Annotated in this window: 45 protein-coding genes, 1 pseudogene and 1 riboswitch (1 of these 47 only partly in view); of the genes and pseudogenes, 27 read left to right on the top strand and 19 right to left on the bottom strand. The window is 41.7% G+C overall.

Annotated features, from left to right (window positions below; translation table 11 throughout):
• Positions 1-197 precede the first annotated feature (197 nt).
• Positions 198-602 (top strand): NIL domain-containing protein, encoded by a 405-nt coding sequence (locus D1367_RS12780; protein ID WP_118166795.1) that lies wholly within the window; start codon positions 198-200, stop codon positions 600-602.
• Between the two features lie 109 nt (positions 603-711).
• Here the strand turns inward: D1367_RS12780 and D1367_RS12775 are convergent, their stop codons facing one another.
• Positions 712-1779, bottom strand: coding sequence for a DUF3616 domain-containing protein (locus D1367_RS12775; protein ID WP_118166794.1), 1068 nt, complete (start codon positions 1777-1779; stop codon positions 712-714).
• Between the two features lie 431 nt (positions 1780-2210).
• On the opposite strand from D1367_RS12775, the gene D1367_RS12770 reads away from it, so the two are divergent.
• From D1367_RS12770 to D1367_RS12745, 6 genes are all read left to right on the top strand, one after another.
• Positions 2211-3194 (top strand): CHAD domain-containing protein, encoded by a 984-nt coding sequence (locus D1367_RS12770; RefSeq protein WP_118166793.1) that lies wholly within the window; start codon positions 2211-2213, stop codon positions 3192-3194.
• 915 nt (positions 3195-4109) lie between these two features.
• On the top strand, positions 4110-4295 hold the full coding sequence (locus tag D1367_RS12765) for a hypothetical protein (protein WP_118166792.1): 186 nt from the start codon (positions 4110-4112) through the stop codon (positions 4293-4295).
• A gap of 345 nt (positions 4296-4640) precedes the next feature.
• Entirely contained in the window at positions 4641-6518 is a 1878-nt protein-coding gene (locus D1367_RS12760; protein WP_118166791.1) for an NAD(P)H-quinone oxidoreductase subunit F, read from the top strand.
• A gap of 51 nt (positions 6519-6569) precedes the next feature.
• Complete coding sequence (locus D1367_RS12755) at positions 6570-7286, top strand: carbonic anhydrase (protein WP_118166790.1); 717 nt, start codon at positions 6570-6572, stop codon at positions 7284-7286.
• Between the two features lie 141 nt (positions 7287-7427).
• On the top strand, positions 7428-8924 hold the full coding sequence (locus tag D1367_RS12750; protein WP_118166789.1) for an NADH-quinone oxidoreductase subunit M: 1497 nt from the start codon (positions 7428-7430) through the stop codon (positions 8922-8924).
• 166 nt (positions 8925-9090) lie between these two features.
• The gene (locus D1367_RS12745) at positions 9091-10398 is read left to right on the top strand and encodes a CO2 hydration protein (RefSeq protein WP_118166788.1); all 1308 of its coding nucleotides are present in this window, start codon (positions 9091-9093) and stop codon (positions 10396-10398) included.
• A 67-nt stretch (positions 10399-10465) separates the two neighbouring features.
• On the opposite strand, the gene D1367_RS12740 is transcribed toward D1367_RS12745, so the two are convergent.
• Positions 10466-11323, bottom strand: coding sequence for a glycosyltransferase family 2 protein (locus D1367_RS12740; RefSeq protein WP_118166787.1), 858 nt, complete (start codon positions 11321-11323; stop codon positions 10466-10468).
• Between the two features lie 673 nt (positions 11324-11996).
• On the opposite strand from D1367_RS12740, the gene D1367_RS12735 reads away from it, so the two are divergent.
• Positions 11997-12320, top strand: coding sequence for a DMT family transporter (locus tag D1367_RS12735; protein WP_118166786.1), 324 nt, complete (start codon positions 11997-11999; stop codon positions 12318-12320).
• Positions 12321-12492: 172 nt separating this feature from the next.
• On the top strand, positions 12493-12687 hold the full coding sequence (locus D1367_RS30775) for a hypothetical protein (RefSeq protein ID WP_118166785.1): 195 nt from the start codon (positions 12493-12495) through the stop codon (positions 12685-12687).
• Positions 12688-12831: 144 nt separating this feature from the next.
• On the opposite strand, the gene D1367_RS12725 is transcribed toward D1367_RS30775, so the two are convergent.
• Both D1367_RS12725 and D1367_RS12720 read right to left on the bottom strand, forming a co-directional pair.
• Positions 12832-13848, bottom strand: coding sequence for a FecCD family ABC transporter permease (locus D1367_RS12725; RefSeq protein WP_118171389.1), 1017 nt, complete (start codon positions 13846-13848; stop codon positions 12832-12834).
• 682 nt (positions 13849-14530) lie between these two features.
• Complete coding sequence (locus D1367_RS12720) at positions 14531-15154, bottom strand: 4Fe-4S single cluster domain-containing protein (protein WP_118166784.1); 624 nt, start codon at positions 15152-15154, stop codon at positions 14531-14533.
• A 199-nt stretch (positions 15155-15353) separates the two neighbouring features.
• Here D1367_RS12720 and D1367_RS12715 point away from each other — a divergent pair, with 199 nt between their 5' ends.
• From D1367_RS12715 to D1367_RS12690, 6 genes and pseudogenes are all read left to right on the top strand, one after another.
• Positions 15354-16547 carry an NAD(P)/FAD-dependent oxidoreductase gene (locus D1367_RS12715; protein WP_118166783.1) on the top strand — a complete coding sequence of 398 codons (1194 nt, stop codon included), beginning with the start codon at positions 15354-15356 and terminating at the stop codon, positions 16545-16547.
• A gap of 103 nt (positions 16548-16650) precedes the next feature.
• A complete protein-coding gene (locus tag D1367_RS12710) occupies positions 16651-17298 on the top strand; it encodes an HAD-IA family hydrolase (protein WP_118166782.1) in 648 nt (215 codons plus the stop codon).
• Between the two features lie 557 nt (positions 17299-17855).
• Positions 17856-18716: a Tab2/Atab2 family RNA-binding protein gene (locus tag D1367_RS12705; RefSeq protein ID WP_118166781.1), complete on the top strand. Its 861-nt coding sequence runs from the start codon at positions 17856-17858 to the stop codon at positions 18714-18716.
• Positions 18717-19212: 496 nt separating this feature from the next.
• Positions 19213-20524, top strand: a pseudogene (locus D1367_RS12700) (TldD/PmbA family protein).
• Positions 20525-20569: 45 nt separating this feature from the next.
• Positions 20570-20839 (top strand): hypothetical protein, encoded by a 270-nt coding sequence (locus tag D1367_RS33310; protein ID WP_118171386.1) that lies wholly within the window; start codon positions 20570-20572, stop codon positions 20837-20839.
• A 413-nt stretch (positions 20840-21252) separates the two neighbouring features.
• The gene (locus D1367_RS12690; RefSeq protein WP_118166780.1) at positions 21253-23853 is read left to right on the top strand and encodes a chloride channel protein; all 2601 of its coding nucleotides are present in this window, start codon (positions 21253-21255) and stop codon (positions 23851-23853) included.
• Between the two features lie 174 nt (positions 23854-24027).
• Here the strand turns inward: D1367_RS12690 and D1367_RS12685 are convergent, their stop codons facing one another.
• From D1367_RS12685 to D1367_RS12635, 10 genes are all read right to left on the bottom strand, one after another.
• Positions 24028-24222: a hypothetical protein gene (locus tag D1367_RS12685; RefSeq protein WP_118166779.1), complete on the bottom strand. Its 195-nt coding sequence runs from the start codon at positions 24220-24222 to the stop codon at positions 24028-24030.
• A gap of 33 nt (positions 24223-24255) precedes the next feature.
• On the bottom strand, positions 24256-25416 hold the full coding sequence (locus tag D1367_RS12680) for a glycosyltransferase family 4 protein (RefSeq protein ID WP_118166778.1): 1161 nt from the start codon (positions 25414-25416) through the stop codon (positions 24256-24258).
• The gene (locus D1367_RS12675; RefSeq protein ID WP_118166777.1) at positions 25409-26668 is read right to left on the bottom strand and encodes an O-antigen ligase family protein; all 1260 of its coding nucleotides are present in this window, start codon (positions 26666-26668) and stop codon (positions 25409-25411) included. The genes D1367_RS12680 and D1367_RS12675 overlap by 8 nt, the downstream gene beginning before the upstream one ends.
• Before the next feature lie 409 nt (positions 26669-27077).
• Complete coding sequence (locus D1367_RS12670) at positions 27078-27377, bottom strand: WGxxGxxG family protein (protein WP_118166776.1); 300 nt, start codon at positions 27375-27377, stop codon at positions 27078-27080.
• Positions 27378-27843: 466 nt separating this feature from the next.
• Complete coding sequence (locus D1367_RS12665) at positions 27844-29880, bottom strand: serine/threonine-protein kinase (protein WP_181985158.1); 2037 nt, start codon at positions 29878-29880, stop codon at positions 27844-27846.
• A gap of 424 nt (positions 29881-30304) precedes the next feature.
• Positions 30305-31366 (bottom strand): serine/threonine-protein kinase, encoded by a 1062-nt coding sequence (locus D1367_RS12660; protein WP_118171383.1) that lies wholly within the window; start codon positions 31364-31366, stop codon positions 30305-30307.
• 710 nt (positions 31367-32076) lie between these two features.
• The gene (locus D1367_RS12650; RefSeq protein ID WP_118166773.1) at positions 32077-34311 is read right to left on the bottom strand and encodes a glycoside hydrolase family 57 protein; all 2235 of its coding nucleotides are present in this window, start codon (positions 34309-34311) and stop codon (positions 32077-32079) included.
• A gap of 78 nt (positions 34312-34389) precedes the next feature.
• Positions 34390-34620: a NifU family protein gene (locus D1367_RS12645; RefSeq protein WP_069069965.1), complete on the bottom strand. Its 231-nt coding sequence runs from the start codon at positions 34618-34620 to the stop codon at positions 34390-34392.
• 724 nt (positions 34621-35344) lie between these two features.
• The gene (locus D1367_RS12640) at positions 35345-37108 is read right to left on the bottom strand and encodes an ATP-binding protein (RefSeq protein ID WP_118166772.1); all 1764 of its coding nucleotides are present in this window, start codon (positions 37106-37108) and stop codon (positions 35345-35347) included.
• A 170-nt stretch (positions 37109-37278) separates the two neighbouring features.
• Entirely contained in the window at positions 37279-37515 is a 237-nt protein-coding gene (locus D1367_RS12635) for a hypothetical protein (protein ID WP_118166771.1), read from the bottom strand.
• A gap of 631 nt (positions 37516-38146) precedes the next feature.
• Here D1367_RS12635 and lepA point away from each other — a divergent pair.
• From lepA to D1367_RS12620, 3 genes are all read left to right on the top strand, one after another.
• A complete protein-coding gene (gene lepA, locus D1367_RS12630) occupies positions 38147-39958 on the top strand; it encodes a translation elongation factor 4 (RefSeq protein ID WP_118166770.1) in 1812 nt (603 codons plus the stop codon).
• Between the two features lie 757 nt (positions 39959-40715).
• Positions 40716-41903: a glycosyltransferase family 4 protein gene (locus D1367_RS12625; protein WP_118166769.1), complete on the top strand. Its 1188-nt coding sequence runs from the start codon at positions 40716-40718 to the stop codon at positions 41901-41903.
• A 600-nt stretch (positions 41904-42503) separates the two neighbouring features.
• Positions 42504-43565, top strand: coding sequence for a cyanophycinase (locus D1367_RS12620; protein WP_181985157.1), 1062 nt, complete (start codon positions 42504-42506; stop codon positions 43563-43565).
• 481 nt (positions 43566-44046) lie between these two features.
• Here the strand turns inward: D1367_RS12620 and D1367_RS12615 are convergent, their stop codons facing one another.
• Positions 44047-44787 carry an SDR family oxidoreductase gene (locus D1367_RS12615; RefSeq protein ID WP_118166768.1) on the bottom strand — a complete coding sequence of 247 codons (741 nt, stop codon included), beginning with the start codon at positions 44785-44787 and terminating at the stop codon, positions 44047-44049.
• A gap of 201 nt (positions 44788-44988) precedes the next feature.
• Here D1367_RS12615 and D1367_RS12610 point away from each other — a divergent pair, with 201 nt between their 5' ends.
• Positions 44989-45945, top strand: a complete 957-nt coding sequence (locus tag D1367_RS12610; RefSeq protein WP_118166767.1) for an aldo/keto reductase — start codon at positions 44989-44991, stop codon at positions 45943-45945.
• Here D1367_RS12610 and D1367_RS12605 read toward each other — a convergent pair.
• The 4 genes from D1367_RS12605 to D1367_RS12590 all read right to left on the bottom strand — a co-directional run bounded on the left by D1367_RS12605 (position 45893) and on the right by D1367_RS12590 (position 50537).
• A complete protein-coding gene (locus D1367_RS12605) occupies positions 45893-47101 on the bottom strand; it encodes a cysteine desulfurase family protein (protein ID WP_118166766.1) in 1209 nt (402 codons plus the stop codon). The two genes, D1367_RS12610 and D1367_RS12605, sit on opposite strands and share 53 nt — an antisense overlap.
• A 2-nt stretch (positions 47102-47103) precedes the next feature.
• Positions 47104-47730 (bottom strand): restriction endonuclease subunit R, encoded by a 627-nt coding sequence (locus D1367_RS12600; protein ID WP_118166765.1) that lies wholly within the window; start codon positions 47728-47730, stop codon positions 47104-47106.
• A 386-nt stretch (positions 47731-48116) separates the two neighbouring features.
• The gene (gene bcp, locus D1367_RS12595; protein ID WP_118166764.1) at positions 48117-48608 is read right to left on the bottom strand and encodes a thioredoxin-dependent thiol peroxidase; all 492 of its coding nucleotides are present in this window, start codon (positions 48606-48608) and stop codon (positions 48117-48119) included.
• A gap of 144 nt (positions 48609-48752) precedes the next feature.
• Positions 48753-50537: a serine/threonine-protein kinase gene (locus D1367_RS12590; protein WP_118166763.1), complete on the bottom strand. Its 1785-nt coding sequence runs from the start codon at positions 50535-50537 to the stop codon at positions 48753-48755.
• 265 nt (positions 50538-50802) lie between these two features.
• Between D1367_RS12590 and D1367_RS12585 the strand changes: the two genes are divergently transcribed.
• The 8 genes from D1367_RS12585 to arsB all read left to right on the top strand — a co-directional run.
• Positions 50803-51699, top strand: a complete 897-nt coding sequence (locus D1367_RS12585) for an FAD-binding domain-containing protein (RefSeq protein ID WP_118166762.1) — start codon at positions 50803-50805, stop codon at positions 51697-51699.
• 111 nt (positions 51700-51810) lie between these two features.
• Entirely contained in the window at positions 51811-52269 is a 459-nt protein-coding gene (locus D1367_RS12580; RefSeq protein ID WP_118166761.1) for a hypothetical protein, read from the top strand.
• 144 nt (positions 52270-52413) lie between these two features.
• Positions 52414-52502: riboswitch (adenosylcobalamin-variant (AdoCbl-variant) riboswitch) on the top strand.
• Positions 52469-54055, top strand: a complete 1587-nt coding sequence (gene cobG, locus D1367_RS12575; protein WP_118166760.1) for a precorrin-3B synthase — start codon at positions 52469-52471, stop codon at positions 54053-54055. Its footprint overlaps the riboswitch before it by 34 nt.
• 104 nt (positions 54056-54159) lie before the next feature.
• A complete protein-coding gene (locus tag D1367_RS12570; protein ID WP_118166759.1) occupies positions 54160-54786 on the top strand; it encodes a precorrin-8X methylmutase in 627 nt (208 codons plus the stop codon).
• A gap of 2 nt (positions 54787-54788) precedes the next feature.
• On the top strand, positions 54789-55493 hold the full coding sequence (locus tag D1367_RS12565; protein WP_118166758.1) for a precorrin-2 C(20)-methyltransferase: 705 nt from the start codon (positions 54789-54791) through the stop codon (positions 55491-55493).
• 595 nt (positions 55494-56088) lie between these two features.
• Positions 56089-56415 carry an ArsR/SmtB family transcription factor gene (locus D1367_RS12560; protein WP_118166757.1) on the top strand — a complete coding sequence of 109 codons (327 nt, stop codon included), beginning with the start codon at positions 56089-56091 and terminating at the stop codon, positions 56413-56415.
• 111 nt (positions 56416-56526) lie between these two features.
• Positions 56527-57591 carry a PstS family phosphate ABC transporter substrate-binding protein gene (locus D1367_RS12555; RefSeq protein WP_118166756.1) on the top strand — a complete coding sequence of 355 codons (1065 nt, stop codon included), beginning with the start codon at positions 56527-56529 and terminating at the stop codon, positions 57589-57591.
• A gap of 29 nt (positions 57592-57620) precedes the next feature.
• Positions 57621-57671, top strand: partial view of an ACR3 family arsenite efflux transporter gene (arsB, locus tag D1367_RS12550; RefSeq protein WP_118166755.1) — the beginning only. It continues 1101 nt past the right edge of the window; the window shows 51 of its 1152 coding nt (coding positions 1-51); the start codon lies at positions 57621-57623; the stop codon falls past the right edge of the window.

Genomic DNA, 57671 nt, shown 5'->3' with positions numbered 1-57671 from the left:
TTATGACTATCTGCTTCGGAGTAAGTGGTATTATGGTAAACATTTTATAGACGCTAAGTTTATACTACCTTACTTACAAGATTTTACTGGTAGAGAGGTTTATATCCCCGACTTCTTGAAAAAGTCGGTGATCCTTTGGTTCATCACTCCTGCATGGATTGCTATAGTTTAAAGAAAAACCCCTCTACTAACATCCTGTGAAAAAACGAGTAACCCTTACCTTCCCGAAACGCGCCGTACAAATGCCAGTCACTTACGTACTGGCCAAAGAGTTCAACGTTGCCGCCAATATTATCCGTGCCCAAGTTGCCCCAAATCAAATTGGCAAACTGGTAGTGGAACTATTGGGAGATATCGATCAATTAGATGCGGCGATCGAGTGGATGCGATCGCGCCATGTTAATGTTTCTCATACCTTAGGCGAAATTGCGATCGACGAGGATGTGTGTGTCCACTGTGGCTTGTGTACTGGGGTTTGTCCTACCGAAGCCCTTACCCTCCACCCAGAGACATACAAACTCACATTCACGCGATCGCGTTGTATCGTCTGCGAACAGTGTATCCCCACCTGTCCGGTACAAGCAATCTCCACTAACCTTTAATAATCCAAAATCGTTCGACTGAGCGAAGTCGAAGTCCAAAATCGTTCGACTGAGCGACTTGCCTTGAGCGAAGCCGAAAGGAGCCGAAGTCTAAAATCCAAAATTCATATTATCCTAGCTTAAACACATCCGCTATTACACCACTATCACCCACCAGTCTAGTTGTTGCTGGAGAGTCATAAACTACCAATAGCGAAGGTATGCCAGCAACATCCTGAAACAGCGTCATTCCCTCAGCATGATCTTGCCGATTTCCATAGGGAATATCTTGGACAAAATCTGGATTGCTAAAGACATTTTCTCGCAAGTTAACGCCATTTATCCAGCGATAAACTTGCACGGGCCCATCTAAATCCATCGTTGGCCCAGCTAAAATCAACAAATCATTTCCATCTACACACAAATCCCGAATTCCCAAACCATTCAACCAGATAAAATGCTTTTTATATAACTCCTTCGCTTCTCCAATTTGCCGTAGTTTCAGAATTCCAGGGCTAGAATCTTCTAACTCAATTTCCAGAATAACAGCCCAACCCCGCAATACAGGGCCACGCAAACCCAAAAAAATCCGGTTTTGATAAATGCCTATTCCTTCAATATCAAAGCCGTTATCTTTTCCCGCAGTTCCAGCCTTGATAAATAAGCCTAAATGGGCGTCATCTGCTAAAGCAGTAAGAAGCAAATTACCTTGGTTCGTCACCTCTAGTTTAGCGGCACTCAATTGCACATCTGGGTTTTGGGGATGTGGGCAAGATGAGAATAACTTACCATCTATCAAAGGAATCCGTCCTAAAAGGTAACGGTTGGGTTCTGATTCAATTTTGGTCAGCCTTTTAAAGTTTTGTGCATCGGTTTTATCAGGTTTCGGTTTTTTGCGTTTGTAACTATGAGAACCAACAAACCATAAGTAATCATCTGTGTAAGCAAGTCCTTCTATATCAATTTCTTGGTCTTCTGGCGCAGGTAAGTTGATAAATTCTGCTACCCTAAATTGTTGATGATCTGTAAATTTATCAGTATCAACCAAAGATAGACGTTCAATAGTTGAGGTTTCATCTGACCCCAACCATAAATATTTTTGGTGTGTTAGGAGCAGCGCTGATAAGTCTTCTCTATGTTCTTTAAAGTTATCTACAAAAGTTAAGAAAACTTGATTAAGCAAATTTGAGTTTGGCATTTTTTGATTTCAGAAATAAAGGTTAATTATGTTATAATAGATGATTTAATATCATACAATTATACCAAATATTTGTAAAAGCTATCGTATACATGAAATCATTATGGTAAATCTGCTCTTTAGACCTCAATACGGTTCGGATAAGGTTTTTTAATGACACGCCGCTAATCGCAAAGACGCGATAAATCGATGTCTTTACAATAATCATTCCTCTGTAGAGACGGCGATTTATCGCGTCTCTTGCCTTAACCGAACCGTATTGCTTTAGACCTTTGATAGATATTAGATGTTTCTTAAAGAGGATGCAAGTATTAATGCTGATTACCATACTTGATAACACTTATTGAATAATAATATCAAAACTAGATACAAGGTTTTAACTAATGTTATTATTCAATAACCTCATCAGGTAATGTCATTTAAGATCAATTATGAAACTAGCCACACAAAACACGGTAAAAACTCTAGGGGACTACGCCTACCAAGGGATTGAAAAACACTTTAAAAAAACCTTGAAGTGGGAAAAATCAGTAAAGAAAGATGAAGATCCAGAAGCGTTACACCAAATGCGAGTGGGAATGCGTCGCTTACGAACAACTGTAACTAGCTTTGGGCTAGCGGTGGATGTACCAAAACCAGTCAGCGATAAAAATATTGGTAAAATAGCCCGTCGTCTTGGTAATTTGAGAGATTTAGACGTACTCAAAGAAAGTTTAGAAAACGATTACAAACCAAACTTACCGTGCAAAGAGCAAGAATCTCTAAAAACAGCTTTCAACGCTTTGGCAAAACAACGTCAAGATGTACTATTGAGTGTACAGAAAACGTTAAAAGATGAATGTTACAAGTCTTTAAAAGATGCATTAGACAAGTGGTTAGAGAAACCCAGTTATCAACCTTTGGCATCTTTTACAATTCAGCAAATACTACCAGATTTACTGTTCCCAGAAGTCAGTAACTTCTTACTACATCCAGGTTGGCTAGTTGGCACGAAATTTGTAGAATCAGAAGTGATAATCCAGAAAGACTGGAAACCAGAAAAGATAGAAAAACAATTAACAACAGAAGGCGAAATTATTCATAGTTTGCGAAAAGAAGCTAAACGTCTACGCTACCAGATGGAGTTATTTAGTGACTTATATGGTGAGTCTTACGCAGCTTATCTTACAGAAGTGAAAAATATCCAAGAAATTTTAGGTACGATGCAAGATAGTGCTGTCTTAACTGACTGGCTTACAGATGTCTTCAAGTCAGAAATTAAGACTGAGTTGCCTACCCTTGCTACTTTGTTAACTGAAAATCGTTACCAGTCGTGGCAGAAGTGGCAACCCTTGCAAGAACGGTATCTGAAAGTTGAAACTAAGCATAGCTTTCATTTAACAATACTGCACCCGCTTTCTGGAGTACTAAGTTAAAAGTTTCTCTTTATACCAATTCTGTATGAAGATGCACAGAATATTAAACGAACCGCCAAGAACGCCAAGAGCGCCAAGAAGAATAGAGAGTTACTCATTTAGTGCAGCTTCACATTAAATTGGTATTATTGGGAAAGGATTGGAATAACGAGTAGATAATAGACATCTCCGAAAAGAATTGTTTTGACGTAGCAGTGCTACGTCAAAACAAGGGTTCTGGGTAACGCATATTTAATTTCACCAGATGTCTAATTGAATAAGCTAATCGGCATTTAATGCATATTTAAAATTTATATAACTCTTGTGGGGTGGGCATCTTGCCCGCCATAATTATGCAATTTAAATGTGGAACAGCTTAAAAATCTCTTATCTGTTGGCTTCCACGCCCGCCCAGAAATAAATTTCAGGGCTAATAGCTAAAGTCTACTGAAGTAGACTAAAGATTTTTAGGAATATTTAGTCTACTTCAGTAGACTTTAGCTATTATTCTTGGAACTTCAGTTCCTTGCGGGACACGGCTTTTACGTTAAGTTGACACGTATGGACACTGCCGTGCCCCTACACCTGCTGATGTAACTTACTTTAACGCGAAAGCCAGCCTAGACAGAGCTTTGCTCGATTGCCTCGTTCCCAGTCAGAGACTGGGAATGCCTACTAAGAGGCTCCGCCTCTCTTTCTAGCGGCAGCAGCCCAACGATCAGCATTTCCAGCCAGAGACTGGAAACGAGATTTGAAGCTTAAGTTGACACCTGGGGGCAAACACTTGCCCCTACACCTTGCGATAAATCTTGTACCGCATCTGAATGACAACCACTATAAGCATTTGCGAAAACGATCGCTAAGTGTGTGGTTTGTGTCTCAAGTATTAATGTGGATATAGACACAGCACAATAACTTGCATTACAGGAACTACGAATGAACCGCTCGAAAATAATTGCCATTCTTACAGGGGCGATTTCGATCATTTTAGCGATCGCCTACCTCATCTTAGTCCAACTCCTCGACTATCGGGACATGAAACCCGCCCCCATCAGCCAATTTGACCAAGCACCTGCGATTATTTCTGTTTTATCGCAGGTTGACAAAATTACCGAAGCGTGAATCACATTTAGCTGAATTGCAGAGGCGCAAGTCCTTTGCGTCTTTTATCATTTATGTCAATAAGTAAAAACTCATGATGAATAGATAAAAAGCAATAGCTATTATTCATTAATCAAATAGTCTATTGTATAAGATTTATTTAGAGTATTTATCTCAAATTTGTTTAGATAAATTAATTCCATTTTGACAAATATAACGGTAAGCTGTTTCTAAGAAAATTAAATAAAGATAAATTTGTCTCATCTGCGACGCCAATAGCCCATCGTAGACATCTCTGGGTTAACAGGGATCAACGCGAGTTGACTTAAAACCCTAAATTTTTAATGACAAGATAGAGGTAAGTTAATGGCTCAGTTTCTACTTGAGACTGTATGGCTAGTTCCGTGCTATGCCTTAATAGGTGGCTTGTTAGCCGTACCTTGGTCGCCAGGGATCATTCGGAACACGGGGCCAAGACCGGCGGGTTATGTAAATTTGGTAATGACATTTTTGGCGTTTGTACATAGTGCGATCGCGTTACAAGCAACTTGGAATCAGCCAGCCCAAGAAGTATTTATTCCTTGGTTATCTACAGCTGGTTTAGACCTCACCATTGCTTTAGAAATATCCTCGGTGAGTGTCGGCGCTTTGGTTGTGATTGCTGGCTTAAATTTGCTGGCGCAGATTTATGCGATCGGTTACATGGAAATGGATTGGGGTTGGGGACGCTTCTATTCCTTATTAGGATTATTTGAAGCGGGACTATGTGCCCTTGTTCTGTGTAATAACTTGTTCTTCAGCTATGTAATTTTGGAAGTCCTGACGCTGGGAACCTACCTACTAGTCGGCTTATGGTTTAGCCAGCCGTTAGTAGTCTCAGGTGCTAGAGATGCTTTCTTAACTAAGCGGGTAGGAGACTTATTCTTACTAATGGGCGTGTTGGCATTATGGCCCTTAGCCGGAACTTGGAGTTATCCAGAACTAGCCAAGTGGGCGGCTACTGCTAACGTCAACCCGACAACAATGACACTGGTAGGTTTAGCCTTAATTGCTGGGCCAATGGGTAAATGTGCCCAGTTCCCCCTGCATCTGTGGTTGGATGAAGCGATGGAAGGCCCTGTTCCCAGTACGATTTTGCGGAATTCGGTAGTAGTAGCTAGTGGTGCATGGGTGCTGATTAAATTGCAACCAGTGTTAACCATTTCGCCCGTAGTTTCATCGGCGATGGTGGGAATTGGGGTAGTGACAGCGTTGGGTGCTTCGTTAATTGCGATCGCTCAAATTGATCTTAAACGCTGCCAATCCTATTCTGTCAGTGCCTACATGGGTTTAGTATTCATCGCCGTAGGAACGCAACAATACGAAACGGCGCTATTGTTAGTACTCACCCATGCGATATCCGCAGCCCTATTAGTAATGAGTACTGGCGGAATTATCTGGAATAGCATCACCCAAGACGTAACCCAATTAGGCGGATTGTGGACACGTCGCCCAATTTCAGCAATAGCCTTTATCGTCGGGACTTTGGGATTAATTGGTTTTCCTCCCTTGGGTAGCTTTTGGGCGTTAGTGAAACTAGCAGATAGCTTGTGGGAAACCCAACCTTGGTTAGTGGGAGTAGTGATAGCCGTAAATGCTTTAACAGCCGTGAGTTTAACCAGAGAATTCGGTTTAATTTTTGGCGGAAAACCTAGACAAATGAGTCAGCGATCGCCTGAAGCACACTGGCCGATGATTCTGCCAATGATGATTTTAATTGGTGTTAGTCTACATCTTCCTTTAGTGTTGCAAAGCTTATCACTTTTACCCGATTGGGCAACTCTCAATAAAGATATAGCACTGCTTTTAATTTGGTCGAGTATTTTCGGTTGCAGTATAACTGGCGTGATTTATTTCAGCAATATTCCTAAACCGATTCGCCTCCCTTGGCAAGGTTTACAAGACTTAATCGCATACGACTTTTACACCCCCAAACTCTATAAAATGACCATAATTTTTGGAGTTGCCAAAATTTCCCAACTTGCCGATATGATTGACCGCTTTGTAGTCGATGGTATCGTTAATTTCGTTGGTTTATTTTCGCTATTAGGCGGCGAAGGTCTTAAATACAGCACCTCTGGACAAACCCAGTTTTATGCCTTAACCGTTCTTTTAGGAGTAGGTGTTTTAGGTATGTGGGTAACTTGGCCATTTTGGGGAATCCAGTTTTTAAATTTGGTTTTTCAAATTTCGACACTTGGATAGCAGTAATTATCCTACTAAAAGTTAACAGTTTAATATTTTGAGAAGAATCCCATGAGCAGACAACATCGCCAGTTCAATCTTTCCAGAAGAAGTTTATTCAAGTTTGGTGCAGGTGCGATCGGTACAGGTGTATTGACAGCCGGACTTAGCTCAAACTTACTTGCAGCCGAAAAAAAAGCCCCAGCAGAAGATGAGATTACCCCCGACAAGGCATTGCAAGAATTATTAGAAGGTAATGAAAGATTTGTCAAAGCAAAACGTCGCAATCCTAACCAAACCCGTTCACGTTTAGTGGAAGTTGCTAAAGGACAAAAGCCCTTTGCTTCTATTCTCGGCTGTGCAGATTCACGAGTGCCTTCAGAGATTGTTTTTGACCAAGGACTTGGAGATTTATTTGTCTGCCGTGTAGCTGGTAATATTGCTACGCGAGAAGAAATTGGTAGCCTAGAATTTGGCAGTTTAGTATTAGGCTCTAAAGTGATTATAGTGGTGGGACATGAAAGATGTGGTGCAGTAGATGCTGCAATCAAAGGCGCTCAAGTACCAGGGCAAATTGGAAGTTTGCTTGAGGCAATTAAACCAAGTGTAGAAAGTTCAAAAGAGCAATCAGGAGATAAATTAGAAAACGCTTGTAAAGCAAATATTTTGGCGCAAGTTGAAAAATTGAAATCATCGTCAGTTTTATCTGAGTTAATCAAGGCAGAAAAGCTGAAAATAGTTGGTGGTTATTACGATTTAGATACTGGAAAAATCAGTGTAGTCAGTTAGCTGTTTTTAAATCTCGTTTCCGGTTTCCACCTGTAAATGCTCATAATTGTGGAAAAAGTTAGATCCCCGACTTCTTAAAGAAGTCGGGGATATGGACACCGCAAATTTTAAATTGCCAATTTCATAAAATCCCAAATTACCATGTTAAGTGTCTTGATTTGGCTCCCAATTTTCGCTGCTGTTCTCATAGCAATATTACCTGCAAGTTTCCCTAAACATCGTATTCGTTTAACAGCATTAATTTTTTCTGGGATAGTTATTTTCTGGAACCTTTTTATCCTGCTAAAATTTGATATCAGCAATCCAGGGATGCAATTTAAAGAGTATTTACCCTGGAACGAAACCCTTGGCTTGACCTATCAAATAGGTGTTGATGGGCTTTCTATATTAATGTTGGTATTAAATAGCCTGCTAACCTGGATTTCTATTTACAGCAGTAGTAAAGAAACTGAACGCCCCCGGCTGTTTTACTCCATGATTTTATTAGTTAGTGGAGGAGTCGCAGGTGCTTTTCTAGCAGAGAATTTACTACTATTCTTCCTATTCTACGAACTAGAATTAATCCCCTTCTATTTACTAATTTCCATTTGGGGAGGGGAAAAACGGGGTTATGCTGGAATGAAATTCCTGATTTATACTGCTGTTTCAGGAGCATTAATTCTGGCAACATTTTTGGGTATGGTGTGGCTGAGTGGTTCCACCAATTTTGCTTTTGATGCAGTGTCAACAGAAAACTTGTCAATAGCAAAACAAATTCTTTTACTAGCAGGGATAGTACTAGGTTTTGGTATTAAAATTCCCTTAGTTCCCTTCCATACTTGGCTACCCGATGCTTACGTTGAGGCTTCAGCACCAATTGCCATTCTTCTCGGTGGCGTGTTAGCAAAGCTGGGAACTTATGGATTGTTGCGATTTGGGTTGGGTATGTTTCCCCATGCTTGGAGTATTATTGCACCAACTTTAGCAATTTGGGGAGCAATCAGCGCTATCTATGGGGCAGTAGTTGCGATCGCTCAAAAAGATATCAAGCGCATGGTAGCATACAGTTCCGTCGGTCACATGGGTTACATCTTACTAGCTGGTGCCGCCAGTACCCCCCTAGCACTCGTTGGTGCAGTCGCCCAAATGTTTAGCCACGGTATCATCCTGGCGATTCTCTTCCACTTGGTGGGAGTCGTAGAAGCCAAAGTTGGCACTCGTGAATTAGATAAACTCAATGGTTTAATGAGTCCCATCCGCGGCTTACCTCTAATTAGTGCCTTACTAGTTTTAAGTGGAATGGCTAGTGCAGGTATTCCCGGTTTAACAGGATTCATCGCCGAATTTATCGTCTTTCAAGGTAGTTTCTCTGCCTTTCCCATTCCGACAATTTTGTGTGTAGTAGCTAGTGGATTAACCGCAGTTTATTTTGTCATTCTCCTCAACCGTACCTGTTTTGGCAGACTCGATAACTTAGCCTACTATCCCAAAGTCCTTTGGTCTGAGAAAATACCAGCTTTAATTTTGGCAGCTTTCATCATCTTTTTGGGAGTACAACCCACTTGGTTGGTACGTTGGAGTGAATCCACAACTACAACAATGGTAGCTGCAATTCCCTCCTTAGAAAAAACCGTAATCTCTGAAGTAGCCCTGAAATAGAAAATACATCAAAACACTTGTAGAGACGGCGATTTATCGCGTCTCAAACCTATCCACCAGACACGATTTATCGCGTCTCAAACCTATCCACCAGACACGATTTATCGCGTCTCAAAACCTATCCCCCAGACGCGATAAATCGCGTCTCTACAAATTTACAATTACCATGACAGCAATTAAAACAGCAATTAAATTACCTCCTTCAACGCACGAATTTGCCGATGTAATTCACCGCTTAGAAGCAGGCGGTGCAATGTTACCCGATACTCCAGAAAATTTGATGCAAATCATCGGTTTATATAAAGCTTATGCTGTGCCGATGGACTTTTACTGGCGTGATCTACTTTATATTGCCGAAAACGAATTTTTAAACCCGCTTCCCTTCTTCAAATACTTCTTACCCAAAGAGTATTTAGAACTGCATAATCATTACGCTGGCGATGATGCCGATTTGCGAATTTGGCGCGGCGAAGCTACTGCACATCCAGAACTTTTGGCATTTATCGAGAAGGGTGAAACTTTCAAAATGCCGAAATTGTTGCATCACTTGCTCCACGATCGCATTAACATGGAATTTGCGGAAGCTTGTATGCGGGCGATGTTGTGGCACAGAGGGATGGGTGGACAATTTGACCCTTATCTAGATTCCGAAGAATACAAAGCCAACGCTGACAGGGCAATTAAAGCTTACTTTCAAGGAAACCCGGTAATGCTAGGGCTTTACAAACTGTTCCCCGATATGTTTTTGGAACAGTGCCGCCAGATGTCATACTACGCTAATCTGGGCTTATTCTGGGAAGTCATGGCCCCAGTGTTCTTTGAAATGTCCGATCGCTATGATGAAGGTAGCATTAGCAGCGTCCCAGAGGCAATGAGTTTCTTAGTTAATGGTATATTTGCGATCGCAGGTCGTCCGATTTACCATCATGTTTATATTCGTGGCGAATGCTACGAAATTATCCCCAAATCCAAGGGTTTCATGTGGCTATATGAAGCCGCATTACCTTATGTAGAAGCTGTTTTCTACCGCACCGCACCCTTCCGAGGGACAAAATCTTATAATGCTCAAGCCCGTCAAGTACCGGCAGACCAGAAAGACTTTCACTTTGGTATTCTTTACGCCGATGTATTTCCAGTGGGTACTGCTGGCATTCCCCCGACATTATTAATGCAAGATATGTTGCATTTTTTGCCCCCATATCTTGTTGATTACTACAGCAAACATTGCCGGGGTGAAGAAGATATGTTGATTCAGTTGGGAGTCAGTTTCCAACGCTCAATGTACTGTGTCACTTCTGCGGTAATTCAAGCCTTGCGAACTGCACTTTTATATCCATTAGATGACCAAAATCCCAAGCATTTACAAGCCAATCGAGATTTTTTTGAAATGCAGCTAAATCGCTTTACTCGTTCTGACTACAATATTCGTGATGCTGCTCGTTTGGGGAGTATTCAAAAGCAAGATTATAGATAAGAGATCCCCCCAACCCCCCGATAAATTGGGGGGCTTTGAGAGTTCTTTTCCCAAAAAAGTAATTTTATCAGGTTCGACTATATTTAGTTAATCGCTGCTTAATCGATTCAGGTAATCGTTCTGGATGCTTAGAAAAATAAAATATTTTTAATAAACTAAAATTTATGTTCCGAGCTAACCAAATTTGCCATTGTTCTATCAGTGGTAGTGTTTTGATATAATCATTAAATAATTGCCTTATTCGCACTAGGCTCATTCCTCTTACAGAATCATCAAATGTTTTTGTTCCTGGATAATATCTATAGTTACCCCAAGTTTCATTGAAATACTTAACATGAGATGATCTAACCGCTTTCAAAAGGAAATCTACATCCATTGCATAATGTTCTTCTACTTTGTATAGTCCGATTTGCTGATGCAATGATTTGTGGTAAAAGTAAGCAGAAGGATTTAACGGAAAAGAAGCATCGATAATTCCATCTTCATTAATTCGTCGTTCTAACAATAAATCAATCGTCCTTAATTGTTTAGCTTTATTAATAGTAATTAGTTTACCTTCCAGATTACAAACATTACAGTTACCAACAATCAAGCTAGGCTCTGGTAAAGTTTTGAAAATTTCACAGATGCGGTTAAGAACGTTTATCTCATAAAAATCATCGACATTTAAAACACCAATAATTTCTCCTTGTGCCATAGCAATTCCTTTATTGAGAGCATCAGATTGTCCTCGATCCTTTTCACTAATCCAGCGAATGTGGGGATATTGATTGGCTTTATCCTTAATAATGTCTACTGTCTTGTCGCTTGAACCTCCATCGACAATGATATGCTCGACTTCTAAACAGTTTTGGTCAATGACAACTTGAAGGCAAGATTCTATAAATTTCTCACCGTTATAAACTGCTGTAATTATACTAATCATTAACAAGCGCCTCTTGTGGGTATTCCAAACAAAAGAATCATTTAAACGATTGATCTCTAATCATATAGTTCCCCATTTACACAAGTTTCTAACGCAATTTCATTCAGTGAAAATACGCAAAATATATTTAAAAAAGTAGCTAATAAATAGGTAATCGTCTAAGAGGGCCTTTCTGACTTCATCGTTTTTTTTGTTTGATACGGTAAATCCAACTTATGTCTGTACGGTTTACCCAACTTTTTTTAGATTTTGCTTTTATAAATTAGTTACTATAGAAATGTACGGTAAACTGAATTATTAGGGTTCGGTAAGTTCGACAAAAGCAGACTTGAAATATAGCAATTCTATTTAAAACGTCGGCATAAGTGTTACCACGCCTGTGCGCTTAAAGCTTCCAAGGCGTAGCTTATCCTACAAATGTTTAGTAGATTAACACGAATAATGATAATAATTCGGCCTGTTGCAATACTGCTCGGTTAAGAAAATTTGTAGGTTGGGTTGAACTTTAGTCTTACCCAACAAACCCCTAAAAAGGTTGGGTTTCGTTCCTCAACCCAACCTACATTGGAGTTATTTTTTAGGCTTAACCGAACAGTATTGCGGCCTGTTGTATTTTTTTAATTTCACAGAGATAAGATAATAAAAGATTCCTCACAAACTGCTGATAACAGATATGTCAACAAGTTGGATTTACCTTATCGCCGCAATCATTTTTGAAGTTTCAGGCACAACTTGCATGAAGTTATCGCAAGGATTTACTAAAATAGGCCCTTCTATATTAATAGTTGTCTTTTATGGATTTTGTTTTACTTTTTTGACCCTTGCTCTCAAGAAACTTGAGGTGAGCGTAGCTTATTCTGTCTGGGCTGGATTAGGAACTGTCTTAATTGCTATTATTGGTATTATCTGGTTTCGTGAATCTGCCACACTTATTAAGCTTATTTCCATCGCCTTAATAATCATGGGAGTAATTGGCATAAATGCAAGTGGGGGATAGGAATTAGGCGGATTATATATCATCAAGTTTAGCAAAACATCCCACTTAAAAACTTTATACATTAAGTGAAAGTTAAGTAATTGGAAACTTTTTAGCTATAGTTAAATACGCTTGGTTTAAGGCTAAAACTCTGTTATCCAAGTCAATTTTTTAACGTAGATACGGAGCCGACTTGTCCCAGGCTTCTGCCAACGCGTTGGCGTTGGCAGAAGCCTCTCGTAGAGAAAGCGCCGTCCATGTTAAAATAGAGGAGATCAATAAACCAAAACTGATCATTCTGCTTGTTGCTGTTGTAGTGAATACACCAGCAATTTTCATTGTTTTGCGAACAGAGCAAAATCACTCAGTAAATATAGCTGACAATTAATTAACTTTTAATACTTTAGCAAATACTATCAAAGTCATGGAGCTAAATTTGCAGCTATTTTCTCCGCTGAGGCGTAAAGAACATTAGTTAATAGTATCAACTTAATCCAGAAAATAATTTTTGCTTGAACCCAAATTAATCAGCTCAAAATTTATTAAACCCAGCAGAACGACGGTAAAGTAACCAGATAAATAGCGGTGAACCCAGCAACGCAGTGACGGAACCTACTGGTAGTTCTACTGCTCCTAATCTAGAGAGTAAATCTGCAAAAGTAAGTAACCATGCACCTGCAAGGGCGGAAAGTGGTAAAACAAAGCGATGATCTGTACCAACGATGAGGCGGACACCGTGAGGGACAACAAGACCAACAAATCCAATCAAGCCACTGATGCTGACTGCACCTGCGGCTAATAAAGTGGCGACACCACCAATTAACAGGCGCGATCGCGTCAACGAAACCCCCAAACCCACAGCCAAATCATCCCCCAAAGCCAACACATTTACCGATCGCGCCAGCAAGCATCCCCCGATCAATGCAACGATGATGTAAGGGCCAGCTGTCGCAATTTCTTGCCAACCCCGTCCATTAAGGCTACCAACCAGCCAACTTAACGCAATTTGAATTTGGCCATCTTCAGCTAAAAGCAGCAATGTACTTTGTACAGCACCTAATAAAGAACTCACCGCCACTCCGCCTAAAATCAACCGCTCAACTGAAATTCCCGACCCTGCACGACCGAGTAAAATAACGATCGCAGAAGTTAAAATAGCTCCCATCCACGCCGCTAAAGGAATTGCGATCGGGAATATTTGCCACACAATCATCAGAATTACAATTAATCCTGCACCTGCTGAAATCCCCAAAATAAATGGATCAGCAAGACTATTGCGTAACATTCCTTGCAGTAATGCTCCTGACATTCCCAAAGCTGCGCCGACAATCAGAGCAGCTATAATGCGTGGGAGACGCAAATCCCAGAGAATTGTCTGTTTAACCGGATCGCCTTCGCGGAGAATGGCTTGCCAAAGTTCCGACATACTTAAAGGTACTGCTCCTTGAGAAAGCGACAGCGCTAGCGTTACCACTAGTGCTGCACTCAGGAGTAAAACAGCCCAAAGTACTCTGTGTTCAGTGAAAATTGTCTGAAATGGTTTAGTCAAATTCCGGTCTAGTATTTTCAATAACTATAGCCCTTCTCAGTTGAGTGCAATATAGACCTAACCCGCAACCCCTTCCCTACTAGCGTTGAGGAGTAAGATTCAAAGCCTCTCTCCTTTTAGGAGCTACTGTAATTACCCCCCTTAATCCTCCGATATATTGGGGGGAAACAAGAAATCTAGTTCCCTCCCCTTTATAAGGCTACGGTGTACACACAAGTCAGATCCAGTTTTACCCCAATACGCAAGGGGTTTGTCAAAAAGCCCTCATGTAGAGACGCGATTTATCGCGTCTAAAAAACTGGCACGTTACACAGACGCGATAAATCGCCGTCTCTACAAAGAATACACTCGTCAATTATTCCTTGACAGACTACTATTTCAGACTTGTGTGTACACCATAGCCAATACATCGGGGAGGGTTAGGGTGGGGTAAAACCTTGGGTTTTTCAGCTATTTCCGACTTGTGTGTACACCGTAGCCTTTTAGGAGAGAGGAATGGAAGTGAGGTCAAAGTGTATTGCTTCCATTCGAGAACCGCTATATAATCCGTCCCAAAGAAAGCTGTATTTAAGCTTCTCTTTGATGAGGGAACCGGGAAGGTCAAAGTTGAGCCTTAGAAGGTCAACGTCGAGCCTTAGAAGGTTGAACTTTCAAGTTTTAACTCCCCATGCCCCATGCCCCACTACGTCAACTCCAGCCCACCTTGATAGCCAGTGACAATGCGTCCACCATCCTTGAGAATGTGGATTTCTATCTGGTCGCTAGCCCAGCTAATCTGGTCTTGGAAAGCCGGATTTAACACCCGAACCCGTTGATTGCTAGAAGAAACTGGAGAGTTGGGAGAATTAATTGCCAGAGATTGTACAAAAGGCCCATCAATCAAAATATCAAGTTGTTCTAACAATTCTTGAGAACCTGGCGGTGCAGATTGAGACTGTAATTGCTTAAGAGTGAACCCAGTAAAAGACATTACATTTAATCCAGCAGCTTTTACCTTCCGAGCTAAAGACGCTAGTGCAGTTGCTTGCCAAAAGGGTTCTCCACCAGAGAACGTTACACCCGTGTTGCGGGGATTGCTGAGAATATTATCGGCAAGGGTATCAACAGCAATCAATTGGTTAGCCTCAAAAGACCAGGAGTTAGTATTAAAGCAGCCAGGACACTCACGAAGACAACCTTGTACCCAGACGACTGCACGACAACCAGGGCCATTAACTTCTGACTGATCAACGTAACCCATAATATTGAGATAGCCTGGGGGAATTTCCATGAGTGCTAGCGATGGGTCAGTTGGCTTAATTTCCATCTCTTTAACTCCTTTTAACCGTTAACTGTTAAATATAGCGAATCTCCACTTATATAACCGTGACAATGGTTATATAACTAGGGATTTAATTGATGACTAATCTCTCAAAAACCTTTGGGGGTTTGGAAAAGTCCGCTTTAACTTACTAGACTTAAGTTAGTTACCTAATTAATATTGATTGTTCCATAGCATAGAATAGATGACTCAACAAACTTCTAGAATTTGTATCCTTGGTGGAGGCTTTGGTGGTCTGTACACAGCCTTGCGCTTAAGCCAGTTACCTTGGGAATCTCCACAAAAACCCGAAATTGTTCTGGTAGATCAAAGCGATCGCTTCCTATTCTCCCCTTTACTTTACGAATTACTCACTGGCGAACTGCAAACCTGGGAAATTGCCCCACCCTTTGAAGAACTTTTACAAGGCACTGGGGTGCGTTTTTATCAAGGGGTTGTGTCTGGAATTGACATCGACCAGAAACTGGTAAATATACATGAAGGCCCAGAAATCCCTTACGATCGCTTAGTACTAGCACTAGGAGGTGAGACACCGCTAGATTTAGTGCCTGGTGCTACATCCTACGCTTACCCATTCCGCACAATCTCTGATGTCTATCGTTTGGAAGAACGCCTGCGATTTTTAGAAGAATCGGATGCTGATAAAATTCGGGTGGCAATTATTGGGGCTGGCTACAGTGGTGTAGAGTTAGCCTGTAAGTTAGCCGACAGACTAGGTGAAAGAGGACGCTTTCGGATCGTTGAAATTGCCGATCAAATCTTGCGAACCTCCCCAGAGTTTAACCGGGAAGCAGCAAAAAAAGCTTTAGAAGCCCGTGGGGTGTTTATTGATTTAGAAACGAAAGTAGAATCAATAGAGCAAAATTCCATCTCCCTAGAGTACAAAAACCAGTTAGACACAATTCCCGTGGATTTGGTAATTTGGACTGTGGGAACTAGGGTTGCACCTGTAGTGAAATCTCTTGCCCTCAAGCAAAACCAGCGTGGTCAAATCAGTACTACATCTAATCTGCAAGTCCTCGATCATCCAGAAATCTTTGCCTTGGGAGATTTAGCAGACTGTCATGATATTGAAGGACAGCAAGTCCCCGCTACTGCACAAGCCGCTTTCCAACAAGCTGATTATACTGCTTGGAATATCTGGGCAAGTTTAACGAATCGCCCCCTGCTTCCCTTCCGCTACCAACAGTTAGGAGAAATGATGGCACTAGGCATAGACAACGCCACTCTTACGGGTTTGGGAATTAAACTAGATGGCCGCTTGGCATCCGTCGCCCGGCGGATTGCCTATTTATATAGATTGCCAACTTTAGACCATCAACTCAAAGTTGGTTTTAATTGGCTAGTTCGTCCAATCATAGAAACACTTTCTCAGTAACTTAAGGTTTGTCATTTGTCATTTGTCATTTGTCATTTGTGACTCCTCCCCAGTCCCCAATCCCCAATCCCCAGTCCCCACTCCCCAATTCAATCAAACTTTGATGGAACAACCGAAAGTTATTTTTTTAGATGCTGTGGGTACACTCTTCGATGTCAAAGGTAGTGTGGGTGAAGTTTATAGTCAGATAGCCCAGGAATTTGGCGTTACAGTTTCAGCCGAAACATTGAATACAGCCTTCATCAAAAGTTTTAAAGCAGCACCACCGCCGATGTTTCCAGATGCAGAACTGCAAGATATTCCTCAGCGCGAGTTTGATTGGTGGCGGATAATTGCCCTAAACACTTTTGAAAGTGCAGGTGTTCTCAAGGAATTTTCTGACTTTTCGGCTTTTTTTAGCGAACTTTACATCCACTTTGGCACCGGCGAACCGTGGTTTGTCTATCCCGATGTTTTACCAGCTTTAATCAACTGGCGGCGGTTGGGAGTTACTTTGGGGGTGCTGTCCAATTTTGATTCTCGGATTTACTCAGTATTGCAAAGTTTGGGATTGAGAGAGTTTTTTACCTCCATCACCATTTCTACCCAGGTACGTGCAGCTAAACCCGATCCTCAAATTTTTGCCATTGCCTTAGATAAACATAAATGTTCCCCAGAGGGAGCATGGCATATTGGCGATAGCATTGTAGAAGACTACCACGGGGCTAAAGCAGCTGGACTCAGAGGCGTTTGGATCAATCGTGGAAAATGAGGAAGATTCTTTGATACTGCCACGCCTATAAAAACTTCTCTGTTACTCGTTTTTACTTCAAGCCGTGGAATTCTTGGCTGAATGAGTTAGGGAGACGCGATAAATCGCCGTCTCTACAAGGAATTTATCCGTTAACTATTTCTTGACAGACTACTAGATGTTCGGGCATACTTTTGCGGTTGTCTGTAACCAATAAGCATCTAAGTAGTCAGACAGAATTAATTACACAATGTCATTGCGAATGGAGCGAAGCGGAATGAAGCAATCGCAAGGGCTGGGATTGCTTCGCTTCTCTTCGAGACGCTAACGCGAACGCTCGCAATGACTGTAAATATTTTTGTCCGACTACTTATTTCAATACGATTATGCAGATAGTAGGCAAGCGTTGCGTAGATTTTCTCCAAATTGACACTCCAGGAGCGATCGCCAAACCTATTACTCCAAAAACTTCCTATGTTCCCCCTGCCCTCTGCCCACTCCCTTATTCCCCTGCTGCCCTAAGACTCGTATGATCAACATATCAAGAAAACATAACAGCCAGATTTTTACCGCAAAACATGGGCAGTATTTGGGAAATCGATTTTTACTCCCGTCCGATTTTGGACGATAATCAGAAAAAAATTTGGGAAGTCTTAGTCTGCGAAAGCCCGTTGGATATCAGTACAAAAGTAGATTCTTTGTTTCGCTATGCTCAATATTGTCCCAGTACCCAGGTAAATTCGGGCTGGTTGCGGACAGCATTGCAGGAAGCTATTAACCAAGCTGGAAAAGCACCAATTAAAATCCGCTTTTTCCGCCGCCAAATGAACAATATGATTACTAAAGCCTGCCAAGACTTGGGCATTCCCGCCCAGCCTAGCCGCCGCGCTTTGGTTCTCAACCAATGGTTAGAACAGCGCATGGAGGAAGTGTATCCTCAAGAGGCAGGATATCAAGGGGGGGCTAATCCCTCAGTCCGCTTGGAAAAACCCTTGCCGCAACGTTTACCAGATGCTTTGGAAGGACAGCAGTGGGTATTTGTTACCTTAGATGCTGCGGATTTAGCAGAAATGCCAGAGTGGGAAATTGGCTTTGGTGAAGCTTTCCCCCTAGAGTTGGCGAAAGTTTCACCCGAAACGCGTATTCCTGGGATTTTAATTTTCTCACCGAGAGCGTTGCCCTTGGCAGGCTGGATGTCTGGTTTGGATTTGGCTTTCTTAAGATTTGATACTAGCGTTGAGGCGAGATTGCTTTTAGAAACTGGTGTAACTGAAAGCTGGATTGTGGCAAATATCAAAAAACCTCAACTTTTAGCAGAAGCCAAAGGTTTTGAAGAAGCCAAGCAAAAAGCTAACGGAGTGCATTTTATCGGTGTACAGTCTGATCCGAAGGCAGAAGCTTTTGCTGGTTTTTGGCTGTTGCAAGAGGTGAATCTTTGAAAATTGGCAGGGGGGCAGGGGGGCAGGGGGAGATGAGGGAGATGAGGGAGCAGGGGGAGCAGGGGGAGAATGAATAACTAAGGGAACTCCAAAAAATAAATTATTCCACATTCAAGTCGTTGACTGTTGACTGTTGACTGTTGACTGTTGACTGAAAACTCGTGAACCGTCAACGGTCAACAGTGAACAATAGCAATGGAATATTTTTTTACTTGGAAGTCCCTAATGACCAATGACCAATGACCAATGACTAATGACCAATGACTAATGACCAATGACCAATGACTAGTTGAGACATGGCAATGATTTGGGATAATTAACTGCGTCCATCAGTGTTGATCTGTGGTTCCAAATCGTAACTGTAAGAAACGCTGATGATTTTTGGATGGTTATCTGCGTTTATCACGGAGAAAGTTTAATCGTCGGTTTTTGACGATCGCACTTTCAACAGACAGCGTTGATATACGGTTCAAAATCCACAATTGCACTAAGGCTCATGGGTTCTGAAAATTTGTCACAAGATACACTAGCAGAACAGCTGCTGGAACTAGCTATTAAATCTGGAGCAGAAGCTGCTGAGGTGTATCAGTCGCGATCGCTTTCTCGTCCAGTGTTTTTTGAGGCAAACCGACTCAAACAGCTAGAAACCAACCAATCTGAAGGCACTGCACTACGACTTTGGCGAAACGGCCGTCCGGGACTGACGGTGGCTTACGGTTCTGTCCTAGCCGAAGTCATGGTGGAAAAAGCTCTAGCTCTAAGTCAACTGAATCAACCAGAAACAGTAGAATTAGGCTCTAACTCTGGGCCCTCTTACCCAGATTTAGGCGAAGGTGTGCCGGTAGAGGTTTTGGTAGACTGGGGCAAAGAAGCGATCGCACTCATCCGCGATGCCTATCCCGATGTTGTTTGCAATGGTGACTGGGAATGTGATGTTGAAACTACTAGGATAGTTAACACTAAAGGTTTAGATTGTTACTACACTGATACTACCCTCAACTGCTATATCAGCCGAATGGGTACGCGGTGATGATTTTTTAAGTGTTGCCGATGGCCAAACTAAGCGGGGCGAACTCAATCCCGAAATATTAGCTAACCAAATTTTACAACGGTTAATTTGGGCTAGAGAAAATGTCTCACCTCCTACTGGACGCGTCCCGGTTTTGTTCACTTCTAAAGCCGCTGATATGCTTTGGGGCACTGTGCAAGAAGCTTTGAATGGCAAGCGAGTCTTAGAAGTAGCTTCGCCTTGGGCAGAACGCCTGGGTAATCTGGTAATAGCACCCAGTCTCACCCTCTACCAAGATCCAGAAGCCGGCCCTTACAGTTGTCCTTTTGATGATGAAGGCACTCCTACTCAATTTTTAGTATTTATCCAAAACGGAATTTTACAGCATTTTTATGGCGATCGCACCACGGGAGGCCAACTGGGTATTCACACCACTGGAAATGGTTTTCGCCCTGGTTTAGGTAGCTATCCCACTCCTGGTTTATTTAATTTTCTGATCCAGCCAGGTTCTTCATCTTTACCAGACTTAATTCAAGAACTCGATAATGGCTTAATTGTCGATCAAATGCTGGGTGGTGACAGCAGTATTTCTGGAGATTTTTCAATCAACGTTGATTTAGGCTACCGTGTCCAAAATGGCCAGGTAATTGGGCGCGTTAAGGATACGATGGTTGCAGGTAATATCTACAGTGCCCTCAAGCAATTGGTTACACTGGGTAATGATGCTGATTGGAATGGTTCTTGTTATACTCCATCTCTAATAGTAGAAGGGCTATCCACTACGGGGAGAAGTAATTGAATTGGGCATTGGGCATTGAGGTAAAAGAATGGAGTTCAAAGACTCATTAACGAGTATCAAAGACTCATTAATGGAGTTCAAAGACTCATTAACGGAGTTCAAAGACTCATTAATGGAGTTCAAAGACTCATTAACGAGTATCAAAGACTCATTAATGGAGTTCAAAGCCTCGTTAATGGAGTTCAAAGCCTCGTTAATGGAGTTCAAAGACTCATTAATGGAGTTCAAAGACTCATTAACGGAGTTCAAAGACTCATTAACGGAGTTCAAAGACTCATACGCTATTCCCCCTTCCTCCTGCCCCCTGCCCACTGAGCGCAGCCAAAGTGCATAAGTGTCAACTTAACGTAAAAGCCATGTCCCGCAAGGAACTGAAGTTCCTTGCTAATAGCTTAAGTCATCTAAAGATGACTAAATAATCCGAAAAATCTTTAGTCTACTTTAGTAGACTTTAGCTAAAAGCCAAAGAACTTTAGTTCTAGGCGGGCGAGTCAGGGAATAGTTAAGCCAATACTGCATAGGTTTTGAAGATTTGTAGGTTGGGTTGAACTTTAGTGTTACCCAACAAAGCCCTGGAAATGTTGGGTTTCGTTCCTCAACCCAACCTACACATTTTTATTTTTTAGCCAAAACCTACGCAGTATTGATAGTTAAGCTATTTCTAGGCTTTTGTTGACACCAATGAGCCGAAGTGTGCCCCCTGCCCAATCCCCTAATCCCCAAAAATCATGTCTCTTCCTGTTCTAAATCCGCGCTTTCGCACCTGGTGGCAGCCTAGAAGAGGTTTAGCGATCGCCGAAGCTTGTATTATCGGTCTGGTTGCTGCTCTATCTGCGGTGTTTCTCAAAGTAGGATCGGGATGGCTGGGGACATGGCGAGTCCATACTACCCACCTTTTACCGGCTTGGCTGATACTACCGATAATTGGTCTTGTCTTGGGGTTTGTGGCTGGATGGTTGGTGGATAGATTAGCACCAGAGGCTTCTGGTAGCGGTATTCCGCAAGTAAAAGCCAGTCTTGCCAATGTACCGATGACATTATCTTGGCGCGTGGCAGGTATAAAATTACTCAGTGCTATCATCGCCATCGGTTCGGGTATGACTCTAGGACGACAAGGCCCCACTGTTCAAGTCGGGGCAGGTTTGGCAGCAGGGATGAGTCGCTGGGTTCCAACTTCTCCAGATCATCGGCGACAAATGATTGCAGCTGGTGCGGGTGCTGGTTTGGCAGCTGCTTTTAATGCCCCGATCGCAGGTGTATTATTTATCGTTGAAGAGTTACTCCAGGATTTATCAGGATTGACTCTGGGAACTGCAATTATCGCCTCCTTTATTGGTGGGGTGATATCCCGACTTTTAGGTGGTGGCTCTCTTGACTTAAATCTGCAATTGACGCAATCTTCTAGCCAATTCTCTATCCCAGAAATTCCCTTTTTCGTGCTTTTGGGTATTTTGGCAGGCTTATTGGGTGCATTGTTTAATCGCGGTTTAATATTTAGTATTAAATTTTATCGAAAATTACATATCAGCTTACCGTTGCGGGTAGCTTTGGCTGGATTTATCTCCGGTGTTGTTGTGTCCATGCTCCCCCCATCCTTTCGTGATAATACGGGATTGCGGGAGTCTTTAATTACTGGAGGTTCTCAACCTACCGTAGCAGCGATCGCCTTTGCAGCCCAATTCATTCTCACACTTATAGCATTTGGTTCAGGAGCGCCGGGGGGGTTATTCGCTCCGAGTCTGATTTTGGGTTCTTGTTTAGGACACATTATCGGTGTATCTGAGTTATACATCACAGGATCTGGTTCTCCTACTACTTACGCGCTAGCGGGTATGGGGGGATTTTTTAGCGCCGTTTCTAAAGTGCCAATCACAGCAATTGTGATTGTGTTTGAGATGACTACAGATTTCAATCTGGTGCTACCTTTGATGATTGTTTCTGTAGCAGCTTATTTAGTTGCGGATAAGGTAGTACCTGGTTCGCTTTATGAGAAACTTTTGGAATTAAAAGGCATCACTCTCACTAAAGAAGCTCCTATGGAAGGAGCATTAACCAAGTTAACTGCAAAAGATGTAATGCAAGAACGGGTAGAAACTCTAGATGCAGAGATGAGCTTGGAAGAAGCAATGCAGTCTTTTGCTCGTTCTCATCATCGCGGTTTCCCTGTGGTAGAAGATAACAAGTTAGTAGGGATTGTGACGCAATCAGATTTGCTGAAAATACGCGATCGCAATTTAGCCAATGACATTTTCTTAAAAGAAATTATGACGCCTGTCCCGATGACAGTAACACCAATCCACACCCTGAGCAATGTGCTGTATTTACTCGATCGCTATCAAATCAGTCGCTTACCTGTGGTGGATGGACGAAAACTGATCGGGATTATTACTCGTGCAGATATTATCCGGGCGGAAGCAGATCATCTCAATTGTGATAACCGGACTCCGAAACTACGACCGGAACCTTCATATATAGTTTACCAAACGCGATCGCCCAGCACCGGCAATGGTAGATTATTAGTGCCAGTAGCGAATCCCGAAACAGCAGGTATTTTATTAAAAATGGCAGCAGCTATTGCCCGCGATCGCCATTATGAAATAGATTGCGTGCAAATAATGCTGATTCCCCGCCACAGTTCCCCATCAGAAACACAGGTAAGGACGGCAAAAAGTCGCCGCTTGCTACGACAGGCGGAAGTCTTAGCAAAAAAGTGGCAAATTCCCTTGCACACGCAGATCCGAGTTACCCACGATGTAGCGCAGGCAATTTTGGAGACAATCAACGAACAAAATATCGATTTAATTTTAATGGGATGGAAAGGTACTACATCTACCCCTGGTCGGATTTTTGGTAACGTTGTAGATACCGTAATTCGCCAAGCCACCTGCGAAGTAGTGTTAGTAAAATTAGGCACTATTGAGCAATCTTTCAATCGCTGGCTAGTTCCGATGGCTGGTGGCCCCAATTCCCCACTGGCGATTAAATTGCTACCGGCTTTAATTACATTGGGAAATGATCCGAAAATTGGACTGACACAGGTGTTTAAGCCATCTGAACTCAAGCCAGATATGTCAGTTTCAGAACAAGCCATCCGCCATTTGATGCGGCGGCGCAAGTTGTCCAGTAGTGTAGTTGCTCTCCCTGTCCAAGCTAATTCAGTCGCCGAAGGTGTGATTAACCTAGTAAAAACCGAAGGTTACGATGTTGTCGTTTTGGGAGCATCGCAAGAGGGATTGTTGCAGCAGGCGATTCAAGGTAATATTCCAGAAGCGATCGCCTCTGGTGTAGAAAGTACAGTGATTTTGGTTAGGGGTGCAATTAACAAGTAAGTCGGTGCGAATAAATCGAACTCTGTGAAGTAATGTAAAATTATTGTAATCAAGTTTGTAGGTTGGGTTGAACTTTAGTGTTACCCAACAAAGCCGTGAAAATGTTGGGTTTCGTTCCTCAACCCAACCTACGCCTACAAACCTTTAATTATTTCCGCCGTTTTACTTAATTGTTCATTTTTTATACAATATACCAATAATAAGAGAAACAACTATTGGTATTAAAATTGGAATAGCAACTATAAGTCCCCACTTACCAAACTTAATTTCCTCACCCTCAGATTTTAAAAACGCAATCCAACCTACAACTCCCATTAAAATCCAAATACACCCAAAGCCAAGGAATATAACAAACACTGAATCTTCCATTTTTCACCAATTAAATTTATACAAAAAAAATCCTTAAATTTTAACTAAATGCTCATCAACCATTTTTGCTAAATTTGTACGAAACTGGCTAAAATCAAAAGCTTCAATAGTTTTTTGTTGTAAGTATTCTGGTTGGTAAATTACTGGGTTATGGTAATCCCCTTGCAGAATTTGAATTAGATTATCGGCAATTTCTTCAACGTTATCGGGATCAACCAAACATCCCAATTTCCCCTCAGCTAAGGGTTCTATGGAACCATCTTGTTTACCCGCCAGCACAGGTTTACCACAAGCTAACGCTTCTAGATAAACAATTCCAAATCCTTCTCCTTTACTAGGCAAAGCAAAAACATCGCAAAGATTGTAATAATCACATAATTCTTCATCTGGTACAAATCCTGCTATAGTGACACAATCTTGTAGATTTAAGTTGTTAACTAAAGCTTGAATTCTAGGTATATCATCCCCTTTCCCTACAAGGATAAAGTGGACATTAGGGACATGCAGGCGCACTTTAAGTAAGGCATAAAGCATTTGATCATAACCTTTGTATTTTGCCATGCGTCCCAGCCGCGTTACTGTTAGAATTACAGGCTGTTGTTCCGTTAAATTATATCGCTTAAGCAAGTAGTTAGGTTTAGGATTTATTTTAAATTTATTAGCATCAAACGTATTACTTAAAATGACTATTTTATCAGCGTCAATGTTTTTATATTGAAGCAAGCGCTGGCGAGTGTAATTACTAACACTAATAATTTTGTCTGCGTTTCGTAATCCTAATTTTATAATAGCATTATTTTCAATATCCCAAACTTCTAAGCCATGAGCAACTACCCAGTAAGGAATTCCAGTGAGAAGTTTTAGAATATAACAAGCAATGGTATAGTTAACATGAGTTGATATGACTATAGTAGGACGTTGGATAATAGCTAAAATAATTATTTTGGTAGCAAATAAAATAGTTTGCAATAATCTTGGTAAATTTCCAAAATAATGGAACTTTGTTAAACTTAAAAATTGCAAGTTTTGCTGCTGTTTTAAATTAGGCTTGTCATACTTCAAAAACACATCATAATCAGCTTCAATATATACTTCTTGTAAAGCTTTCAACAAAAATGTTGAGTAAACTTGAATGCCTCCCTTAAAATCAAATATATTCGGAAATATTAAGTAAAAATGATGTTTATTAATCATAACTTCTTTGAAAATCTTCAATAATTTCAGGCTTTAATTGCATCACAAAATTTTGTCGATAATTAATAGCTGCTGCTATAAAATAAAACTCAATAGTTGTAAAAGTATAGTCTTCAGCAAAAAAATCTGGCATTTGAGAAGCTAAAAACATAATAATCGGAACAGTAACTAGAGAATTAATATATTTAATTTTAAATATTATTTTTACTAAAAAATTAGTAAATAGTAAGAATCCCGGAATTCCTTGTTCTGCTAACACATTTAAAAATATATTGTGTGCATGATAACCTTTATGTCCCCAAACTTTTACCCCTATCTGTTCTGGAAAAACTCCTATACCTATACCACTAAGTGGCCTTTTAATAGTTTCATTAATAGCTACCTGCCACATTTCAAACCTTGAGAAGCCTGTTTTTATTATAGTAATAAGCGTTTTTTTATTTGGATTTACTAAATTGGAATTTTCTGAAAATATATTAATTAATGGAAATATTTTACTATTTGCCAAACCAATTCTCTGTGTAGAAACTGGTATGGTTACAATACATAAAAATAAAAAGCTAGTTAGATAAATCATTTTTCTAAAACTAATAATTTTATATATTAGCAAAAGTAACATGCCAGTCATGAAAGTTAACCAACCATTTCCACTGGTAGATAAAGCTAAGGAAATTATAAAAATTAATTCGCTGACATATAATTCAATTTTAGAAATTTTATTCTGCTTTTCTAAAATCAAGCTTAAACATAATCCAATGGCTACTATTACCCCAAACTGATTAGGGTTTTGCATAATTGAACCAATTTCTGGATAAAAGCTGGGGAATTTTAATAATTTGAAAATCCACTGGTTGGGAAGTAAAACTTCTAAAAAACCCAAAACTGCAATTATCTCTAGTAAATATAATATGCAACGATAGTAAAACGTTAAATTTATACTTTTAAAAGTTAACACCAAAAACGCAAAAAATAATATATAATAAGTAGAATATTTTAGACTATAAGTAATAGCAATGGTTGGAAATTGGCTCATTAATGAAGAAAGCCACATCCACAAATACATTAGACTTATAGATATCAAAATAACTTTATGCTTTTTAACAACTTCTGGTATAGATTTTAAAGACAAACTAATTACACCAAAGCTAAATGCAGGAAGTAATAAATAATGAATACCAATATTTATTCCAGGAAATTTAATCCGCCCTAAAAGTGAAGCAAATAATATGAGCAGGAAAAATATATTAATCATAACCTTGTCGTTGTGGATACTTGTTTGACAAGAAAAACGCTAAATTAAACCCACATTCGCAAGTTTAAGAATAGATTATGATATTTTGTCTCAGCTAAAATACTGAGTACCTAAAGAATATTATCATATTACAGTCATCGTTGATGCACGTAAATTTAAGAGCGATCGCCAGCCTCTAGATTTAGCAAAAATAACCATCGGTGAAGCTCTGAAAGGTAAACTAGGAGCGCAGTCTTGTTTGCCAATTTTATTTTTGGGAAATCCCAATTAATAATTCAATTCGGCAAACTTGGCACGCCCTGACTCCCCAAGGCTTGCAATCGTGTATAGACACGAACAAAGCCTGCATCGGCAGGCTTGTCCCATAATTATCATTAGGACTTACGCGAAATTAGAACGCAACTCATTATTAAAAGTTAGAACGGGAGCCAGAGGAACCTACGGCATTAGGATCACGGTAAGCTACATTATCATCGGCTTTGCGGCTCTTACGACCAAATAAACCAAATAAACCGAGTAAGCCCAACAAACCCCAATCACCATCACGATAATTTCTGTCGGTAGCAGCGCCGTCTGTAGTAGTATTTGTAACAGTTCCATCAGTAGTGCTTGTTGTCTGAGCCGAAGCAGGCAAAACTGTAGGTAAGGTAGCCAAACTTAGAGCTAGAACAGTACTTCCTAAAATTTTGGAGAGATTAAAGCGTTTCACGATCACATTCCTCAATTGAATTGCTGCAAGTAATAGTTAAAGCATATTAAGTTCTGACACTAATAGCATCAATCTTTAGCTGCAAATATAAATCCGCTTAAAGGTGCATTAGTCATCGAGTAAATAAGCATTTTGATATAGATGATATTAGCGATTAGCCCCCAATACCGTTCAGTTAAGCCGAAAAACCTTGCTAGAGACGCGAAATTTCGCGTCTCTACAGGTCTAAAATCAGTACTTTCTTGCTCCCACTGATTTAAATTATGAATTATTAATTATCAATTATGAATTAGTTTGACAACTATGGGCATTGGGCCTTGCCCCTACAGCGTATTTGTATCATTATTAAAGTGAAATGGTATGACAGATGCTGATAATTTAAGGCAATATTTATGCCGCGATCGCATAAAATTGTGAACCTGTATTTTTCTGCTCCAAACTATCGATAACTCTCAAAATCCCATCCTCACTGAGACAATTGCCAAATCTTAATAGTATTATCTTCACTACCACTGACAAGAGTCTTACCATCAGGGCTAAAGGTTACCGATGTCACAGTGTTGCTATGCCCCGTCAATGTTAAAATTTCTTCTCCTATGGCTGAATTCCACAGTTTGATGGTGCGATCGCGGCTACCACTAGCAACAATTTTACCATCAGCGCTAAAGGCTACGGATGTAACTGTGTTGGCATGTCCCGTAAGTGTGCGAATTTCTTTTCCCGTAGTTAGATTCCAAAGTTTGATGGTGCGATTGCGGCTAGCACTGGCTAAAGTTTTACCATCTGGGCTGATAGCCACGGCTGTTACTGTTTGATAATTTCCCTCTAGTGTGCGGATTGAGTACCCTTTTGTCAGATTCCAGATTTTGATAGTCTTGTCAAAACTGCCACTGGCAAGAATCACACCATTAGGGCTAATAGCTAGCGATCGCACCCAGAATGTATGCCCTGTCAGTGTCCGAATTTGCTCTCCTGTTGCTAGATCCCAGATTTTGATGGTGTTGTCATCACTACCACTAACCAGAGTTTCGCTATCAGCACTGATGGCTAAGGCATGAACTGAATCAGAATGCCCTGTAAGAGTGCGAATTTGCTTTCGCGTTCCCAAATTCCAGATTTTGATGGTGTTGTCATCACTACCACTAACTAGAGTTTTGCCATCTGGACTGATCGCTACCACATTCACCTGCTGAGAATAGGCGTTGAGTGAAGAGATTTGTTTTCCGGTTGCGAAATTCCAAAGTTTGATTGTGCTATCTCCCCCACTGCTGACAATAGTTTTGCCATCGGGGCTGATGGCGACAGATAAAACTGAGTTTTTATGCCCTTGCAAAGTATTAGCTAAAGAAACCTTGCCCAAAGTAATCTTTAGCGGTTGACCTAAAAACGCTTCATCTTTGCCAGAATTATTATGCTGAGTCAGCCGAGAGACTAAACTAGTCTGAATCCGGCGAAAATGTCTATACCAAGATTCTTGAAATCCAAACAACAGAATCAAAGCACTTGCTAAGATTAAAATTCTCAGTAAGGGATAACTTTTTGGTAAATGTGGTGCTTTAGTTGGTGGTATTTTTCCATAGGATTTCCCGGCTGGTGGTAGCGCCAGAAGTTGTTTTGGACTCAAATCTCTAAGAACTTCATCGGCTGACTGGTAACGTTCATGGATATCTTTTTTCAAAAGCTTGTCGATGACAAAATCCAACTCAGCATTTAAGGGACTCCGCAAATATTCCCGCCAATTACTCACCCACGCGTACCCAGATTCCATCCACAATTGAAAGGGGGAATTTCCCGTTAGCAGATGAAAGCAGGTAGCCCCCAAACCGAACAAGTCACTGGCGGGGAAAGCTTTACCATCTCTAATCTGTTCCAGGGGAGAATAACCATGTGAACCAATGGATGTGCCAGATTTCTGCTGAACTTTGGCGGTGAATTGCTTTGAGGAACCAAAATCAATCAGACTTAATCGCCCATCACTTTTATTGCGGATAATATTTTCTGGCTTGATATCCCGATGAATGACTTTGCGATCGTGAATAAATTTGAGGATGGGCAGTAAATCTAGCAAAATAGATTGAATTTCCCTAGCGTTATAACTCTTGCGCTGTTGCAACTCCTTTAATAAATTTTCTCCATTAATAAACTGCTGCACTAAATATAGACAGCCGTCTTGGTCAAAGTAAGCTAGCAAAGTCGGAATTTGGGGATGTTCCCCAAGGTCTTGTAGTCGCTGCGCTTCTTCAGCAAACAACTCCATCGCCTTTTTTTGCGACCAAGTTCCTTGAAATTTTGGAGCTAATTGCTTGATAACACAACGTTCATTAAGTTTATCGACATCTTCTGATAGATAGGTTCTGCCAAATCCCCCCTCATCTGAAAGGACTCGGATGACACGAAAGCGATTTCTTAAAAGTGACACCAATGGGGTGCTACAACTTTGGCAAAACTTCTTTCCATTGGGATTCAGGGGATTTGAGCAATCGGGATTTAAGCAGCAGATCATTATCTGACAGGCGCGACTGCATGACAACTTAGGCTAAGTTTGCCCCGAACTTTCCCTTAAGAAAATTGACTCTCGCTTACTCGTGGTAGAAAACCCTGTTCTGGGGATTGGGGAATTACTTAATATAGTTAGCGTTTGTAAATAGTGTCAGTCTTCCTCATCTGTGGAAAACTACGAGAGCCATAAGATTAATTATTCTATCGATTATATAATAATTTGAATAAAAATTTTTTCGGAACTTTTAAACCTAGTAATTTTGCTTGTATATTGACAAGCGATAACCTACTAAGTATTAAAGATAAACCCTGATTAATTAACCATCATGACTATTAAATGCAGTTAAAATGCTTACTAAATTTGTTTTTGATATTTTAAATCATCCATGATTAATTGTTAATTTGATACTTTAGGCTGTGCGACCTTTTTACTTCGATCTTCCTCTCCATTTCCGAATAGCACTTGCAGTTCTAGCTACAGGTGGTATATATACATCAGGTACATCAGGAATTTCGTGGAAATTTCCGTGTTGTGCAATACTTTTATTATTTAATTTTTGGGTAGTTAGACAGTCAGCTAAAGTAGACAAATAGTTTTCATTACCTAAAGCTTTCATCACTTCATCGGCAGTCTTAAACCGCTCGTTTAACGAAATTTTCACCATTTTTCCTAAAATCTGAGCGAAACTATTGCTAATATTTACTTCTTTTCGCCAGCATATTTCACCAGTATTTGCATCGTAATCAAATTCTAAAGGACTTTTAGCAGTCAACATAAAAATACAAGTTATACCCAGTGCATAAATATCACTGGCATAAACTGGACGTAGAGAAAACTGTTCTGGTGGTGCAAATCCCCTGGTTCCGATAAAGTTGGTGTTTGCAACTTGATTGGGAGAGTTTTCACAAGCATCAGCTAATTGCTCTTTCACCGCCCCAAAATCAATCAGCACTATTCGCCTGTCATATTCACACCGCAATAAATTCTGTGGTTTAATATCCCGATGAATTACATGATGTTTATGAAGATACTGTAATACAGGTAATAATTCTTGCAAAAACTGTTTAACTGATGCTTCACTTTTGGGGCCAGTTTGCCGCACTTCTCGTGCTAAAGTCAAACCTGGTATGTATTCTTGAATTAAAAAAAACTCTCCATTCGCCTGAAAGTAGTCTAATAGCATGGGGATTTGCGAATGACTACCGAGTTGCCCCAAAGTTCTTGCTTCTTTTTCAAAGCGCCGACATGCCCTTTGCCAGCTTTGAGGATTAGTCACTTTCGGACAAAGCTGTTTAATAACACACAGAGGATTCCCAGGTAATACAGCATTTTTGGCTAAAAACGTGATTCCAAATCCACCTCTACCTAAAATTTGCAATATTTCATAGCGATCGCGCCATAGCTTCTTGGAGCCACACATCTGAGCAAGTTGAGTTTGCGGTGAAATGCTCTCTTGAGAATTCGTTATTTTCTGAGAAAAGCGATCCATTAGCATAGAATATCTGCTTTTAAATGTTTCTAATCTTACGACAAATATTCTTGGGCGACAGTAAAATTACTGTAACTTTGCCAAATCATCAAAGTTCCTCAACAAATAAAAATAAATTTTTGTAGAAATTACAGATTGACAAATAACATCAAATATGGGTAAAAATTATTTGCCGCACATGAATCGGCTGTAGGGGCGTATATCTATCATTTGTGTGAACTTAAGGTAAGGGAACTCCAAGAAATAAATTATCCAATATTGTGGGGTGGGCAACATGAGCGCCCAGTCCATAGGGCGCTCATGTTGCCATTGGTGTCAACTTAAGCTAAAACTCTTTTAAAACCCAATACAGTTCAGTTAAGCCCAAAAACCTTGGTAAAGACGCGAAATTTCGCGTCTCTACAGGTCTAAAATTAGTACCAAAAATCCTTAACTGAACCGTATTGTTTTAAAACCTAGTTTCCAGCCTCTGGGCTGGAAATGCTGCTCTTGGCGGCTCTGCCGCCAGCAAGGGAGGCGGAGCCTCAACGAGGGGCATTCCCAGTCGGAGACTGGGAACGAGACGACGAGACGAAGGAGGCGATCTCTAAAAGCCAGTCTAGAAACAGCTTTCACCTTAAGTTGACACCTATGGGCAAGATGCCCAGCCCACAGGAGTTAATTGGATATTTTTTTATTTGTCAGTCCCTAAACACCAAATCTATTGAGTTCTAAGGCACTTCAATAGGAATCAAAGCATTTTCTGGTAAATAGTTGCAAAAACGCCCTTCATCTGCAAGCACCAAAATCAGGCGTAGGGGATAATCTGGCGGAACTTGCAAATCTGCCCACGGGACTGCCAACTCTAAACAACTATTTAAAGCTACTTGAGCGCGACTGAAACGGGGATGCCATTGATAATTGTCTCCAGCTTCCCGAAATTGAATCGATTGCGTCAGCAAGTTAACTTCTAAAAGATGATGGAAATGGTAATTAAGTGGGGCTGCATCTGGTAAATCTGCCAAAGGAACTGGGCTGTTAACCATTGTTTTTTCTGGATAGAACCACAGTAAATTCAACTCTGCTGGAAAATCCCGCCCTGGTGCAACACCACCTTTAAAGTCCAGCCGCACATAGAAATTGAGGTGATCCACCCCATACCAAAGTCGCTGGATAACACTGCTATTGTGCATCGTCCCTCGCGCCCCGCCGATTTCTATGCGTCCAGCTTTGTCCCAATCTTGTTCATCACCTTTACCATCGATGACGGGATGAATAAACCCTTGTGGGGTGTGGTTTGTCTGTGCTTCGTGGACTTCCACTGGTTGCTTGAGATAGGGCGGTACAGGTTCATTTAATGCCTTGTAAATGCCAAACAGATGTTCTCGAAACAACCCGTCAAAAATGGCATCCTGATTTGAGGAGTGTCCTGCACCAAACCACCAAAACCAGTCTGAACCCTCTGCGGCATACAACGCTTCCCATGCTTCTGGGTTGTTTTCTTCCGTCGCTTCAGGATGACTTGCAAGCATAACTCTAGCTTCTGTCAAGTAATCCCAAGCACGATTTTTGGCGGGATCGCCGATCCAAGTGGTGAAACTGCCATCTACCCAAGAACCACTATGTAGTTGTCCTCCGGGAATGGTAGCTGTGGCTGGAAATTCTTCGAGAAATTCGGAGACGGTGACGAGTTTGAGGCGGGGTTCATCGCTCAAACTTTGATATAAAGCTTCTAAGAAGGGTTTCCCATCTTCGGGATAAAATTCCCAGCAATTCTCCCCATCCAAAGCGATGGTAACTAGCCAAGGTTCTTCACTTTGACTTTCTCTTTGCATTTTAGCGATCGCTTGCAAATGTCCCACTAAATCCGCCGCTGCCTTTTTTGCAGGCATCGCGCTATAAGTAAAGCCAATTAAATCTGATAATCTGTGGTCACGAAACACAATTGACAAGTCACCCTCGGCAGTTTGCAGGCGATAGGGTCGATACAATAGTTCTGGTTGCTGTACATTCCCTGCCCCATCCCGATGAAAAAAGTGTTTCAGCGTCCATCCCAAAACGGCTTCATCTGAGCATATCCACTTATATCCTTGGTTAATAATATCTGGAAGTATTGCCGGACTTACTGATTGTTCCGAAGGCCACAAACCACGAGGTATCTGTCCAAAGCGTTCTTTATAAAAGTTCCAAGCTTTCCGCAAGTGGCGAGGAATATCTTCTGACCACTGAAAACGCTGCTTAGGTAGTGTCATATTGGGCACAGCTACCCGACCAGAGTTAGTATCAGCTAGCAAAGGTAAAATCGGGTGAGTGTAAGGCGTGGTGGTAACTTCTAGCTGCCCCGCTTCCTGCATTTTGCGATGTTGGGGGATAATGCGGCTGAGAATTTCTCGTTGTTTGGAATAAATGCGCTGGCGATCGCTTAAAGTAAAATTCCGACCCTGTTTTAACCAAGTAGCAATTTCCGGGTCATCCCAAAACAGAGGATCGATCCAAGCCAAATTGTGCCAAGCTAGCAAATCGCCATAATCTGGCAATTCCCAATTTGCTAAACACCAAGCTTGCCCTTTTTCCTGCCTTTGCTGGTACAACTCGGCATAACGGGGATGAGGGTCAATTAGAGTATGATGATTGGCATCGAAAAAGTGTTGGATAATAAATTCGCGCTGTTGCTGCGTGAGTTGTTCATCCGGTGTCAAGCTGGCTGTGAGGTAAGGGTCAAAAGCAGTGCCAGCAATATAATCTTCAAGTTGCAATATCAGCGATGGTACTAAATTCACCGTTTGGTGTAACTTAGGATACCGCTCTAAGAGCAATACCAAATCCAAATAATCTTTAGTCCCATGCAAACGTACCCAAGGAAGTCGGTACTGCTGACTCGGAGATAGCGAAACGCCGCTGCCAGGAGATTTGTACAGAGGCTGATGTTGATGCCAGATAAAAGCGATGTAAAGAGGATGGGACATAGGAATAGTTAGGAGTTAAGAATAAGGAGTTAGGAGTTGAATCAAAACTCATAACTCCTAACTCCTAACTCCTAACTTTTACACCACTTGTTCAATTTCTGCAATTTCGGGAATCATTTCCTTTAAGCGGCGCTCAATACCCATTCTCAGAGTCATTGCAGAACTGGGGCAAGAACCACAGGCACCTTGCAGGCGCAGTTTTACAATAGGCCCATCGAGTTCTACGAGTTCCACATTGCCGCCATCAGACATCAGATAAGGGCGCATTTCATCTAAAACTGTTTCAACGTTGTCAATTGTGAGTTCCATAGTTTAGACCTGCTAAGTTAATGATGGGGATTGGGGAGGTAGTGCGGTCTTGGGGTGTCCCCAAGTGGAGCAACTGCCGTCATGGGGCATTGGACATGGGGCATTGAATAATAATGATCTCTATGCTCTATGCGTGGTTAGTCATTAACCATTATCCAAAATTTTGTTTTCCAGCTTTGTTAAATCGCTCCTAAATCTAATTGCCGCTAGATTGTCAGGTGTCAGTTTTTAATGACTTTTGACTAAACCCCTGCTGGTTTTAGCAACTTCATATTAGATTAGCTGAACAATTTCTTGTACAAGCCCTCCTACTCTACTTTAGCGGTTTAAGTCCTGAAGAGAACGCTAGGAGGTGAAGACAAGGAAGTTTTTTCCCAAGACCCCATGCCCAATATGCTTATTAAATTACTAAAAAGCTAGGACTTACGCATTGACAGACATAATAAAGTGTGCATCATTTCTCGTTCCTGGGCTGCTGCCTTGTAATGCTATTCGGGAGGCTCTGCCTCCTTTGTTTGACAGGAGGCAGAGCCTTCAAGTGTCACATTCCCAGGCAGCAGCCCAGGAACGAGGTAGGGCAAGACTTTTATGTTAATAAGCTTGATAATCATAAGATGCTAAGTTTGTAAAGTGCGTAAGTCCTAAAAGCTTTAAACTTTAAAACTCAAAACCCAGTACTGGTAATCTTCCAAATGACTAATGACCAATGACCAATGACCAATGACTAACATTCAGCACTATTTGTTGAGTCGCCATCATTAGATGAAACCATGACTGGTTGTTGATATAGTGGTACGGTGAATGTGACTGTTGAACCAAGTCCTTCACCTAGACTATAAAAATGTACCTCCCCGCCCATTGCCTCCACTAGCTTTTGGGATATTGCCAATCCTAAACCTGTGCCGCCGTAGTGGCGAGTGCGGGAACCATCCACCTGAGAGAATAATTGAAACAGTTTATCTTGTTTGTCTAAAGAAACACCAATACCAGTGTCAGCTACACGTACTTTCACCATGCCAGGAAACTGCTGATCTTGAAAGTTCGCCTTTTTGATTACTAAATCGGCGCTGACGGTGACACCACCCTCATGGGTAAATTTGATGGCATTACCTACCAAATTGAGCATAACTTGTAGCAACCGTTGATAGTTGCTTTGGACAATGATTTCATCGGAGGTAGGAGGCATTTGCATCTGGAAGCTGAGATTTCTCATTTCTGCTTGGGGACGCATGAAATTTTCGACATCATGGAATAGCTCATCTAGCTTGACTGGAGCGTAAGCTAGCTCCATTTTGCCAGCTTCGATTTTAGCGATGTCCAAAATGTCGTTGATAATATTTAGCAGATGTATCGATAATTGGTGAGCTTCTGACAAAAACTGGTTTTGTTCTTCTGGATCATCTGCCATCCCTTCCAAAATCAGCTTCAAGAAGCCAATCATGCCGTTGAGGGGAGTCCGAATTTCATGGGATACATTAGCCAGAAACTCGCTTTTGAGACGGGAAGCTTCTTCGGCTTTTTGACGCGCTACTTCTAATTCTTCATATAAAGTAGCATGAGCGATCGCAGTTCCCAATTGATCTGCTGCTTCTTTTGCCAGTTCTAATTCTGATTCTGATAATGTGTAGCATTCATCCTGCCAACTCAAGGCAACCAATCCATTAGCCTGGTCTTGATAGCAAGTTGCAATCACCAAAGTTTTCTGCCGCCCAGACTGTGCGTATCCAGACACTTCCATTACAACTGGTTCTAGGGTTGCCAAAGCTTGAGCAAAGGCAGCCTCTGAAGCTATATCTATTTCTAAGCCAAGCATTGATTTGAGTGCTGCCTGGTGATACTCAGCCTTCACCTCCACTTTTGAGCTAGAGGGCTGATAAGGACAAATAATACAGCGTTCTAGCCGCAGTGCTTTCCCCAAACTATCAACTGTTTGCTGCCAAATAATATCTAAATCCAACGTCCGCCGGATATTTTTGGTAATCCGATTGACTCGTTTTTGGTGTTGCTGCGATCTTATTGCCAACTCTATTTGTGTGGGCATTTTTGATGCCACAGGCACTTGTTTTTTGTTGAGTGTCGCTTGCACCAACCGTCCCATCACTAAAACTGTAGTGGCAGTTGTTCCCAAACTCGGCATAATTGGACTAATCACCAAGTCCAACTCAAATAATTCCTGCTGGTAGCTAAACCAACACTGAAACCTTTCTGGCACCAAGCTTGTTAAAATTCGGTGCGATCGTTCCAAGTAACTAACCTTATCCACTGGGGCAAAGGTTTGAGTCTGGTTTAGCTCCTCAACTATTTTCTCGCTATTTAACCCCAGCAGTTCGCTGTGCTGCCAATAAAAGGTCAGATAGCGCCCTGCCCGATCTTGTGTATACACCAACTCAGATCCTAGAGTTGGTAATGAGCCATCAATCTTGCTGGTAATAGATTCCAGCTTTTGGGGAAATACATTTGACAATTGGGAATTGGCAGTAATAGTCATTAATTGAGTTGGATGACAAAGGGTATCCGACCGTAATTTTACTAAAGCTGCTCAAATTTTTGCATAAATTCTTACAGCTTTTTCGTTTTTTATTGAGTATTTCTTGGTGATCTGAAATCCAAATTGGCAAACTTTACTTTTTGACTTCCATTGACAGCTGATTAATAGCGTCAATCATTCCATTCACCCCGAGGAGGAACGGGAGTACGCACAGGGGTGCGCGTCAGTTCGTCATCTCTAAGGATTTCACCCCGCAACCACTGGCGAATTGCCACCTCAATCACTTTACTTGGGTCATTAGTGAGATGCTGAATTTGCTCTAGTAGCTCGGAGTCCAGGCGGACAGCAATTTCTACCTTATCGGTTGGTGTGTTTTCCGCTTCGGTAGTTTTCTCTTGCATATTCATAGATTTGATATACTCTGAATTGATTTTGTCTAAAGCTTTGTAAAGTAGTTATATGCATAATTTGGGCTAATTCACTGAAAATCTTCAACGGGACATTTACATAGTTCCCTGAAATAGCACCAAAGTAACAGCTTTAAGTTTTAAATCGCATTTTTCATATAACTTACTAGACAATGGCTTTAGAAGTTTTGCCGATAAATCAGTGATTACGGGGAATTACGGGTGGTAATTATCCATGATCCCTACATGATCCCTACATGTACTTATTTACATTTATTGTACGCTCCTAGCTGTTGAATACTAGCAACGACAAATAGACTTTCATAATATTCTTAAAAGTCCACCTATTGAGATCAAAAGTTAAAGACGGGGTAAAGAGGGGGATTGGGGACTGGGTATTAGAGATTAGGTTAGGAAAACTCTTCCCTAGTCCCTAGTCCCTAGTCCCCAGTCCCTAGTCCCTAGTCCCTAGTCCCCAGTCCCCAGTCCCTAGTCCCCAGTCCCCAGTCCCCAGTCCCCAGTCCCCAGTCCCTAGTCCCCATTAAAAGCAGCGTCTTGGCTAAGAAAGCATTAAAATACATTAAGTAAATTGCTCTTTTAACTTTGGTTGCTGCTAAGGCAAAGATAGTATATGACTGACGTTCCCGCAGTTCGCATTCGCAATTTTTGTATTATTGCTCACATCGACCACGGGAAATCAACCCTCGCCGATCGCTTGCTACAAGCTACTGGCACTGTTGAAGACCGACAGATGAAGGAACAGTTTCTCGACAACATGGATCTGGAACGGGAGCGCGGCATTACAATTAAGCTGCAAGCTGCCCGAATGAATTACACGGCTAAGGATGGTCAGCAGTATGTGCTGAACTTAATTGATACTCCAGGACATGTGGATTTCTCGTATGAAGTTTCTCGCTCTCTTGTTGCTTGTGAAGGAGCGCTATTGGTAGTAGATGCGTCTCAAGGTGTGGAGGCGCAAACTTTGGCGAATGTATATTTAGCGTTAGAGAATAACCTGGAAATTATTCCGGTTTTGAATAAAATCGATTTGCCTGGATCTGAACCAGAAAGGGTAATTGGCGAAATTGAAGAAATTATCGGTTTAGATTGCAGTGGTGCGATTCTGGCTTCTGCTAAAGAAGGAATTGGTATTAATGAGATTTTAGAAGCAGTTGTGGAGCGGATACCACCACCGCCAAATACCATAAATGAACGCTTACGAGCATTAATTTTTGATAGCTATTACGACAGTTACCGAGGAGTAATTGTATATTTCCGGGTGATGGATGGCACTGTGAAAAAAGGCGATCGCATCCATTTAATGGCATCGGGTAAAGAATTTGAAATTGATGAGTTAGGCGTTCTTTCTCCCACTCAAAAGCAAGTTGATGAACTCCACGCTGGTGAAGTAGGCTATTTAGGAGCGGCAATTAAAGCTGTAGCTGATGCACGGGTAGGAGACACAATTACCCTCAGTAAGGCGAAAGCTGAGTCACCTTTACCAGGTTACGCAGAAGCGAACCCAATGGTTTTTTGCGGGATGTTCCCCATTGATGCTGATCAATTTGAAGATTTACGGGAAGCCTTAGAAAAGCTCGAACTCAACGACGCAGCACTGCATTACGAACCAGAAACTTCCAGCGCGATGGGGTTTGGCTTCCGTTGCGGATTCTTGGGCTTGCTGCACATGGAAATTGTTCAGGAACGTCTAGAGCGGGAGTATAACCTAGATTTAATCATTACAGCCCCCTCGGTGGTTTATAAGGTGATTACCCTCAAAGGTGAGGAACTATACATCGATAATCCTAGCCGCTTACCTTCTCCCAACGATCGCGAAAGAATTGAAGAACCCTACGTCCAAGTAGAGATGATTACCCCGGAAACTTATGTTGGCAGCTTGATGGAGTTGTCACAAAACCGCCGTGGCATCTTCAAAGATATGAAATATCTCACCCAAGGACGAACCACACTTACGTATGAGCTACCGTTGGCGGAAGTTGTGACTGACTTTTTTGATCAAATGAAGTCGCGATCGCGCGGTTACGCTAGTATGGAATATCACATTATCGGCTACCGTGAAAATCCTTTGGTGAAGCTGGATATTATGATCAACGGCGATCCCGTGGATTCCTTGGCGATGATTGTGCATCGGGATAAAGCTTACAACGTCGGGCGGGCAATGGCAGAAAAACTCAAGGAACTAATTCCCCGCCATCAATTTAAAGTGCCAATTCAGGCATCTATTGGCAGTAAAGTTATCGCCAGCGAACACATCCCCGCTTTGCGAAAAGATGTGTTAGCTAAGTGCTACGGTGGTGACATCAGTCGGAAGAAGAAACTATTACAGAAGCAAGCAAAAGGTAAAAAGCGGATGAAATCTGTGGGTACTGTGGATGTACCGCAAGAAGCCTTTATGGCAGTACTGCGCTTAGATCAAAACTGATTTAATGCTTGCGGCGACATCTCAAAGACCGAATAAATGGCGTTGCTGAATTAAAGTATGAATCTGGATGTAGAGACGTAGCAGTGCTACGTCTCTACAAGGATTTTGGTATTATGCAAAATCTTTAGGACTAGCCCTTTCAAGGTGGTGAGATTTAGAACGAGAATTGGTTATTTCAACCTTCAAAAAGCCCAAAATCTGAGCAGAGGATTCAAGATGGTAGCACTGAAACAACGTATCTTCGTTGGCCACCTTGAAAGGGCTAATCTTTAGGACTTACGCATTGACAATAAATACCAAATATGAATAAAGGTTAAAAACCATATCTTTCGTAAGGGCACAGCATTGCTGTGCCCCTACAGCATGGTCTGTTTATGATCGTCGTCGTTACCCCTTCTTAAAGCCTCAGTTGCAAAGGGGATGCTAAATTGTTCTAAGGGACTTCCAAGTAAAAAAATATTCCATTGCTATTGTTCACCGTTGACCGTTGACGGTTCACGAGTTTTCAGTCAACAGTCAACAGTCAACAGTCAACGACTTTAATGTGGAATAATTTATTTTTTGGAGTTCCCTAATTACGAATTACACCTTGTTTGTGATCCCTAGCCCGCAGTTGATAACCTTTGATAAGCTTTAACAAAATAACTGTTAAAAAATCTCAAAATTTTAGTAAACATACTCACCGCATTTGCCACCCTTGTATTTTTAGGTAAATGTAATTTTTTAGATATTTGTAAAGTGTCGGGGAATCTAGCAGATGAAGATACTGGTACTGAGTTGGGAGTTTCCGCCAAGGATTATTGGGGGAATTGCGCGGCATGTAGCGGAGTTGTACCCGGAACTGGTAAAGCTAGGGCATGAAGTCCACTTAATTACAGCAGAGTTTGGTCATGCATCGATGTATGAAGTGGTTGAGGGAGTAAAGATACATCGGGTGCCAGTGGCACATAGTAACGACTTTTTCCACTGGGTAGTCAATCTCAACCTGAGTATGGGAGATCACGGTGGTAAGTTGATTTTAGAGGAAGGGCATTTTGATTTAATTCATGCCCATGATTGGTTGGTAGGAGATGCTGCGATCGCTCTCAAGCATAATTTTAAAATACCACTAATTGCCACAATTCACGCCACGGAATACGGACGCTATAACGGTATTCACACAGATATTCAAGGTTATATAAATGGCAAAGAAACCTTGCTAGCTTACAACGCTTGGCGGATTATTGTTTGTAGCGACTATATGCGCCAAGAAGTAGAACGAGCGCTATACAGTCCTTGGGACAAAATCGATGTCATTTATAACGGTATCCGAGCCGAAAAGAAACAGCATAACGTAGATTTTCATGCTCTGAATTTTCGCCGCCAATTCGCCACAGACGATGAGCAAATCGTTTATTACCTTGGTCGCATGACCTACGAAAAGGGTGTACCTGTATTGCTCAATGCTGCACCTAAGATCCTTTCCCAAATGGGAGGTAACGTTAAATTTGTAATTGTTGGTGGCGGCAATACTGACCATCTCAAGCGCCAAGCCTGGGATTTGGGAATTTGGCATCATTGCTATTTTACAGGTTTTCTCTCCGATCAATACTTAGATAGATTCCAAACTGTCGCTGATTGTGCGGTATTTCCTAGTCTTTACGAACCTTTCGGGATTGTGGCTTTAGAAAGCTTTGCTTCTCGTGTTCCGGTAGTAGTTTCTGATACTGGTGGTTTTCCCGAAGTAGTGCAACATACCAAAACAGGCATTGTAACTTGGGTAAACAATCCCGATTCTTTAGCTTGGGGAATTTTAGAGGTTTTAAAAAATCCAGGATATCGGCAATGGCTGGTGGATAACGCTTATGAGGATTTAAAGCGACGCTTTAGCTGGCCAAAATTAGCCAAGCAAACTGAAGAAGTATATCAGCGAGTTGTACAAGAGCGATCGCAAATTTCCTGGTAAGCATACCCCGACTTCTCCAAAAAGTTCTTTTGGAGAAGTACAAATTTAATCGGGTTTCGGATATCATTTTTTGAGCGATCGTAAGGGCACACCATTGCTCATAGGTGTAAACTTAACCAGAAACTTCTTTAAAACCTCGTTAAAACCTCGTTAAAACCTCGTTTCCAGCCTCTGGCTGGAAATGCTATTCATTGCGGCTCTGCCGCAAGTCTTGAGGCGGAGCCTCTTAGTAGGCATTCCCAGCCAGAGGCTGGGAACGAGGCAAAGTCCCTTAACTGAACTGTATTGCGCTACAAACAACACAAGTAATGTAGGGATTTTCGTAGAGTAGAGCAAAGAATAAATGATTACTCGGCGTTATTTTGAGTTAACAAACAGTACAAGCCCTGTACGCTGGAAATTCTACCCTCTCTAGTGCCAGAGTTAAGCTAGTACGCGTTTAAGTTGCAGATTTTTTCGTTAAAACTGTCATTTGTCATTGATTATTCATAAAAGATAACTGATAAATGACTAATGACAAAAGACGAATTTCCCGGAAAAATAAGCAATTAAAGTGCGTAACAGCCTAGCAATAATTGCAGTTTGCTCCAGAAGCTTAGTATGACAAAGGCATTCCCAAGCATAGCAAGGCGCTTGAAAAATACAGGAATCAAGTTGTTGAAGATGGGAACCTTCCTAATAACCCGTTTTATTGCAAGCTGGAAACGCTACTTTCTGGGTGACACTGTTGATGTCCGCCCCTCCCCCCCCTCTCCCTCTCCCTCTTTCGACAATGCTAGACCCTCCTTAGCAGGCCCAGTCCTTAGCTTAGGTGGGGGTGGCCCCGATGTCGATGATGCTATCCAGTGGATGATCAACCAAGTTAGGGGAGGTAGCAATTCCGGCACTAAAGTTAATGTTGTAGTTCTCCGCACGAATGGTAATCACGATTACAATCGGCTAATTTATGCCATGAAGGGCGTAAACTTTGTGGAAACTCTTCTGATTCGGAATAGAGAAGAAGCAAACAAAGCTGAGATTTATGAAAAAGTCAGAAATGCTGATGTGATTTTCTTTGCTGGCGGCGACCAATGTCAATACATCCGCAACTGGAAAGATACCAAGCTTGAGGCTGCTGTTAAGTCAGTTTATCTTAAGGGAGGTGGTATTGGTGGCACTAGTGCGGGTGCGATGATCCAAAGTGATTGTGTCTATGATGCTTGCGCTTCTTCTAAAAAAGGCATTGAAACTAGAGATGCACTCGAAGATCCCTACCGGGACATTACTTTTACTTACAACTTTTTCAATTGGAGTAATTTGAAGGGAACCATCGTAGATACGCACTTCGACAGGCGGCAAAGAATGGGTCGAATTATGGCTTTTATTGCCCGTCAAATTAAGGACGGTGTATCTGACAGTGTTTTAGGCATAGCGGTTAGTGAAAGTACATCAGTTCTTGTGGATAAAAACGGTTTGGTGAAAGTTATGGGTAGGGGTGACGCGTACTTTGTACTTGGTAATCATATACCGGAAGTATGCGAACCCCGAACGCCTTTGACCTTTTCTAATTACAAAATTTGGAAAGTTCGCAGTGGCGACACCTTTAACTTGAGAAACAGACCAACTTCTGGGTACTACCTCAGGAGTGTCAAAAGGGGACGAATTGATTCAAATCCATATTAAATGGGGAGTGGGGAGTGGGGAGTGGGGAGTTAGGAGTTAGGAGTTAGGAGTTAGGAGTTAGGAGTTAGGAGTTAGGAGTTAGGAGTTAGGAGTTAGGAGTTAGGAGTTAGGAGTTAGGAGTTAGGAGTTAGGAGTTAGGAGTTAGGAGTTAGGAGTTAGGAGTTAGGAGTTAGGAGTTAGGAGTTAGGAGTTAGGAGTTAGGAGTTAGGAGTTAGGAGTTAGGAGTTAGGAGTTAGGAGTTAGGAGTTAGGAGTTAGGAGTTAGGAGTTAGGAGTTAGGAGTTAGGAGTTAGGAGTTAGGAGTTAGGAGTTAGGAGTTAGGAGTTAGGAGTTAGGAGTTAGGAGTTAGGAGTTAGGAGTTAGGAGTTAGGAGTTATTATTCTTCCCCTGCCCCCTGGTCACTGAGCGCAGTCGAAGTGTGCCCCCTGCCCCCTGCTCCCCTGCCCAATGGGATATTTTTTTAGTTGGAAGTCCCTTACTTCCTACCAGGGAACTAGGCCATCCTCATCAAAAAAGCCTCCGCTAGAACCATCATCAGGTAGAGTGGCAAGTCTCACTGCTACGATCGCTCCCTGCTCAACAGTGCGGTATCCTTGGTATTGATTAATGTCAGTTGCTGTAAAACCTGGGTCAGCAGCATTAATTTTAATCGGGGTATCTTTAAGTTCAGTAGCCAACAAAACTGTGAGCGCATTTACTGCTGTCTTTGATGAGTTATATGCAAGAAGCTGAAAATCAGCGAACTCATAATTTGGGTCAGAGTTTAGAGTCAGAGAACCTAAACCACTTGATAAATTCACTATTCGCCCTGCTGTTGACTTCTTTAAAAGTGGCAGCATCGCTTTTATAACTGCAAACACTCCAAATACATTCGTCTCGTAAGTGTGTCGCAGTGTTTCAATATCAACTTGACTCGGTGGAAGGCGATCGCCATCACTGATTATCCCAGCATTGTTTACAAGGATGTCAAGTTTTCCGAATTCGCTTTCAATTTGTTTAGTCGCAGAATCGATTGTTTTTTGGTCGGTGACATCAAGTTGAACTGATCGGGCATCGATCTCATTTAAACAAAGTTTATTCGCCGCTTCTTCACCACGTTTGATATCTCTTGCAGCAACAAGAACAGTAGCGTCTCTAGAACCTAGTTGGCGTGCGATCTCATACCCGATACCTTTGTTTGCACCAGTAATCAGCGCAACTTTACCTTTTAAATCTTCTGACATATTACTTCTCTATTTTGATAAACACTGACAAATGTTACTATCTTCGAGCAAGTCTAGTACACTTAGGATTTAGTAATCCTACATAAGTAATGATTTGCTGTTGTGTTTTCACCAGTAGTCATTCACACCTCAGATAGCGGTTGAGAAAATATTTGCAACCTAAACTAACAATTGACTCAAAAATCCTTGGAGAAAATAGATATGCAAACCAAACAGCTCGGTAATTCGGAGCTTCACATTACCCCAATCGGCTTTGGAGCTTGGGCGATCGGTGGAGGTGGATGGGCTTTTGGTTGGGGAGCGCAGGATGATCAGGAATCGATGGAAGCGATCGCTCGCGCTCTGGATCTGGGCGTTAATTGGATTGACACCGCAGCTATCTATGGTCTGGGACATTCGGAGGAGGTTGTTGCTAAGGCGCTCAAGGGTCGATCTAGTCGTCCCTACATTTTTACTAAATGCTCAATGATCTGGGATGAAAAGGGCGAAATTGGTCGCAGCTTGAAGGCGGATTCTGTGCGGCGGGAAGTTGAAGATAGTTTGCGCCGACTTGATATTGAAACCATTGATCTCTACCAGATCCACTGGCCTAACCCAGACTCAGATATCGAAGAAGGCTGGACGACTCTAGCCAAGCTCAAAGATGAAGGGAAGGTTCGCTATATCGGAGTTTCAAATTTCAATGTAGAACAGTTGAAACGTGTTCAAGAGATTTCACCAGTTACCTCATTACAACCGCCTTATTCACTAGTTAAGCGCGATGTCGAAAACGAAATTTTGCCCTTCTGTAAAGAAAATAACATCGGTGTAATTGTGTATTCACCGATGCAATCTGGCTTGCTTACTGGAAAGATGACATCTGAGCGGGTTGCTAATTTACCAGATGATGATTGGCGCAAGAATAGCAGTGAATTTCAGGAGCCACGTCTATCTCGTAACCTGAAGCTGGTGGAGGTGTTACAGGATATTGGTAAGCAATACGATCGCTCCCCTGGTGAGGTAGCGATCGCTTGGACTTTAAACAATCCGGCGGTGACGGCTGCGATCGTTGGCGCACGCAATCCCAAGCAGGTGGAAGGAATCATCGCTGCTGGGAAATTTCGCCTCAATCAGCAGGAGCTAGATCAGATTGGCGCTTTCTTGCGTGAGAATCCATAAAGGAGGAATTGCGTAAACTTTGAATGGTGGCGATCGCATGTTTCGCCACAATATCAATTTCCTCTTGGGTATTAAATCGGCCAATCCCAAACCGCACTGAGGCATAAGCTAACTGTTGGGGGTTTCCCAGTGCTGTAAGTACATGGGAGGGGGCTGTACTTGCCGATGAGCAAGCAGAACCAGAAGAAATCGCCATTACTGGCTGTAATCCTAGCAACAGTGCGGCTCCATCCACTCCCTCAACGCTGATATTCAAGTTTCCCGCCAATCGGTATTGAGGATGTCCGTTGAGATGAATTCCTTCAAGTTGGGAAAGCTGTGACCACAAGCTTTGCCTTAACTGGGTGAGGCGTTGGTTTTCTGTTGCTTGTTCAGCCAAAGCGATTTCTACAGCCTTCCCAAAGCCGACAATTTGCGGTGTATACAATGTCCCAGACCGCATCCCCCGTTCATGTCCGCCGCCGTGCTGCTGGGGAGCTAGTTGGACTCTGGGGTTACGCCTGCGGACGTACAGCGCCCCAATTCCCTTTGGCCCATATACTTTGTGTGCAGTTAGCGACATCAAGTCAATTTTCATCGCTTGCACATCCAGGGGAATTTTACCAATAGCTTGGGCTGCATCGGTGTGGAAAATGATGTTGTAAGCATGGCATAGTTCCCCAATTTCGGCTATTGGCTGTAAAACGCCAATTTCGTTATTTGCAGCCATTACCGAAACCAAAATTGTCTCAGGGCGGAAAGCTTTGTTTAACTCATTTAAATCAATAAGTCCATCTTTTTTAACTGGGAGAATAGTGATTTCAAAACCGAGAGTTTTTAAATAATTACAAGGGTCAGTTACTGCATTATGTTCAGTGACAACAGTAATAATATGCTGACCTTTTTTAAAATAAGCTTCAGCAACACCTTTAACAGCTAAATTATTCGCTTCTGTTGCACCACTGGTAAAAACAATTTCTTCAGGAGTAGCGTTAATTGCTGCTGCTAAAATCTCTCGCGTTTGCTTAACAGCAGCTTCTGCTTCCCAACCGTAAACATGACCGATACTTGCTGGGTTGCCAAACTTTTCTGTGAAGTAGGGGAGCATTGCTGCTAATACCCGTTCATCTACGGCTGTTGTAGCGTGGCAATCAAGGTATATAGGACGAATAGACATAATTATTTCAAAGTTTGACTCAAATTTTTTAATACACTTAGAACTTGATACAATTCATTTTTTCTTCTCAACACCGTAAATTCATCAGATAACGCATACTTTGGTATATTTTGTTTAATCAGTTTTACAAAAATGAAATGACTACCATTTGTTACTAATCCAAAAGTAGGTTTGTCTTGATTAGGATTAGCCAACATATAAACAAGTGCTTGAGGTACGGCTTCTAAAAGAGAAAAGCTAGACCTTTTAGATTCAATTGCTAACAACCAAAATTGTTCTTGAATAACTAAAACATCAATTCTACCTCTAATGATTTCTCCTTCATCTTCCGCAGAAATTCTTATTGATTCCTCGCCTCTCATATAAAAAGGCTCATCATAAAATCCAGCTAAATTGAGTAAAGTAGATAAAACTACTAATTTTACTGTTTCTTCTGACAAAGGAGGACGCTTGACTAAGCGGAGAAAATGAAGTTTTATTCTGTCTAAATCTTGCTTTTCTAAATCTGTAGTTTCCGGTAAATTTTCAAACCATTCTGTGAAGAATGCCTCATCTTTGGCTAGTTGTAGACTAAATCTTTCTTCCAAATAGGCAAGCCCAACATTTTGTGCTTGAATAAATTGAACCATAATTCATTTTAAAGATGCAGTTTAAATATTATAACAGGTTTCTAAAATTAACCTATATACAAATATTAAAGATAATTAACTTATAACTTGACCTATTGTTTTTAACATATTCAAAACTTTATATAATTCATTTTCGCGTCTATATAAAGTTAATGTCTCAGATAAAGCATACATTGGTTTATCTTGTTTTATTTATTAGTAACTATAGCTGATTTTGAATAACTAATACATCAATTTTACCTTTGATAATTTCTTTAGTCTCTTCTGTTAGTAGTGCATCAGCATCGCTTGCTCAAATAAGCTGCTCACATCCTGCTTGATTACTATAAATGTGATTCACGTAGCATTGCTGTAACTATACCTGCATCCAATCGTGTTTGCCTAACTCATTTGGGACTTTGCGTTGCTGCTAATTCCCTTAATTTAGTTAAAACGGCCAAAGCATGACCTTTGGTTTTCACATTCGGCCAAGCATAGACAATCATTTTATCAGGTGAAATTAAAAAAGTTGAGCGAGCAACACCCATATATTCTTTGCCCATAAATTTTTTTAAGCGCCAAGCGCCGTAGGCTTCTGTCAAAATATGTTCTGGGTCACTTAAAAGGGTGATTGACAAGTTATGTTTGCTGATAAATTTACAATGGGACTTACCCAAATCGGGACTCACGCCTAAGATTTTCGTTCCCAGTGCGCTGAAGTCTTGATACAACTCGCTGAAATCTTTCGCTTCGGTGGTACAACCGGGTGTGTCATCTTTGGGGTAGAAGTAGAGGACAACCCACTGACTGCTGAGATCGTCGAGAGTGACTGAATTGCCATTTTGGTCAGGGGTGGAGAAATCTGGCGCTGGTTGTCCGACTTGGGGAATATTGCTCATGATAGAAGTGTGAGAGATTGCGACCGCTTTAGAATTGTACATAGATTGAGCGATCGCACGTAACCACTAATTACGAATAGTATTAGTTTTGGTTGAATAATAGCAAAACCCAAACAATTAGAAGCAATTTTTACTTACAAGCAACTACTTCACTGAGAAAGTACCAAAACTTCCTTCAAATACTGGTAAGCGTACTTCAAATTCATTGGTACTAGTAGAAAAAATTACAGCCCTAATACTGCTTCTGTCTTTAATTAAATAGTATATTTGTTTAGCATCCCGAAGCCGTATTTCCGTGATTATTTTTCCTATTTCATAGCCTTCAATAGATCCTGTCTTTACATTTATCACTCGAATATCAGAAGGAAACTTATTGAGTGTCTCTTGTAAATAAGTTTCTAAATTCATCTTAATAGGTATTTTTTCATAAGAGACAATTACATTAGTTGGGAAGCTTGATTCACCCTTATACGAGTCAAAAGCCAAGATAGAAAAGGCCGAAGGGTTTAGTTTCAGCATTTGAGCAGACCCTTCCCAGCTTGAACCAAGGCTTTCTATTTTTCTAATCATTGCATCTAGATTTTGACTGGGGTCGCCACCTTCCCAACTTGGAGGCAACCACAATTCTGCACCACCACCCTCAAACTTCTTCCAACCAGATGGAACACCTGAAGGTATATTTTCCTCAGAAATAGAAGGTTGTTGACTCGTTGAATCAGTACTTGCTTGCTCAGAATTATTTGCTGACTCCTTAGAATTACTTGCTTGTAGCTCAGTTGGTGTTGAAGTTAGCACTGGCTGACTTGGATGAGATTGAAAAGGCTTATAGATTCCTCGACTACCGAATTTAATTAAAAATAGTATAGCGAAAGCAATTACTCCACCTGTGAATTGGGCAGTCTTGCTAGAAAATATATTGGTTTCAGTTTTTGAAGATTCAATTTGGGTAGTCACTGAGCTTTTAAGTTGCTTACTTTGTTTAGGCTTTTCTATTTCTGTAGGTGGTAATTGTGATGCTGAAGAACCAATAGAATATGACTGCACAGTTGAATTAATCTCTGATAGACACCTCAAAATCATCTGGGCATTTTGAGGACGCTTGCCAGGAAATGCTTCCATCAGGTAATCAATCAAACCAACTACCTGCTTAGATATTTGTGAGGCACTGTCTCGCCACATTAACTTACCAGTTCGCGGGTCTTCAGAAAATTGATCTGGAGATTTGCCAGTAAGTAAATAAACAAATGTGCGACCGAGGGCGAAAAAGTCTGATTGTGGTACGGCTTTACCATTGGCTTGTTCCAATGGTGTATAACCTGGTGAAATAATCCCTGTTATATTCTGCCCTGCTGCTTTTTGATGATAGGTTTGTGTAACTTCTCTTGCTGTACCAAAATCTATCAAAGCTAGATGTCCATCTGCTTTGAGCATAATATTTGCTGGCTTGATATCTCTATGAAAAAAGTTCTGTTGATGCACTTCATGCAAAATATTTGCCAACTGAGTTAGCCATAAAAGTGCTAACTTTTCATCAATGGGGCGATTACTTCGTTGTTCCATATATTGGTACAAGTCTAACCCCTCGATTTTCTCCATTACCAAGCAATGCAGTGGCGCTTGGCTATTTTTGGGAGAAAAGGTAAAGTACCCATCTCCCTTTGGAATCCCTGGATGATTCAGATGGCTTAAGACTTGTGCTTCTTGCTGAAACAGGGATACTGCCTTGGCATCATCCAGCATTAGAACTTTTAAGACTTTAAGGGTGTTAGCGTAGTTGACTTCAAATGTCTTGGCAAAACCACCAGCACCTAATTGGCGAGTCACTCGATACCGTCCTTCCAAGAGCAATTCTGAGCCACAGGCTTGACAAAACAGTATATTTTCAGAATTTTGGGGTCTTGGGCAATGGGGATTAATGCAGAGGTTCATGGTGTTTTTTGCAACACAGTTTGCCCTGACAGTCTAGCCTTACTAGGATATTCACGTCACCAGTAAAAATTAGGACAATGAGCTATGCCTGCGGTTCTTGCAAGCCTATGCACTCATTCATCTTTGTTTACCATAAATAAAAGTTCTCTAATAAGGTTGAGAGCGATGCCTGCGGCAACCCCTACGGTGTACGCTTATATTTATCCGCCATAATAATGACTTAACCCACAAGTATTTTTATTTATTCTCACCCTTCAAAGTTCACATGGCTAAAGATATGCAACGCGAATTTACCAACCGCGATGAGTTGGTAGCCTACCTGCGCGAACAATTCCCAGATGCGGCGCAACGCGATGACCACATCAGTCAAACCGTCGGAGGACGCAAAGCGGCAGAGAAAGCGCTGGAAAAAATCGATGCAGTAAGCTACGCGCAAACACGAAATTTTTTCGCAGGTGCAGTCACGCGACTTTCGCCTTACATTCGCTATGGCGTTTTGAGTTTGCGAGAAATTCGAGATTATGTCCTTGAACGGGTACAGCACCCAAATGATGCTACAAAACTAATTAACGAGTTAGGCTGGCGCGACTACTGGCAACGGTTGTATGTCAAATTAGGAGATGGAATCTGGAAAGACCAGGAAGAGTACAAAACTGGTTACACTGTGGCTGAATATGCACCCGAATTGCCCCAAAATATCAGACAAGGAACGACAGGTAGAGTTTGCATCGACAGTTTTAGCCGTGACTTAAAAGAAACTGGCTATCTCCATAACCACGCCCGAATGTGGCTAGCAGCTTACATTGTCCATTGGCTGCGTATTCGTTGGCAAGCAGGAGCCAAATGGTTTCTCGAACACCTTTTAGATGGAGATCCTGCTAGTAATAATATGTCATGGCAGTGGGTTGCCAGCACCTTTAGTCAGAAACCGTATTTTTTCAATCGTGAGAACTTAGAACGCTACACCAAAGGCGTTTATTGCCAGAAATGTCCCCTTTACGGCCATTGTGATTTTGAAGGCAGCTATGAAGAATTAGAAGTGCGACTTTTTCCGAAAGGGGAATTTAGCAAACAAGCCAATAGCCAAAGTTGGCAGCGCCCAAAGAAAGGGAAGGGGAGCAGGGGGAGTAGGGGAGGACAAGGGGGACAAGGAAGAGAATAATAACTCTTGACAAATGACTAATGACAAATGACAAATGACTAATGACTAATGACTAATGACTAATGACTAATGACTAATGACTAATGACTAATGACTAATGACTAATGACTAATGACTAAACCAATTGTTTGGATACATGGAGATTGCCTCAGTCGATACAACCCTGTACTACAAAAATATCCCGATGCCCCAGCTATCTGGGTTTGGGACGAGGCTTTGATAGAGGAATGGCAACTGAGTCTCAAACGCATCGCTTTTATCTACGAATGCTTGCTAGAGTTACCCGTTGTTATCCGTCGTGGCGATGTGGCACAAGAAATTTTAGCTTTTGCTCAAGAACATGATGCGAATTTAGTTGTCACAGCTAAGAGTCCGAGTCCCCGATTTGATGATATCTGCAATCAAATGGAGGGTTCTATAGCAGTGGAAATGCTAGAAGTAGAACCATTTTTTGACTATGATGGCTATATTGACCTGAAGCGGTTCTCGCGCTATTGGAAAGTGGCTCAAAATTATGTTTTTCGTTCAAATCTGTCGCTCTCCGACTCAGAAAGAGATGGTTTTGTGTAGTAAAACCAGGGAGAGGTTTTTTTATTAAGCTAATTAGGCGGTTACTACATGAGTGAGCCATCGAATTCACGTCTTTGGGCGTGGATAGGTTGATTCAAAATATGAAGTATTAAATTTTCTGACTACGTTCTCGTGCTAAATTACTAGAGCTTGGAGTTGGGAAACTCCGGTTAAATTCCGGGACTGTGCCGCAGCTGTGATGGGATCACCCAAGTCAGAATGCCAACTCTCAAGATGTCAGAGAAGACACATTCACTGTCTACTCCCTGCGTTGCACGGGGAAGGAGTTCCAAGTTTGCTTTCTGAATTTGCCACTTGTCCTGGCTTGTTTTATGCTACACCTGCCGCCGATGGTATATTATCTCGCATTAGAATACCAGGTGGAATTATTAGTAGTCAGCAGTGCCGTGCGATCGCAGATATAGCAGAACAGCACGGTGGCAACTATGTAGATGTGACTAATCGAGCTAATCTACAAGTCCGTGAAATCCGCACGGGGATTAATGCTGAGGTTCTGAAACACCTACAGTACATGGGATTGGGTTCTCGTAATCCTGTTGTAGACCACATCCGTAATATTATGACCAGCCCGACTGCTGGTATCGATCCGCTAGAATTAATCGACACCCGTCCTTTTGTCCAAAGTTGGGATGATTATATTGCTGCACATCCGGCGCTTTCGGGACTGTCGGCAAAATTTAGCGTTTGTTTTGATGGTGGTGGGATAATTCGGGTGTGCGATCGCTTGAATGATATCCTATTTGCTGCTGTCTTAGTTGATGGTAATGTATATTTCCGCCTCTATCTCAGTGTCGGTGCAAAAGGTCAACCGCCCAGCTATATGGGAATTTTGTTATCACCAGAAAAATGTTTGCCCGTCTTGGCAGCTTTGGCAGAGGTCTATCTAGCTCATAGTAATACTACAAGTAAGCGTCGGCTACGGCTATTAGAGTTATTGAATACTTTGGGTTGTGAAAATTATCTTCAGGAAGTTGAACAGCGTCTAACTTTTTCTCTTTTAAGTGACCTAACCCCCAACCTATTAGGAAAGGGGGAGGAATTCTTTACTCTTTTGCAAGGAGAGGGAAAGTATCAGCATATTGGCCTCCATCCCCAACGTCAGCAAGGCTTATTTTACATTGGTGTCGTCTTACCCCTTGGACGATTGGAGAGTAACCAAATGCGGAGTTTAGCAGATTTAGCAACGAAATACGGTAGCGGCACTCTTCGATTAACCCCTTGGCAAAATCTGCTGATAACAGATATTCCTCAGCAATGGGTTGCTGATGTCCAAAGTGAAATTGCTTTCTTAGGATTAGATTCCTCAGCAACCAATATCAAAAGTGCATTAGTTGCCTGTTCTGGCAAAAAAGGTTGCGCCTCTTCTGCCACGGACACCAAAAGTCATGCGTTGGCATTAGCAAAGTATCTTGAAACTCGCGTTACTCTGGATTGTCCAGTTAATATCCACTTTAGCGGCTGCGAAAAATCCTGCGCCCAGCATAGCAAGAGTGATATTACTCTGCTTGGTGTCAGCATTCAGGCTGACAATGGAACTGTGGAAGGCTATCACGTTTATGTTGGTGACAGCAATGAGAAATTCGGACGTGAACTATATCAAAATGTAACTTTTGCCGAACTACCTGCATTAATAGAGCGGATGCTATATGTATATAAAATTCACCGCCTAAATTCTGATGAGTCCTTTGGGGAATTTGCTAATCGGTCGATATGCAGAAAAATCGAACCGCAGAGGCACAGAGAACACGGAGAAATAAGAATTTGAGAGGTATTTTGTGTAAGTCTTGTATTTAATTTCTCTTCCTCTGTGTTCTCTGCGCCTCTGCGGTTAGTTAACAAATCAATCCAAAATCTAAAATCCCAAATCGAATGCCCGACTACATCCGAGATGCCAACGAAATTTACCGCAATTCTTTTGCAATCATCCGGTCAGAAGCCAACCTAGATGTGCTGCCGCCAGATGTAGCAAAAGTTGCTGTGCGTCTCATACATGCCTGTGGAATGACGGATATTGTCACTGACTTAGGATATTCACCAACAGCAGTACAATCTGCAAGGGCAGCACTAGCAGCAGGAGCTACAATTCTGTGCGATTGTCGGATGGTTGCTGATGGCGTTACCAGACGGCGGTTGTCCGCAAATAATCAAGTTATTTGTACCCTCAACGAGCCGGAAGTGCCAGAAATTGCCCAGCGTCTGGGTACTACAAGGTCGGCAGCAGCTTTAGAATTATGGCGATCGCACCTGGAAGGATCGGTAATTGCAATTGGTAATGCGCCCACAGCACTATTCAGACTCTTAGAAATGCTCGACGAAGGAGCGCCGAAACCTGCGATTATCTTAGGCTTTCCAGTGGGATTTGTCGGTGCAGCCGAATCGAAAGCGGCGCTGGCAGCAGATAGCAGGAATGTACCATTTTTAACATTACACGGTCGGCGCGGTGGAAGTGCGATCGCAGCCGCCGCAGTTAACGCCCTGGCAACGGAGGAAGAATGAATATGAAATCCAAAGGTCGTCTCTATGGAATTGGTGTCGGCCCTGGCGATCCCGAATTATTGACTCTGAAAGCATTGCGGCTATTACGTGCGGCTCCTGTGATAGCCTATCAATCAGCCACAGATAAAGAAAGTATTGCTAGAGCGATCGTGGCGCAATATCTTCCTGGGAATCAAATCGAGGTATTATTTCACCTCCCCCGTGCCTTAGAACCAGAAAAGGCCAAGTCTATTTATGACAAGGAAATTGAACCAATCGCCCAACATTTAGCCGCAGGTCGAGATGTTGTAGTGCTATGCGAGGGCGATCCATTTTTCTATGGTTCATTCATGTACGTTTTCACGCGGTTATCTGAAGAGTACGTAACAGAAGTAATCCCCGGAGTTTCTTCGCTGATGGCTTGTCCGGTAGCCTTGGGTATACCTTTCACTTACTACACTGATATTCTTACAGTCTTACCCGCCCCATTACCAGCAGAAGAACTGACTACACATCTGTTGATAACTGATGCAGCAGCAATTATGAAGCTAGGTCGTCATTTTACTAAAGTACGAGATATTCTGCATAAATTAGGGCTAGCATCACGGGCAAGATATATTGAGCGGGCATCAACATCACAGCAACGCATCATACCCTTGGATGAAGTTGATCCAGATGAAGTGCCTTATTTCTCGATGATTGTGATTCCCACTAAGAATCGACTATAAACCAAAAATCAACACAGTTGAGTTAAGCATTTCTTAGTTAAGTAGTCAGACAGAATTAATTACACAATGTCATTGCGAATGGAGCGAAGCGGAATGAAGCAATCGCAAGGGCTGGGATTGCTTCGCTTCTCTTCGAGACGCTAACGCGAACGCTCGCAATGACTGTAAATATTTTTGTCCGACTACTTATCTTGCTTTTTTTATTTTAGCGATCGGATTTGCTGGATTTGGATAAATTTATAATAGACACCTCCAGAAATTAAATATGCGTCACCCAGAACCCTTGTAGAGACGTAGCAGTGCTACGTCTCTACGTTCTTTTTCGGAGATGTCTATCTAATACGTACAAAACGTACAAAACTGATAAATACAAGACGCGATGAATCGCGTCTCTACAAGGGGGATCAAAAAAACGATGCCTGCGGCGGGCTATTCGGCGTCGCATTCCCATTCTGCAAACAATATTAATTGGCGTAAATGCCGAAAACCGCGTTCGCATAATGACCAATAAGTAGGCATCATTCACGATGCAATGATGCCAATTGCTTTGCGATGATTTAGACTTTACCATAAATAAATACTTCAAAAAAAATTGATGGCTCCTAATAGCACCTTCACTCCTGATGCGATCGCTGCTGGCTTTCATGCCCTATCCGATCCCCTAAGAATTCAGGTCTTAGAACTCCTGCGCTCTCAAGAACTATGCGTCTGTGACTTATGCGACCACCTGGGAACCACTCAGTCTAAACTGTCTTTTCACCTCAAAACCCTGAAAGAAGCGGGTTTGGTTCGCGCTCGTCAAGAAGGGCGCTGGATTTACTACAGCCTCAATCTGTGTCAATTTGTTCTTTTAGAGCAGTATCTAGCAGAATTCCGCCGCTTTAGCCCAATATTGCCTATTCGTCCCCCCTGCGAGAGTTAAAAATCCATCAATTTTTTTTGTAATGTTTTGTTTACTTTTACTTGTGTACGGATTGACAAATCAATTTTTTTTGAAATGATAGAAAGATACTAACTCACAGGGGTGGGGTTAATGAAGACAGCACCAAAGGAATTGGCTCTTGCACTTGGAATGTTGGCTTTAACGACCAGTTGCACAGTAGCATCTAACACATCTACTCAAACTCAGCAGTCACCTGATGTAACTCAGGTAAGAGATTCTGGTAAGGCTGCAACAGCAACAATAAAAATTGATGGTTCCAGCACAGTCTATCCGATTACGCAGGCGATCGCTAAAGACTATCAAGCCAATCCAAAGAATCAAGTGCAGGTTGCAGTTAACATTTCTGGTACTAGTGGCGGGTTTGAGAAATTCTGTAATGGAGAAACCGATATTAGCAACGCTTCTCGACCAATTTTGAAGGCAGAGATGGAAGCTTGCAAAAAAAATGGTGTGACGTATATGGAGTTTCCCATTGCTTTTGATGCGCTTACCGTCGCCGTCAATCCGCAAAACGATTGGGCAAAAGACATCACAGTAGCAGAATTGAAAAAGATTTGGGAACCGTCAGCCCAAGGGAAAATTACTCGCTGGAACCAAGTACGTCTATCTTGGCCAGATCGCCCCCTTAATTTGTATGGTGCTGGGAAAAAGTCTGGTACTTTTGACTACTTTACAGAAGCGACTGTAGGTAAAACAAGAGTCAGTCGTAATGACTACACAGCAAGTGAAGATGATGAAGTATTAGTGGATGGTATTAGCAAAGATCCAAATGCTTTAGGTTACTTTGGCTATGCCTATTACGAAAAACACCAAGATAAGTTAAAAGCACTGGCAATTAACAACGGCAAAGGTGCAGTACTGCCATCACGTCAAACTGTAGAGAAAGTTCAGTATCAGCCCCTTGCTCGACCTTTGTTTATCTACGTTAATTTTCGGGATAACCAAAACAAAAAATTAGTAAACAAATTTGTCGAATTTTACATTGATAAAGCTCCAACAATAGCAAGTACTGTGGGTTATATACCTTTACCAGATGACAGCAAACGCCTCAATTACGTTCACTTGTATCAAGGCAAAGTGGGAACAGTATTTGGAGGAGAAGCAGAAATGAACCTAACAATTGGGGAGTTGTTACGGAAAGAAGGCAAGTTTTAGCGATTTCTTTTGTTTTTAGGTTTATTCCCATGAGTCAGAATTCACAAGCTAGTACAGCCCGGATACAGGCAGGAAGCAAT

Source organism: Nostoc sphaeroides (assembly GCF_003443655.1).
In the GTDB taxonomy this organism is placed as follows: Bacteria; Cyanobacteriota; Cyanobacteriia; order Cyanobacteriales; family Nostocaceae; genus Nostoc; species Nostoc sphaeroides.
Note: the sequence above shows the minus strand (reverse complement) of the source record. Positions and strands in the feature narration are given on the sequence as shown.

Bases quoted from the DNA above. Each gene is read 5' to 3' on its own strand.
- D1367_RS12775 (WP_118166794.1), bottom strand. From the start codon at position 1,779: ATGCCAAACTCAAATTTGCTTAATCAAGTTTTCTTAACTTTTGTAGAT.
- D1367_RS12770 (WP_118166793.1), top strand. From the start codon at position 2,211: ATGAAACTAGCCACACAAAACACGGTAAAAACTCTAGGGGACTACGCC.
- D1367_RS12765 (WP_118166792.1), top strand. From the start codon at position 4,110: ATGAACCGCTCGAAAATAATTGCCATTCTTACAGGGGCGATTTCGATC.
- D1367_RS12760 (WP_118166791.1), top strand. From the start codon at position 4,641: ATGGCTCAGTTTCTACTTGAGACTGTATGGCTAGTTCCGTGCTATGCC.
- D1367_RS12755 (WP_118166790.1), top strand. From the start codon at position 6,570: ATGAGCAGACAACATCGCCAGTTCAATCTTTCCAGAAGAAGTTTATTC.
- D1367_RS12750 (WP_118166789.1), top strand. From the start codon at position 7,428: ATGTTAAGTGTCTTGATTTGGCTCCCAATTTTCGCTGCTGTTCTCATA.
- D1367_RS12745 (WP_118166788.1), top strand. From the start codon at position 9,091: ATGACAGCAATTAAAACAGCAATTAAATTACCTCCTTCAACGCACGAA.
- D1367_RS12740 (WP_118166787.1), bottom strand. From the start codon at position 11,323: ATGATTAGTATAATTACAGCAGTTTATAACGGTGAGAAATTTATAGAA.
- D1367_RS12735 (WP_118166786.1), top strand. From the start codon at position 11,997: ATGTCAACAAGTTGGATTTACCTTATCGCCGCAATCATTTTTGAAGTT.
- D1367_RS12720 (WP_118166784.1), bottom strand. From the start codon at position 15,154: ATGGAAATTAAGCCAACTGACCCATCGCTAGCACTCATGGAAATTCCC.
- D1367_RS12715 (WP_118166783.1), top strand. From the start codon at position 15,354: ATGACTCAACAAACTTCTAGAATTTGTATCCTTGGTGGAGGCTTTGGT.
- D1367_RS12710 (WP_118166782.1), top strand. From the start codon at position 16,651: ATGGAACAACCGAAAGTTATTTTTTTAGATGCTGTGGGTACACTCTTC.
- D1367_RS12705 (WP_118166781.1), top strand. From the start codon at position 17,856: ATGGGCAGTATTTGGGAAATCGATTTTTACTCCCGTCCGATTTTGGAC.
- D1367_RS12690 (WP_118166780.1), top strand. From the start codon at position 21,253: ATGTCTCTTCCTGTTCTAAATCCGCGCTTTCGCACCTGGTGGCAGCCT.
- D1367_RS12685 (WP_118166779.1), bottom strand. From the start codon at position 24,222: ATGGAAGATTCAGTGTTTGTTATATTCCTTGGCTTTGGGTGTATTTGG.
- D1367_RS12680 (WP_118166778.1), bottom strand. From the start codon at position 25,416: ATGATTAATAAACATCATTTTTACTTAATATTTCCGAATATATTTGAT.
- D1367_RS12675 (WP_118166777.1), bottom strand. From the start codon at position 26,668: ATGATTAATATATTTTTCCTGCTCATATTATTTGCTTCACTTTTAGGG.
- D1367_RS12665 (WP_181985158.1), bottom strand. From the start codon at position 29,880: ATGATCTGCTGCTTAAATCCCGATTGCTCAAATCCCCTGAATCCCAAT.
- D1367_RS12660 (WP_118171383.1), bottom strand. From the start codon at position 31,366: ATGGATCGCTTTTCTCAGAAAATAACGAATTCTCAAGAGAGCATTTCA.
- D1367_RS12650 (WP_118166773.1), bottom strand. From the start codon at position 34,311: ATGTCCCATCCTCTTTACATCGCTTTTATCTGGCATCAACATCAGCCT.
- D1367_RS12645 (WP_069069965.1), bottom strand. From the start codon at position 34,620: ATGGAACTCACAATTGACAACGTTGAAACAGTTTTAGATGAAATGCGC.
- D1367_RS12640 (WP_118166772.1), bottom strand. From the start codon at position 37,108: ATGACTATTACTGCCAATTCCCAATTGTCAAATGTATTTCCCCAAAAG.
- D1367_RS12635 (WP_118166771.1), bottom strand. From the start codon at position 37,515: ATGAATATGCAAGAGAAAACTACCGAAGCGGAAAACACACCAACCGAT.
- lepA (WP_118166770.1), top strand. From the start codon at position 38,147: ATGACTGACGTTCCCGCAGTTCGCATTCGCAATTTTTGTATTATTGCT.
- D1367_RS12625 (WP_118166769.1), top strand. From the start codon at position 40,716: ATGAAGATACTGGTACTGAGTTGGGAGTTTCCGCCAAGGATTATTGGG.
- D1367_RS12620 (WP_181985157.1), top strand. From the start codon at position 42,504: ATGACAAAGGCATTCCCAAGCATAGCAAGGCGCTTGAAAAATACAGGA.
- D1367_RS12615 (WP_118166768.1), bottom strand. From the start codon at position 44,787: ATGTCAGAAGATTTAAAAGGTAAAGTTGCGCTGATTACTGGTGCAAAC.
- D1367_RS12610 (WP_118166767.1), top strand. From the start codon at position 44,989: ATGCAAACCAAACAGCTCGGTAATTCGGAGCTTCACATTACCCCAATC.
- D1367_RS12605 (WP_118166766.1), bottom strand. From the start codon at position 47,101: ATGTCTATTCGTCCTATATACCTTGATTGCCACGCTACAACAGCCGTA.
- D1367_RS12600 (WP_118166765.1), bottom strand. From the start codon at position 47,730: ATGGTTCAATTTATTCAAGCACAAAATGTTGGGCTTGCCTATTTGGAA.
- bcp (WP_118166764.1), bottom strand. From the start codon at position 48,608: ATGAGCAATATTCCCCAAGTCGGACAACCAGCGCCAGATTTCTCCACC.
- D1367_RS12590 (WP_118166763.1), bottom strand. From the start codon at position 50,537: ATGAACCTCTGCATTAATCCCCATTGCCCAAGACCCCAAAATTCTGAA.
- D1367_RS12585 (WP_118166762.1), top strand. From the start codon at position 50,803: ATGGCTAAAGATATGCAACGCGAATTTACCAACCGCGATGAGTTGGTA.
- D1367_RS12580 (WP_118166761.1), top strand. From the start codon at position 51,811: ATGACTAAACCAATTGTTTGGATACATGGAGATTGCCTCAGTCGATAC.
- cobG (WP_118166760.1), top strand. From the start codon at position 52,469: ATGGGATCACCCAAGTCAGAATGCCAACTCTCAAGATGTCAGAGAAGA.
- D1367_RS12570 (WP_118166759.1), top strand. From the start codon at position 54,160: ATGCCCGACTACATCCGAGATGCCAACGAAATTTACCGCAATTCTTTT.
- D1367_RS12565 (WP_118166758.1), top strand. From the start codon at position 54,789: ATGAAATCCAAAGGTCGTCTCTATGGAATTGGTGTCGGCCCTGGCGAT.
- D1367_RS12560 (WP_118166757.1), top strand. From the start codon at position 56,089: ATGGCTCCTAATAGCACCTTCACTCCTGATGCGATCGCTGCTGGCTTT.
- D1367_RS12555 (WP_118166756.1), top strand. From the start codon at position 56,527: ATGAAGACAGCACCAAAGGAATTGGCTCTTGCACTTGGAATGTTGGCT.